This window comes from Arthrobacter psychrolactophilus (assembly GCF_003219795.1).
Classification (GTDB): domain Bacteria; phylum Actinomycetota; class Actinomycetes; order Actinomycetales; family Micrococcaceae; genus Specibacter; species Specibacter psychrolactophilus.
This window is the reverse complement of record NZ_QJVC01000013.1, coordinates 1-56,882: the sequence shown is the minus strand read 5'-3', so window position 1 is coordinate 56,882 and position 56,882 is coordinate 1. Positions and strand designations below refer to the sequence as shown.

General features: G+C 63.0%; 55 protein-coding genes and 1 riboswitch (1 of these 56 running past the window's edge). Of the genes, 39 read left to right on the top strand and 16 right to left on the bottom strand.

What is annotated here, in order from left to right:
• On the bottom strand, positions 1-647 hold the 5' portion of the coding sequence (locus tag CVS30_RS12505) for a spermidine synthase (protein WP_181419791.1). 121 nt of this gene lie to the left of the window's left edge; 647 of the gene's 768 nt are visible here — the first part of the coding sequence; the start codon lies at positions 645-647; its stop codon lies beyond the left edge, outside the window.
• Positions 647-1,843, bottom strand: a complete 1,197-nt coding sequence (locus CVS30_RS12500) for an aminotransferase class I/II-fold pyridoxal phosphate-dependent enzyme (RefSeq protein ID WP_245934586.1) — start codon at positions 1,841-1,843, stop codon at positions 647-649. Before CVS30_RS12500 ends, CVS30_RS12505 begins: the two co-directional genes overlap by 1 nt.
• Before the next feature lie 104 nt (positions 1,844-1,947).
• Between CVS30_RS12500 and coaD the strand changes: the two genes are divergently transcribed.
• The 6 genes from coaD (at position 1,948) to CVS30_RS12470 (ending at position 6,306) form a co-directional block, all read left to right on the top strand.
• On the top strand, positions 1,948-2,463 hold the full coding sequence (gene coaD / locus CVS30_RS12495; RefSeq protein WP_110485692.1) for a pantetheine-phosphate adenylyltransferase: 516 nt from the start codon (positions 1,948-1,950) through the stop codon (positions 2,461-2,463).
• 421 nt (positions 2,464-2,884) lie between these two features.
• Positions 2,885-3,364: a YceD family protein gene (locus CVS30_RS12490; RefSeq protein ID WP_245934590.1), complete on the top strand. Its 480-nt coding sequence runs from the start codon at positions 2,885-2,887 to the stop codon at positions 3,362-3,364.
• 59 nt (positions 3,365-3,423) lie between these two features.
• The gene (rpmF, locus tag CVS30_RS12485) at positions 3,424-3,627 is read left to right on the top strand and encodes a 50S ribosomal protein L32 (protein WP_110485663.1); all 204 of its coding nucleotides are present in this window, start codon (positions 3,424-3,426) and stop codon (positions 3,625-3,627) included.
• A gap of 58 nt (positions 3,628-3,685) precedes the next feature.
• Positions 3,686-4,462 carry a ribonuclease III gene (gene rnc / locus CVS30_RS12480; protein WP_110485662.1) on the top strand — a complete coding sequence of 259 codons (777 nt, stop codon included), beginning with the start codon at positions 3,686-3,688 and terminating at the stop codon, positions 4,460-4,462.
• Positions 4,462-5,388, top strand: a complete 927-nt coding sequence (mutM, locus tag CVS30_RS12475; RefSeq protein ID WP_110485661.1) for a bifunctional DNA-formamidopyrimidine glycosylase/DNA-(apurinic or apyrimidinic site) lyase — start codon at positions 4,462-4,464, stop codon at positions 5,386-5,388. The genes rnc and mutM overlap by 1 nt, the downstream gene beginning before the upstream one ends.
• A gap of 549 nt (positions 5,389-5,937) precedes the next feature.
• Positions 5,938-6,306, top strand: coding sequence for a hypothetical protein (locus CVS30_RS12470; RefSeq protein ID WP_220033918.1), 369 nt, complete (start codon positions 5,938-5,940; stop codon positions 6,304-6,306).
• Between the two features lie 280 nt (positions 6,307-6,586).
• Here CVS30_RS12470 and CVS30_RS12465 read toward each other — a convergent pair whose 3' ends face one another.
• The 4 genes from CVS30_RS12465 to arsB all read right to left on the bottom strand — a co-directional run bounded on the left by CVS30_RS12465 (position 6,587) and on the right by arsB (position 10,230).
• Positions 6,587-7,009 carry an arsenate-mycothiol transferase ArsC gene (locus CVS30_RS12465; protein ID WP_110485659.1) on the bottom strand — a complete coding sequence of 141 codons (423 nt, stop codon included), beginning with the start codon at positions 7,007-7,009 and terminating at the stop codon, positions 6,587-6,589.
• A gap of 119 nt (positions 7,010-7,128) precedes the next feature.
• Positions 7,129-8,634: an FAD-dependent oxidoreductase gene (locus tag CVS30_RS12460; RefSeq protein ID WP_110485658.1), complete on the bottom strand. Its 1,506-nt coding sequence runs from the start codon at positions 8,632-8,634 to the stop codon at positions 7,129-7,131.
• A 71-nt stretch (positions 8,635-8,705) separates the two neighbouring features.
• Positions 8,706-9,125: an arsenate reductase ArsC gene (locus CVS30_RS12455; protein ID WP_110485657.1), complete on the bottom strand. Its 420-nt coding sequence runs from the start codon at positions 9,123-9,125 to the stop codon at positions 8,706-8,708.
• Positions 9,126-9,156: 31 nt separating this feature from the next.
• Positions 9,157-10,230 carry an ACR3 family arsenite efflux transporter gene (gene arsB / locus CVS30_RS12450; RefSeq protein ID WP_370801020.1) on the bottom strand — a complete coding sequence of 358 codons (1,074 nt, stop codon included), beginning with the start codon at positions 10,228-10,230 and terminating at the stop codon, positions 9,157-9,159.
• Between the two features lie 104 nt (positions 10,231-10,334).
• Here arsB and CVS30_RS12445 point away from each other — a divergent pair, with 104 nt between their 5' ends.
• Positions 10,335-10,685 (top strand): ArsR/SmtB family transcription factor, encoded by a 351-nt coding sequence (locus CVS30_RS12445; RefSeq protein ID WP_110485655.1) that lies wholly within the window; start codon positions 10,335-10,337, stop codon positions 10,683-10,685.
• 389 nt (positions 10,686-11,074) lie between these two features.
• Here CVS30_RS12445 and CVS30_RS12440 read toward each other — a convergent pair whose 3' ends face one another.
• From CVS30_RS12440 to CVS30_RS12430, 3 genes are read right to left on the bottom strand one after another with little or no spacing between them, the layout of a single operon-like run.
• A complete protein-coding gene (locus CVS30_RS12440) occupies positions 11,075-12,070 on the bottom strand; it encodes an NAD-dependent epimerase/dehydratase family protein (protein ID WP_110485654.1) in 996 nt (331 codons plus the stop codon).
• Positions 12,067-14,730 (bottom strand): alpha/beta fold hydrolase, encoded by a 2,664-nt coding sequence (locus tag CVS30_RS12435; protein WP_245934585.1) that lies wholly within the window; start codon positions 14,728-14,730, stop codon positions 12,067-12,069. Before CVS30_RS12435 ends, CVS30_RS12440 begins: the two co-directional genes overlap by 4 nt.
• A gap of 5 nt (positions 14,731-14,735) precedes the next feature.
• Positions 14,736-15,761, bottom strand: a complete 1,026-nt coding sequence (locus CVS30_RS12430) for a 3-oxoacyl-ACP synthase III (protein WP_110485652.1) — start codon at positions 15,759-15,761, stop codon at positions 14,736-14,738.
• Between the two features lie 261 nt (positions 15,762-16,022).
• Between CVS30_RS12430 and smc the strand changes: the two genes are divergently transcribed.
• Positions 16,023-19,646, top strand: a complete 3,624-nt coding sequence (gene smc, locus CVS30_RS12425) for a chromosome segregation protein SMC (protein ID WP_110485651.1) — start codon at positions 16,023-16,025, stop codon at positions 19,644-19,646.
• 7 nt (positions 19,647-19,653) lie between these two features.
• On the opposite strand, the gene CVS30_RS12420 is transcribed toward smc, so the two are convergent.
• The gene (locus CVS30_RS12420; protein WP_110485650.1) at positions 19,654-20,163 is read right to left on the bottom strand and encodes a GNAT family N-acetyltransferase; all 510 of its coding nucleotides are present in this window, start codon (positions 20,161-20,163) and stop codon (positions 19,654-19,656) included.
• Complete coding sequence (locus CVS30_RS12415; protein WP_110485649.1) at positions 20,160-22,082, bottom strand: FAD/NAD(P)-binding protein; 1,923 nt, start codon at positions 22,080-22,082, stop codon at positions 20,160-20,162. Before CVS30_RS12415 ends, CVS30_RS12420 begins: the two co-directional genes overlap by 4 nt.
• Before the next feature lie 277 nt (positions 22,083-22,359).
• Here CVS30_RS12415 and CVS30_RS12410 point away from each other — a divergent pair, with 277 nt between their 5' ends.
• From CVS30_RS12410 to CVS30_RS12385, 6 genes are read left to right on the top strand one after another with little or no spacing between them, the layout of a single operon-like run.
• Positions 22,360-23,421, top strand: a complete 1,062-nt coding sequence (locus CVS30_RS12410; RefSeq protein WP_245934584.1) for an amino acid ABC transporter permease — start codon at positions 22,360-22,362, stop codon at positions 23,419-23,421.
• Positions 23,418-24,230 (top strand): amino acid ABC transporter ATP-binding protein, encoded by an 813-nt coding sequence (locus CVS30_RS12405; RefSeq protein ID WP_110485648.1) that lies wholly within the window; start codon positions 23,418-23,420, stop codon positions 24,228-24,230. Before CVS30_RS12410 ends, CVS30_RS12405 begins: the two co-directional genes overlap by 4 nt.
• Positions 24,231-24,241: 11 nt before the next feature.
• Positions 24,242-25,246, top strand: a complete 1,005-nt coding sequence (locus CVS30_RS12400) for an ABC transporter substrate-binding protein (RefSeq protein WP_110485647.1) — start codon at positions 24,242-24,244, stop codon at positions 25,244-25,246.
• Positions 25,243-26,064, top strand: a complete 822-nt coding sequence (locus CVS30_RS12395) for a DUF1684 domain-containing protein (protein ID WP_110485646.1) — start codon at positions 25,243-25,245, stop codon at positions 26,062-26,064. The genes CVS30_RS12400 and CVS30_RS12395 overlap by 4 nt, the downstream gene beginning before the upstream one ends.
• Positions 26,061-27,200, top strand: a complete 1,140-nt coding sequence (locus CVS30_RS12390; protein ID WP_110485645.1) for an LLM class flavin-dependent oxidoreductase — start codon at positions 26,061-26,063, stop codon at positions 27,198-27,200. Before CVS30_RS12395 ends, CVS30_RS12390 begins: the two co-directional genes overlap by 4 nt.
• Before the next feature lie 9 nt (positions 27,201-27,209).
• The gene (locus CVS30_RS12385) at positions 27,210-28,616 is read left to right on the top strand and encodes an NtaA/DmoA family FMN-dependent monooxygenase (RefSeq protein ID WP_110485644.1); all 1,407 of its coding nucleotides are present in this window, start codon (positions 27,210-27,212) and stop codon (positions 28,614-28,616) included.
• A gap of 179 nt (positions 28,617-28,795) precedes the next feature.
• Here the strand turns inward: CVS30_RS12385 and CVS30_RS12380 are convergent, their stop codons facing one another.
• Positions 28,796-29,758: an ABC transporter substrate-binding protein gene (locus tag CVS30_RS12380; RefSeq protein WP_110485690.1), complete on the bottom strand. Its 963-nt coding sequence runs from the start codon at positions 29,756-29,758 to the stop codon at positions 28,796-28,798.
• A 313-nt stretch (positions 29,759-30,071) separates the two neighbouring features.
• On the opposite strand from CVS30_RS12380, the gene CVS30_RS12375 reads away from it, so the two are divergent.
• The 3 genes from CVS30_RS12375 to CVS30_RS12365 all read left to right on the top strand — a co-directional run bounded on the left by CVS30_RS12375 (position 30,072) and on the right by CVS30_RS12365 (position 32,433).
• Positions 30,072-31,271 (top strand): LLM class flavin-dependent oxidoreductase, encoded by a 1,200-nt coding sequence (locus tag CVS30_RS12375; RefSeq protein WP_110485643.1) that lies wholly within the window; start codon positions 30,072-30,074, stop codon positions 31,269-31,271.
• Positions 31,272-31,399: 128 nt separating this feature from the next.
• The gene (locus CVS30_RS12370) at positions 31,400-31,915 is read left to right on the top strand and encodes a flavin reductase family protein (protein ID WP_110485642.1); all 516 of its coding nucleotides are present in this window, start codon (positions 31,400-31,402) and stop codon (positions 31,913-31,915) included.
• Positions 31,912-32,433 (top strand): NAD(P)H-dependent oxidoreductase, encoded by a 522-nt coding sequence (locus CVS30_RS12365; RefSeq protein WP_110485641.1) that lies wholly within the window; start codon positions 31,912-31,914, stop codon positions 32,431-32,433. Before CVS30_RS12370 ends, CVS30_RS12365 begins: the two co-directional genes overlap by 4 nt.
• Here CVS30_RS12365 and CVS30_RS12360 read toward each other — a convergent pair.
• A complete protein-coding gene (locus CVS30_RS12360; protein WP_110485640.1) occupies positions 32,390-33,658 on the bottom strand; it encodes an MFS transporter in 1,269 nt (422 codons plus the stop codon). The two genes, CVS30_RS12365 and CVS30_RS12360, sit on opposite strands and share 44 nt — an antisense overlap.
• Before the next feature lie 66 nt (positions 33,659-33,724).
• Here CVS30_RS12360 and ftsY point away from each other — a divergent pair, with 66 nt between their 5' ends.
• From ftsY to CVS30_RS12345, 3 genes are all read left to right on the top strand, one after another.
• The gene (gene ftsY / locus CVS30_RS12355; protein WP_110485639.1) at positions 33,725-34,915 is read left to right on the top strand and encodes a signal recognition particle-docking protein FtsY; all 1,191 of its coding nucleotides are present in this window, start codon (positions 33,725-33,727) and stop codon (positions 34,913-34,915) included.
• Positions 34,916-35,155: 240 nt separating this feature from the next.
• Positions 35,156-36,517, top strand: a complete 1,362-nt coding sequence (locus CVS30_RS12350; protein ID WP_110485638.1) for an ammonium transporter — start codon at positions 35,156-35,158, stop codon at positions 36,515-36,517.
• On the top strand, positions 36,514-36,852 hold the full coding sequence (locus CVS30_RS12345; protein ID WP_110485637.1) for a P-II family nitrogen regulator: 339 nt from the start codon (positions 36,514-36,516) through the stop codon (positions 36,850-36,852). Before CVS30_RS12350 ends, CVS30_RS12345 begins: the two co-directional genes overlap by 4 nt.
• A gap of 255 nt (positions 36,853-37,107) precedes the next feature.
• Here the strand turns inward: CVS30_RS12345 and CVS30_RS12340 are convergent, their stop codons facing one another.
• A complete protein-coding gene (locus CVS30_RS12340) occupies positions 37,108-38,595 on the bottom strand; it encodes a glucose-6-phosphate dehydrogenase (protein ID WP_110485636.1) in 1,488 nt (495 codons plus the stop codon).
• A 294-nt stretch (positions 38,596-38,889) separates the two neighbouring features.
• Between CVS30_RS12340 and ffh the strand changes: the two genes are divergently transcribed.
• Both ffh and CVS30_RS12330 read left to right on the top strand, forming a co-directional pair.
• The gene (gene ffh, locus CVS30_RS12335) at positions 38,890-40,464 is read left to right on the top strand and encodes a signal recognition particle protein (protein WP_110485635.1); all 1,575 of its coding nucleotides are present in this window, start codon (positions 38,890-38,892) and stop codon (positions 40,462-40,464) included.
• Between the two features lie 115 nt (positions 40,465-40,579).
• Positions 40,580-41,329 carry an alpha/beta fold hydrolase gene (locus tag CVS30_RS12330; protein ID WP_110485634.1) on the top strand — a complete coding sequence of 250 codons (750 nt, stop codon included), beginning with the start codon at positions 40,580-40,582 and terminating at the stop codon, positions 41,327-41,329.
• Between the two features lie 5 nt (positions 41,330-41,334).
• Here CVS30_RS12330 and thiC read toward each other — a convergent pair whose 3' ends face one another.
• A complete protein-coding gene (gene thiC / locus CVS30_RS12325; protein ID WP_110485633.1) occupies positions 41,335-43,080 on the bottom strand; it encodes a phosphomethylpyrimidine synthase ThiC in 1,746 nt (581 codons plus the stop codon).
• A riboswitch (TPP riboswitch) is annotated at positions 43,077-43,187 on the bottom strand. (Overlaps the previous gene by 4 nt.)
• 50 nt (positions 43,188-43,237) lie before the next feature.
• Between thiC and CVS30_RS12320 the strand changes: the two genes are divergently transcribed.
• From CVS30_RS12320 to CVS30_RS12265, 12 genes are all read left to right on the top strand, one after another.
• Positions 43,238-43,744, top strand: a complete 507-nt coding sequence (locus CVS30_RS12320; RefSeq protein WP_110485632.1) for a GNAT family N-acetyltransferase — start codon at positions 43,238-43,240, stop codon at positions 43,742-43,744.
• A 56-nt stretch (positions 43,745-43,800) separates the two neighbouring features.
• Entirely contained in the window at positions 43,801-44,685 is an 885-nt protein-coding gene (locus tag CVS30_RS12315; RefSeq protein ID WP_110485631.1) for a VOC family protein, read from the top strand.
• A gap of 54 nt (positions 44,686-44,739) precedes the next feature.
• Positions 44,740-45,192, top strand: coding sequence for a hypothetical protein (locus tag CVS30_RS12310; protein WP_146233393.1), 453 nt, complete (start codon positions 44,740-44,742; stop codon positions 45,190-45,192).
• 222 nt (positions 45,193-45,414) lie between these two features.
• Positions 45,415-45,822, top strand: coding sequence for a 30S ribosomal protein S16 (gene rpsP, locus CVS30_RS12305; RefSeq protein ID WP_110485629.1), 408 nt, complete (start codon positions 45,415-45,417; stop codon positions 45,820-45,822).
• Position 45,823: 1 nt separating this feature from the next.
• Positions 45,824-46,066 carry an RNA-binding protein gene (locus CVS30_RS12300; RefSeq protein ID WP_044571187.1) on the top strand — a complete coding sequence of 81 codons (243 nt, stop codon included), beginning with the start codon at positions 45,824-45,826 and terminating at the stop codon, positions 46,064-46,066.
• Positions 46,067-46,228: 162 nt separating this feature from the next.
• Positions 46,229-46,798, top strand: a complete 570-nt coding sequence (gene rimM, locus CVS30_RS12295) for a ribosome maturation factor RimM (protein ID WP_110485628.1) — start codon at positions 46,229-46,231, stop codon at positions 46,796-46,798.
• Positions 46,798-47,595 carry a tRNA (guanosine(37)-N1)-methyltransferase TrmD gene (gene trmD, locus CVS30_RS12290; RefSeq protein WP_110485627.1) on the top strand — a complete coding sequence of 266 codons (798 nt, stop codon included), beginning with the start codon at positions 46,798-46,800 and terminating at the stop codon, positions 47,593-47,595. Before rimM ends, trmD begins: the two co-directional genes overlap by 1 nt.
• Positions 47,596-47,842: 247 nt before the next feature.
• Positions 47,843-48,202 carry a 50S ribosomal protein L19 gene (gene rplS / locus CVS30_RS12285; protein WP_110485626.1) on the top strand — a complete coding sequence of 120 codons (360 nt, stop codon included), beginning with the start codon at positions 47,843-47,845 and terminating at the stop codon, positions 48,200-48,202.
• Positions 48,203-48,219: 17 nt separating this feature from the next.
• The gene (lepB, locus tag CVS30_RS12280) at positions 48,220-48,885 is read left to right on the top strand and encodes a signal peptidase I (RefSeq protein WP_110485625.1); all 666 of its coding nucleotides are present in this window, start codon (positions 48,220-48,222) and stop codon (positions 48,883-48,885) included.
• 72 nt (positions 48,886-48,957) lie between these two features.
• On the top strand, positions 48,958-49,857 hold the full coding sequence (gene lepB, locus CVS30_RS12275) for a signal peptidase I (RefSeq protein ID WP_110485624.1): 900 nt from the start codon (positions 48,958-48,960) through the stop codon (positions 49,855-49,857).
• Positions 49,857-50,525 carry a ribonuclease HII gene (rnhB, locus tag CVS30_RS12270; RefSeq protein ID WP_110485623.1) on the top strand — a complete coding sequence of 223 codons (669 nt, stop codon included), beginning with the start codon at positions 49,857-49,859 and terminating at the stop codon, positions 50,523-50,525. Before lepB (CVS30_RS12275) ends, rnhB begins: the two co-directional genes overlap by 1 nt.
• Positions 50,526-50,597: 72 nt before the next feature.
• Entirely contained in the window at positions 50,598-50,930 is a 333-nt protein-coding gene (locus tag CVS30_RS12265) for a DUF2469 domain-containing protein (RefSeq protein ID WP_110485622.1), read from the top strand.
• A gap of 125 nt (positions 50,931-51,055) precedes the next feature.
• On the opposite strand, the gene CVS30_RS12260 is transcribed toward CVS30_RS12265, so the two are convergent.
• Positions 51,056-51,433: a winged helix-turn-helix transcriptional regulator gene (locus CVS30_RS12260; RefSeq protein WP_110485621.1), complete on the bottom strand. Its 378-nt coding sequence runs from the start codon at positions 51,431-51,433 to the stop codon at positions 51,056-51,058.
• A gap of 137 nt (positions 51,434-51,570) precedes the next feature.
• On the opposite strand from CVS30_RS12260, the gene CVS30_RS12255 reads away from it, so the two are divergent.
• The 5 genes from CVS30_RS12255 (at position 51,571) to CVS30_RS12235 (ending at position 56,706) form a co-directional block, all read left to right on the top strand.
• The gene (locus CVS30_RS12255) at positions 51,571-52,215 is read left to right on the top strand and encodes an NAD(P)-dependent oxidoreductase (RefSeq protein ID WP_110485620.1); all 645 of its coding nucleotides are present in this window, start codon (positions 51,571-51,573) and stop codon (positions 52,213-52,215) included.
• 178 nt (positions 52,216-52,393) lie between these two features.
• The gene (locus CVS30_RS12250) at positions 52,394-52,750 is read left to right on the top strand and encodes a YraN family protein (RefSeq protein ID WP_110485619.1); all 357 of its coding nucleotides are present in this window, start codon (positions 52,394-52,396) and stop codon (positions 52,748-52,750) included.
• Positions 52,750-54,303 carry a YifB family Mg chelatase-like AAA ATPase gene (locus tag CVS30_RS12245; protein ID WP_110485618.1) on the top strand — a complete coding sequence of 518 codons (1,554 nt, stop codon included), beginning with the start codon at positions 52,750-52,752 and terminating at the stop codon, positions 54,301-54,303. Before CVS30_RS12250 ends, CVS30_RS12245 begins: the two co-directional genes overlap by 1 nt.
• Positions 54,300-55,577 (top strand): DNA-processing protein DprA, encoded by a 1,278-nt coding sequence (locus tag CVS30_RS12240; protein ID WP_110485617.1) that lies wholly within the window; start codon positions 54,300-54,302, stop codon positions 55,575-55,577. The genes CVS30_RS12245 and CVS30_RS12240 overlap by 4 nt, the downstream gene beginning before the upstream one ends.
• A 94-nt stretch (positions 55,578-55,671) precedes the next feature.
• Complete coding sequence (locus tag CVS30_RS12235; RefSeq protein ID WP_245934583.1) at positions 55,672-56,706, top strand: LCP family protein; 1,035 nt, start codon at positions 55,672-55,674, stop codon at positions 56,704-56,706.
• The last annotated feature ends 176 nt before the right edge of the window (positions 56,707-56,882 follow it).

Below are 56,882 nucleotides of genomic sequence, written 5' to 3'. Positions count from 1 at the left end.
TTTCCGGGGTAGCGACGAGTAAATAGCATGCTTGTGCCATATGCGGCGACATGGCTCATGGCTTCCTGCAGCGCCTTGGTCTGGCTGGTGACGAGCGTAAATCCAGGCTCGTCACCCACGTTGACGGCAAGGATGCCGTCCGGGGTCAGAAGTGCGCCGGCCTCTGAGTAGAAGTCGGCGCAGGCCAAATGCTCGGGAGCCTCCGGGCCACTGAAGATGTCCAGGATGATGACATCGAAGAGCATGCCCTCGGGCAGCTCGGTCAGGGCCTCGCGAGCATCGCCGATGTGGATCGTGAGATCCGTGCCTGTTGGCATGGGCAGCTGGTCCAAGACAAAGTCCAGCAACTCGCGCTCCAGTTCCACGGCGTGCTGGACCGAGCCGGGACGCACAGCCTGAATGTAGCGAGCCAGTGTCAGGGCGCCGGCGCCCAAGTGCAACGCCGTGATCGGCTCGCCCGTGGGCTTGACCAAATCAACAGCGTTGGCGATGCGGCGCAGGTACTCATAAAAGACTTCCTGAGGCTCGGCCACATTGACATGCGACTGCTCGGCATTGTCGATGCTCAGGACAAAAGCGTGGGGATGCCAGGGGTCGGGCTCCACGGTTGCGTGGACACCGCTGGTGCGCAGGAAACGGCTGGACATTAGAGCTTCTCCTGCAAGGTTGCGAGGCGTTCCGCGGCCCGTTCCAGCAGCGGAATCTGCTTGCAGAAGGCAAAGCGCAGCAAGGAGCGGGTGCGCTCGGCGCCCTCGGGGTGGCAGAACACCGGGACGGGGATCGCGGCGACGCCGATGAGTTCGGGAAGGCGGCGGGCTAGGGCCGTGGCGTCCGTGATGCCCATTGCGGAGGTGTCGGCATTGATGAAGTAGGTGCCCTGCGGCAGATACACATCAAAGCCAGCGGCGCGCAGCCCTGCCCCGAGGATGTCTCGCTTGTGGGCCAGCGTTGCGGCGGCATCGGTGAAGTAGCCCGCATCCATGCGCAGGCCTGCCGCGATGGCGCCCTGGAACGGGGTACCGGAGGAATAGCTGAGGAACTGCTTGACCGTGCGGGCCGCGGCAACCAGCTCGGCGGGGCCTGAGAGCCAGCCGATCTTCCAACCCGTGAAGGAGAAGGTCTTTCCGGCGGAAGAGATGGTCAGTGTGCGGTTGGCGGCGCCGGGCAACGTGGCGACGGGTATGTGTCGGGGACCAAACGTGAGGTGCTCGTAGACCTCATCGGTGACGATGACGGCGTCGTACTTGGTGGCGAGGCGAACAATCTCGGTGAGCACGGCCTCGGGGAACATGGTGCCCGTGGGGTTGTGTGGATTGTTCACGATGACCATCTTGGTGCGCGAGCCGAAGCTGGCTTCGAGGGTGCTCAGATCGGGCAGGAAATCGGGTGCGAGCAGCGGGGCGGTGGTGTGGGTGGCGCCGCTGAGGCCGATGAGGGCGCCGTAGGCATCGTAGAACGGCTCGAAGGTGAGGACCTCGTCGCCCGGGCCGGTCAGTGCCAAAATGGCGGCGGCGAGAGCCTCGGTGGCACCCGTGGTGATGATGACCTCATGCTCGGGATCGAGGCTGATGCCATAGAAGCGATCCTGATGTTCGGCCACGGCGGTGCGCAGATCCAGGATGCCCTTGCCGGGGGCGTACTGGTTCTGGCCGCTGGCGATGGCTTCTTGGGCGAGGCGACTCAGTGCGGCGGGGCCGTCTTCATCGGGGAAGCCCTGGCCTAGGTTGATGGCCTGATGCTTCATGGCCAAGGTGGTGATCTCCTCGAAGATCGTCACGCCAAGGGAGCCGTCCGGGCCCATCAGATTTGCTCCGTGTGCTGTCCGCTGCCAGGGCGTGCTCATTTGTACTCCTTGATTGCCTGCTTTTGTTCTCATTACGTTACCGGCCGCGGCGTCATGCGTTGGAACATTGGTCACGACAACGTGTGGCGCGATACATTCTCTATATGCGACGCGCTGTATGCCCTGGATCCTTTGACCCCATCCATAAGGGCCACATTGAGGTGATTGCCCGAGCCGCGGGTCTATTTGACGAGGTCATCGTGGCTGTTTCAACCAACTACGCCAAGAAATACCGCTTCTCACTCAATGAGCGGCTGGAAATGGCGAAAAATACCTTCTCGGCGTTGTCGGGCATCGTGGTTGAGCCGATGGGGGAGGGACTGCTCTCGGAGTACTGCCATGCCCGCGGCGTCTCCGCGATCGTCAAGGGCCTGCGATCCTCTTCTGACTTTGACTATGAACTTCCTATGGCCACCATGAATCGCCAGCTCTCGGGCGTTGAGACGGTGTTCTTGCCTGGTGACAGCCGATACCTGCACCTTTCCTCCACCTTGATCAAGGAAGTCCACACCCTGGGTGGGGATGTGGCCGACTTTGTTCCCCGCGCCGTGCTGCGCCGCCTGCAGGGCGACGTTGGGCCCGACACGCGCCCCGTTCCCGTGGTGTCGCCGAGGCGATAGCTGTTCCAATGTTCTGTTCTGCGTTGAGTTCGCGGTGAACTTGGCGCACAACACTGTTCTGCGCCAAGTTCACACCCAACTCAACGCACGTCCGAACATTCCCGGCCACAGCGCGCGGCGACGGGGCTGTGGGAGGCGAGATTCGGCGTCGAACGTCCCCGAAAAAGCGGCTGAGAGTTACATCACGCGCGGCATGGGCAAATGGGTTCGCCGTGGGAGCAACAATTGTCGTAGACTGAATAAGGCCAATTTGGTCTGGTACCGCTCGTTTTGATGCCCGTGATCTTTCGGGCTAAGATAGTGCGTCGGTCATATGTTCTTTACAGGAGTTCTCATTAGCGAAACCACGTTGGGCAATAAGTCCAACCATGGCACGCCCCTCAACGTCAGTGTGAGGGAGCTTGGGCGCAGCCCGGGCAGCATGTGGAAGTTCGTAGAACATATACCTGTGCCGGAAGCATTTGGCACCCCGCTCATTGGCGCGACGCCTGGATCCGTTTTGGATCTGGAACTCCGTTTTGAGGCTGTCCATGAAGGAATTCTGGTATCGGGTAATGTATTTGTCGAAGTAACTGGCGAATGCTCCCGTTGCTTGGAGACTTTCGAGGATGACCTTGAAGTCGATGTGCAAGAACTTTTCTTCTACGAGGAGCCGTCCGCGGAATTCCTTGAACAAGAAGAAGATCAGCAACGTTGGGTCGAGCACGATTCTATCGATCTTGAACCGGTGTTGCGGGACGCAGTGGTAACCGCCCTGCCGTTCCAGCCGGTGTGCCGGGAAGACTGCGAGGGTCTGTGTTCCGAATGCGGAATACACCTTGCGGATGAGCCGGGGCACCATCACGAGATCCTAGATCCTCGGTGGGCTGCCCTACAGGGCTTAACCGGCGAAGAAAACTAGCAAATAAGTTTTTACTTATGGGCATACGCCTATAAGTTATCGAGAGAAAAGAGTTTGCCGTGGCTGTTCCCAAGCGGAAGATGTCCCGTGCCAATACGCGCGCACGCCGTTCCCAGTGGAAGGCCACCGCGCCTGCTCTGGTAAAGACCGTTGAAAACGGCGAGGTTGTTTACAGCCTGCCGCACCAGGCCAAGGTCGTCACCGACTCAGCTGGTACCGCACTGTTCTTGGAATACAAGGGCCGTAAGGTTGCTGAAGTCTAAAGACTTCCGTCCGGGCCATTAGGTTCGTTCGAATTGTTTAATATTTAGCAGGAGAGTCATGTCCGAAGAAATTCCATCACCGGAACTAACGGACGGGCAGAGACTGCTTTTGAAGCGTCTCGGTGTCACTATTGATGCCGGGACGCTTCGTCTTGCCCTCACACATAGGTCCTACGCCTATGAAAATGGTGGCATCCCCACGAATGAGCGCCTTGAATTCCTGGGCGATTCCATTCTGGGTTTTTCCGTCACCGACGCGCTATACCGCGATAACCCACTGCTTCCCGAAGGAGACCTGGCCAAGCGCCGCTCCTCCGTGGTTTCCACACGTGCCCTTGCTTCGATTGGCCGCTCCCTCGGTGTTGGTGAATTTATTTACCTCGGCCAAGGTGAGCGTCTGACCAAGGGTCGCAACAAAGACTCCATCCTGGCTGACACCATGGAGGCCCTCATCGGCGCAACCTTCCTGACGCACGGCATCGAAGTCGCCCGTCAGCTGGTCATGCGTCTGGTTGGGCCCTTGCTGGCCGACTCTGCTGTTCTCGGCGCAGGCACCGACTGGAAAACTAACATCCAGGAAATCTCCTCCGCCAAGCGCCTCGGCACCATTAATTACGACATCACCGGTGTTGGTCCCGACCATAACCGTTCCTTCACCGCGCGCTTGATCATTGGCGGGGTGCACTATGGCACCGGAACCGGCCCCTCCAAGAAGGAAGCCGAGCGCACTGCAGCCGCCGCTGGTTGGGTTGAGCTGCAGAAGAAGTTCGGTCCGGAGGTTCCAGTCTCTGAGGACGCCGCCGCCTCCGACGCTGCTGCTCCCTCCGGAGTGTAATGCCGGAGCTGCCTGAGGTAGAGGTAGTTCGCCGCGGTCTGGAACGCTGGATCGCCGGGCGAAGCATCACGGATGTCTCCGTGCCCGATCCGCGATCGATCCGCCGTCATGCCTTAGGCGTGGAAGATTTCCGTGGAAACCTTATGGGTGCCACCGTGCTGGACGTTGTCCGTCGCGGAAAATTCCTCTGGATGCCGTTGAGTGATTCCCTGACCTCAGGAGCAGAGCCACACACTGCGCTCGTGGCACACCTTGGCATGAGTGGACAGTTGCTCGTGGAGTCTCCGGATCAGCCGCATGAAAAACATCTCAAGGTACGGCTGTCCTTTTCGCCTCGGGCCGATGCTCCCGAGGAATTGCGCTTTGTTGATCAGCGCATCTTTGGCGGCATGTTTATCACCTCTCTGGTTCCCACAGCCGACGGTAAGCCCGGCGGTTGCGGCATGACTGGCGATCAGGGCCTGGCTCTCATCCCGGAAGAAGCCGCCCACATTGGCCGTGACCCCTTGGATTCGTTCTTTGACTTGGAGGCCCTGCATCAAAAACTGCGGGCTCGGAAGACTGGGCTCAAACGTGCCTTGCTGGATCAGGGATTTGTCTCTGGTATTGGAAATATCTACGCCGATGAGGCGCTCTGGGCCGCCAAGATGCATTACGCGCGCCGCACGGAGACCATGCGACGGCCAGATACCGAGCGGATCATTGAGGCTGCTCGTGAGGTCATGTCTCGCGCCTTGGACGCTGGCGGGACGAGCTTCGACTCTCTCTATGTCAACGTCAACGGAGCCTCTGGATACTTTTCCCGTTCGCTGAATGCTTATGGCCGGGACGGCGAACCATGCCCGCGATGTGGCACGATCATCAAGCGTGAGACATTCATGAACCGCGGTTCACATTTCTGCCCGCTGTGCCAACGGTTACGGTGAAATGCCAATGAGCGCGGGACCTCGACGAAGGCACAGCATCAGTTTTCTGCTGTGCCTTGTTGGTCCGCTGGCGCTAGGGGTGCTCTTGAATGCACTGATGCATCCAGGCTTGGCTCGATCGCTGGGTGGAGTACGGCACTCAAGCGGGGCGAGTGTGCGTTCGAGTGACACGTGGTGGTCCTTCGAAGCCGCTGTTAGTGAGGCCCATCCGGTACTGACGTCATTCCTGAACACCTCGAATGGGGCCGTGGCAATGTGGGCATTGGGCTTGTACGTTATCTTGTTGGCTGTTCGCTGGGTGTTCCTGCGCTTCCGGGGCGGATCCGCGTAGAACACGTAGCTTGGGGTTCATCGCTTCGCCGGCGGTGGTACTGTACGAAAATGGTTTTAATGACGGCTCGCAGACGGTGGTCTCCTTGGGTTGTACTCCTACCGTTAGTCCTTGCAACCGTGGCCGGTTGTACTTTGCTCGGAGCTCCTCGAACGCTTGAGGAGGAAGATCTTGCCTCGATCTCGGAGCAGGTTACACAGTCGCAAACTGGATTTGAAGTGTCACTTCGCGCCGACACCAAGACCTGCGAAGGGATGTGTCAGCACATGACGATTGATCTCTCGCCGCGGAAGGCTGACTACAGTGCGGTAGATATTGGGCTCGCCATCTATGAGACCGATCAAGCCCTAATGGCAGAAAAAATCACTGCTTTTGAGTACTGCTTTGATTGGCGGAAATGGGCACCCGAGGAGATCCATTATCTTGATGCCCGGCTGGGCGAGGTCCGCGGACTCAGCTATGACGGCGTGCGCCGAAACGCTCAAGAGCAGCGGCCAGTCTATGATTGCTATTCCTTCGCCTCGATTTCAGGGCGAGAATTGCTGGCCAAGTACCTTCGCGAAAACGGTGCGATCGCTGGCGAATAGAGCATGGCACTTCAGCAATGACCCATCAAGATGATGAGCTCTGTGGGCATAAGCTCTTCGTCAGAGCTGCCGGAGGTGGAACCACAGGAGCTCATGCGTGGCCTACTGGGATTCGTCCTGCACGGGTATCGCTAGATGGGCTGGCTTTTCCCGGGAAAGTTGATGTGGCGAAGGTGAGTCAAGGATCTGGGATAGTTCGTTAGTTGCGTTTTTACGCAGGAAGCTAGGAATAGCTGTCGGTCGACATTGCGCGCCGCTGAGATAAGGCAATGTCGTCGAACTATGTGTTGCTTTGGGCGTTGAACTCTGCCGCTAGGGCTTGCACCCGGGCCTGGATATCGTCGCGGACAAGGCGCATCCGTTCCATACCTGCAATGCCGCGTTCGGAGGGCTCGTCGGTGTTCCAGTTGCGTATTTCAATACCGGCGACCGGCTCGATGACGGCCTCATTACCGAGAGTGATGATCAGGCCCACATCGGCAAGCATGTCAGCCGTGATGGCTTTGGTACGCTCGCCTGAGATATCGATCCCCAGTTCGGCCAGGGATTCGACAGATTGGGCATTGAGTGATGGGCCGGGCTTGGTGCCGGCGGTGTAGACGGTGACGTTGTCACCCGCGAGATGGCGCATGAGTCCACCGGCCATCTGGGACTTCCCTCCGTTTTTCACACATACGAAGAGGACGCCTGGTTTGGTGCGCAATGTAGATCTTCTTTCGGTCGTGGAGGTCGCTGGGTTCACTCGGTCGGATTACTAGCCGGATTCACGAACCTTGCAGTAAGTGAAACCGACCAGCTCGCCGTCATGTCTGGTGCCTGCTCCTAGTCGGTGATGCTAGCGGAGCGGCCATGAGCCAGTCCAGTGGGAATTCCCATCATCACGGGTTCCGGAGTAGAGCAGCACGCGACCGGCTGCTCCTGCGTAGGTGCAGCTTCTGCGGGCGATGAGCAGCATCCGTCAGCCATAGGCAGCTCAATCAGAACAGGTTCAGGGGTGCCGCAGCAGGAATCCGCGGCGTCGCTTTGTTCCGCACCACTGACTGCTGGGAGATCGCAGCTGCCACCCAAATCGGTGGAGCAGACTCCGGTTTCAGGCAATTCCAGGTGCACCTGGTTGGCGGCAGCCTGGTCGCCGGCCAAGGCTGCGACGATGGAGCGCACCTGCTCGTAGCCGGTAGCGAGCAAGAAGGTGGGAGCCCGTCCGTAGGACTTCATGCCGGCAATGTAAAAGTCCTTGTCCGGGTGAGCTAGGACCTTGGCACCGTGGGCCGGGACCGTGCCACAGGAATGGAACTCGGGATCAATCAAGGGGCCAAGGTCGCGAGGAGCCTCCACGATGGGATCCAGTTCCAAACGGATCTCACGCAGAATATCCAGGTCAGGACGGAAGCCGGTAGCAGGGATCAGCAGATCCACCTCGAGGGTGACGTCCCCGTCCGGAGTGGAACCGGTGACGGCCAAGCCATCGCCGACAGTGAAGGAGATCGTGGTGAAGGACGTGTGCAGTTCGATGTGTCCGTCCTCGACCAATTTGCGGAGGCGAGAGCCGAGCTGACCACGGGCCGGCAGTCCATCCAGATCTCCACCACCGTAGAGTCGTGAGGCATCCGAGCCACGCACCGCCCAGCTGATCCGGGTGCCGGGCTCGTTCTTGGCGAGCTGTCCTAAGGAGAGGAGGGTGTTGGCCGCTGAATGGCCGGCGCCGATAACCAAGACATGCTGACCAACGAATCGGGCACGATCCGTGCCGGTGACGTCCGGCAGCGGCTCGGTGATGAGGCCCGCCTTGATGGCTTCGGTCTCTCCGGGAGCGGCAAGACCGGCCTGGCCGAGGGGATTGGGCTGCGCCCAGGTGCCGGAAGTGTCGACCACGGCGCGCACATGGTGATCGGTCACGGTGCCGTCGGTGCTCTCGACACGGACCAAGAAGGGCTGCTCATCACGGTTCCGGGAGTGAGTCTTGTCCATGCCGACCCGGGTCACCGCGGTCACCGTGGAGGAGGTGTGGAGCGCAGAGCGGATAGCGGCAATGTCGGCCAGCGGCTTCAGGTACCGATCGACGAGCTCGGCACCGTAGGGCAACGATGTCAGGCGGGGCTCGGTCCAACCGGTGGGCTCGAGCAGGCGCCGCGAGGCCGGATCAATATTGTGCTCCCATGACGAGAACAGACGAATGTGCCCCCACGTGCGAATGGCGGCACCCACCTCGGAACCCTTTTCAAAGATGAGGGGCGTGAGTCCACGTTCGATCAGGTTCGCGGCCGTGGCCAGACCTACCGGGCCTGCGCCGATGATGGCAACTGGCAGATCGTTTCGTTGGTTCGTCATGTGCGTGGTCCTTCTTGAGAAATTCACAACCGGTGTCGTAGGGGGTTTCGGATGCCCGGCTAGGATGTGGGCTAGGCGGGCAGGAGATCGGTGATGAGGGCCTGAATGCGAGCCTTGATGTCGTCGCGAATCGGGCGAACAGACTCTACGCCGTGCCCGGCGGGGTCTTCAAGTTCCCAGTCTTCGTAACGCTTGCCGGGGAAGATCGGGCAGGTATCGCCACAGCCCATGGTGATCACGACGTCGGATTCCTTCACCGCTTCTGTTGTGAGGATCTTGGGGATCTCGGCAGACATGTCGATACCGTCTTCGGCCATGGCCTCCACCGCGGCGGGGTTGACCGATGCGGCCGGTTGAGACCCTGCTGAACGGACCTCGATGGCCCCGTTGGAAAGGGTGGTGAGGTAGGCGGCGGCCATCTGGGAGCGTCCGGCGTTGTGCACGCAGACGAACAGGACGGAGGGCTTCTTGGTGATTTCGGTCGTGCTCATAAGTTCAGGCTCCTTGAATTGGTGGAGGGTGTTAGTTGGCGAAGAATCGTTTGCGGGCCCACAGGGCGACATAGACCAGGGCGACCAGAACGGGCACCTCAATGAGAGGGCCGACGACGCCGGCCAGGGCCTGGCCGCTCGTGACACCGAAGGTGCCGATGGCGACGGCGATGGCGAGCTCAAAGTTGTTACCAGAGGCGGTGAACGCCAAGGTGGTGGTTTTCGCGTAGCCGAGCTTCAGGGCCCGGCCAATGATCATACTGAAGCCGAAGACGACGATGAAGTACACCAAGAGGGGTACGGCGATTCGGGCCACATCCAGCGGCTTGGACGTGATGGAGCCACCCTGAAGAGCGAACAGCAGAACAATCGTGAACAGCAAGCCGTAGAGGGCCCACGGGCCGAGCTTGGGGAGGAATTTATCCTCGTACCAATCGCGGCCCTTGGCCTTCTCGCCGATCGCCCGGGTCAGGAATCCGGCCAGTAGCGGGATGCCGAGGAATATCAGTACCGACGCGGTGATGGCCCAGAAGGAGAAGTCAGCAGACGTCGTCGGAAGTCCCAACCAGCCCGGCAGTACTTGCAGGTAGAACCAGCCCAAGGCGCCGAAGGCGAAGACCTGAAAGACGGAGTTGATCAGCACCAGCACCGTGGCGGCTTCTCGGTCACCACAAGCCAGATCATTCCAGATCATGACCATGGCGATACAGCGGGCCAGACCAACGAAGATCAGGCCCGTTCGGTACTCGGGCAGATCGGGCACAAAAATCCAGGCGAGGGCGAACATGAACGCCGGAGCCGCCACCCAGTTGATGATCAGCGAGGTGATCATCAGCTTCCGGTCGGTCAAGACTTTGCCGGTCTCGTTATAACGAACCTTCGCAAGCACCGGGTACATCATGACCAGCAAGCCAATCGAGATCGGCAGGGACACTGACCCGACCTTCACCGTATCCAATGCTGAATTCAATCCGGGGATGAATTTGCCCAGCAAGAGGCCAAGGGCCATGGCGGCGATGATCCATACCGGCAGGAACCGGTCCAGCGTGGAGAGCTTGCCGACAACGGCGGCTTCTCCAGATGTGGAGGGGTTGATGGTCTTGATACTCACAAGGCTCCTAGCCAGTTCAGCTTAAGATTGATGACTGTCGATACAGCAAGTATTTCTCGCTATATCGATAATTGTCAATCTATGGGCATAATGGGTACATGACCACTGCACTAACCGTCGAAACAGATCCCGCCCAGCTCTGCTGCGAACCCAGTAGCCAGCCCGTGCTCAACGCGGTTGATGCTCAGGAATCGGCGCGCGTCCTCAAAGCGCTTTCGGACCCGAACCGCCTGCGGCTGCTCTCGATCGTGAAGGCCGGCGACGGCGGAGAGGCTTGCGTATGCGACCTCACCGAACCCTTGGATCTGGGTCAGCCGACGGTGTCCCACCACCTCAAGATCTTGGTTGATGCTGGCTTGCTAGAGCGGGAGAAGCGAGGCACCTGGGCGTACTACTCACTGGTCCCCGGAGCGCTCGAGGCTGCATCCGCGCGCATCTTGGGACTATAGCCGCAGATTACGGGACGCGGTCGCTTCTGGTTGAGTTGCGGTAATCCTGAACTTAGGCGGCGTGCCGCTCACAGTCTTCCCGGCGCAGTGGCTTATTTACCCTGTTACTGGCCGATTTCTTCCGCATGAGCACGGAAAGCAGATCTGTTAAGCAGCTCCTGTGGGTGCAAGCACGGAAAGCGGATCTGTTAAGCAGCTCCTGTGGGTGTGGGAACGGGACATCATTCTGTTAAGCAGCTCCCGCGGGTGCGCGGCGCGGTAACCCGCAGGAGCTGCTTAATAGAATTCCGGAGTCAGGCAACACCCGCAGGAGCTGCTTAACAAAAGTAGCCTGGCCACTTCTTACGGTGCGGTGGGCGTCGCTCCGTCAGCTGGTGCCGAATCGCCGACTAGCGGCGGTAGTACTGAGCCAGCAGGGCCAGACCCTCATCCAAGGAAACAGCTGGCGTCCAGTCCAAGACCGCCTGCGTGTAGCGCTGATCGAACCAGTGAGCGGTGGAGAGCTGTTCGGCCAGGAAACGTGTCATGGGAGGTTCATCGTGGACCCAGCCGCGTGATCCGGCAGCCAGCCAGGCCTTCTCAATGAGAGATCCGGCGCCACGGGCCAACCAGCCAGGCACCGAATAGCCAGGTGCCTGCACGCCGGCAGCGGCGCAAATCCCGGCGATCAATTCGCCCACAGGACGCGGTTCGCCGTTCGTGACGACCAATGCCTGGCCATGGGCGTAGTCCATCCGTTCGAGCCCGCGCACAATTGCCTCGGCCGCGTTGTCCACATAGGTGGTGTCAATGAGGGCGCGGCCGCCATCGAGCAGCGGCAACCGTCCTGCGCGTGCACGTTCCACCACGCGTTCCACGAGCTGAGTATCGCCGGGGCCCCACACAACATGCGGTCGGATGGCGGTGACCCGAAATTCGGGGGAGTCCTCCGCGAGGGCGATCTCCTCGGCAGCAGCCTTGGAGCGGGCATAGCTGCCCCGGGCTAGTGCTGGATTCGCGGTACCGGCCGGGGCTCCAACAATAGAGGAGCCAAAGTGCGCCACGGAGGGTGAGGAGACAAAAACGAAGTCGCGAAGGCCCTCATGTTGTGCAGCGGTGAGAAGCTGTCGCGTGCCGACAATGTTGGTGGTGACAAAATCTTCCCATGCGCCCGTGAAGGAAACCTTCGCCGCCAAATGCACCACGGCATCCATCCCGGCGACCGCGCGGGCAGTTACATCGGGATCCACAACGGAACCCTGAACCGATTCCCAGGGAGACTCCACTGCCCGGCGCTGCAGGGTCCGCACGAAGAAGCCGCGATCGTGTAGCAATTGCGCCACCGCTCGGCCGAGGAGGCCGCTGGTTCCTGTCACAAGCACGCGGCGCTGCACGGCATCACTCACGGTTGTCCAGCCTTCTTACCGGCCAACATGCGTCCGGCCCACTGCGAGAGCTTGGCACGATCGATCTTCGAGTTGTGCCGCACATCCGTAGGCATCGCATCGATGACGAGAACGGCAGAAAGCTGTAGCCCTACCGTCCGGGCAGCCTCACGCACCGCGGTGGCTAGCGGCATAGGTGCCAGGCCGGAGCGCTTCACGGCAGGTGTGGTCTCGACGATGGCTACCGCAGCTTGAGTGCCAGCGGGTCCAACACCCACGACAGCGGCGCGAGCCACAGCAGGAACACGTTCCACGGCCTGCTCGGCAGCGACGGGAGTTGTTACGCCGTCGGACATGGTGAGGATATGTGCCATGCGGCCCTCGACCCAGAGCCGACCCTCGGTATCCAGATGGCCAACGTCGCCGCTGCGATGCCAGCCGGGGATCGAGGTGCTTTGTTCCTGGGTGATCCACAGGCGGTCGTAGCGTTCCTTGACGTGCGGGGCGCGAATCAAGATCTCACCCGTGACGCCGGCCTCCGTGGTGGGTTTGGGAATGACGGTTCCGTCGGCCGCGACCGGAGCAATCATGACCGTGGCGCCACTGACAGGAGTTCCCACGCACACGCCATTGCCCACGCCAGCGGCACGTATGCCCGGCAGGTCAATGTCCGTGACGGGCAGCGCCTCGGTCATGCCATACGGCGTGTGCAGTGCGGCGTTCGGAGCCAGCTGCTGCACCTGTTCCAACAGCGGCAGGGCTAGAGGCGCTCCCGCTGAGAGAATCAGTCCGACGTCGGACAGCGCCTTTTGTTGTGCCGGAGTCAGTTCTGCGGCGGTTGCCACAACGTTGACGAGTGCGGCGGGGGAGGCGAAGACCACGGTGGCATCGATGGCGGCGGCAGCATCCGCAAGAGCCTTGGCCGTCAGCGTTCGAGGTGCCGTGACATCCATATCCGGGGTGACCGTCGTGGCACCTAGGGCAGGGCCCAGAAGTGCGAACGGTGCGAATCCGGCCACGAGAGCGGTGCCGGCTTCGAGTTTGTACGTGGCCTTGAGTGCGTCACGCATGGCGGAGAGGCGGCGGTTTGTATAGACAACGCCCTTGGCCGGGCCGGTAGATCCTGAGGTGAACAAGACCGCGGCATCGGCATCTGGTGCGGGTGGGGTGAAGACGGTGGCGGTACCAGCGAGCCGCACCACACGACCATTGGCCATGAGCTGAGGCACCGTGGCGGCGACGTCGAAGAGCGCCTTCTTGGCGGCAGCGCTGGACGGTGTGAAGTCTTCGGCCGCGATGCGAACACCAGGCCAGTTGTACAACCGTGCACCAGCTAGGGCGCGTTCGATCCCGATCAAGTAATCGGGGCCGGCGCCCTTGATGGCGCGGCTCATCCCAGCAGTACCTAGACCCGCATCGGCCACGACGATGATGGCGCCCAAACGCAGGCAGGCGTAAATCAAGGTGGTCAGATTGATGCCCGGAGGTACCAAGAGGCTCACGCGCTTCCCGGAGGTGACGCCGAGTTCACGCAAACCAGCCGCGAGATCGTCCACGTCACGGGAAAGCTGCGACCAGGACAGTGTGCGGGTGCCGTGACCGTCGGGGAGCATGTCCACCACGGCCGTTGAGGTATCGGAGCGGCGGGAGTCCAGCTCGGCGAGCATGGAGGTATAGCCCGTGGCCGTTGTCTCGTTGGCGGCGTCCGAAGGGACATCTTGCGACAGCACTTTTTGCGTCAACCATGCAAAGGTGGGGGTCGCGATGTCGCGGTCTTCCTGGACGAGGTGGCTGGCACCTTCGAAGCGGTGCACATCGGCCTGGGGCAGGCGTGTCAGCAGGTCGCGCAGGTAGCGGTCAGAGAACACCGGATCCTTGGGACCCCAGAACATCAAGGCCGGCACGCCCAGTGTGCGGATGTCATCGGAGACGGCGTCCAAGGTGGGCCGGGAGGGGTGATCGGTGGCAAAGGGAATGTCTGCCACGAAGTTGCCAACGCCGGCGCGGCGGGCCACTGTCTTGTACGGAGCCATGAAGGCGTCGCGGACGTCTTCGGCCAAGGACGGCTGACCCAGACCGTGGGTGATGCGCAAGAAGGCGGTCGAGGTGGTGGTGCCCCACTTGTGAACCGCGGGGTGCAGCGCGAGCTTCAGCGCTGGCGGTAGGGAGAAACCTGCCGGGTGCACGGCGGTGTTGGTGAGTACGACCGCCGCGAGCTGTTCGCGGTGTCGGGTGGCCCAGCCCAGGGAGATGAGTCCGCCCCAGTCGTGGCCAACGCTGACGACCGGACCGCTCAGGGCCAAGGCGTCGGTGAAGTCGGAGAGGTCGTTGATGCGATCCTCGAGACGGCGGAAGGTGTCCGTGCGCTCCGAGAAGCCCATGTCCAGCTGGTCGACGGCGATGACGCGCCACGGCCCGCCGGCGGCCAGGGTTTCGGGGGAGGTGGCTTCGGCCAGGAGCGTGCGCCACAGGTACGACCACGTAGGGTTGCCGTGAACACACAGCAAGGTACCGACGGGATCCATGCCGGTTGCGGCAACATCGGACTCGTTGTCCAGGTAGTGCCACTGGCGGCTGGTGCCGGCCGGGTCAACGGCCGAGGTGGATGGCACCGATAAGGCGCGTTGCCAATGAGCCTGAACGCCAGGCCACGGAGCAGGAGCAGAAAGTTCAGCTGACACGAGCGCTACCAAGCGATTTCCATCATGGCGGTGTTCAAGCCTGAGCCAACGCCCATGCACAGCACCCGATCGCCGGGGTTCAGGCTCTGTGATTCCTGTGCCAGCGTCATGGGAAGTGACGCCGGACCAACATTGCCCCACTTGGGGAACGTGATCGGCACACGATTCTTAACCAAGTTGACGGCCTTGATGATCGCATTGGTGTAAGAGTTGGAGACTTGGTGCGTCACGTAGCGGTCCATGGAACGCCAGTCCCAGCCGTCGGTGTGCGCCTCGTGCCAGGCGTCAGTGACCAATTCCAGGCCGTTGTCCAACAGGCCCTTCGTGTCGGTGTACATGCCATCGGGGCCGCCCACACACAATTCGTGGTGCTGGGTGCCTGCGCGAGATACCCCGCCAAGGATGCGGTGGCCTTCAGGGTGGAGATCGGCCGGGCCAATGACGGCCGCCGCTGCGCCGGAGCCCAACGTCAGGGTGGCAAATTCTCGGAGGTAGTCATCCCGCGTTGAGGTTTCGGCGTTGAGGCGACGGAAGGTGGTTTCCTGCGTGGCCTGAGCGTCCTCGCCGGCGACGATTAGGGCGTACTTGATCTGACCAGAATCGATCATGGTGGCGGCCAGCGACATGCCGTTGACAAAGCCCAAGCAGGCGTTGGCGACATCAAAGTTCATGGCCGAGGACGGCAAACCCAGTCCGTTGTGGACCTTGACGGCCACGGAGGGTTCGAGATTGCGGCGGGTCACGGAGGTGTTGATCAACAGCCCCACCTGGCTCGCATCGATTCCGGCTTCGGCCAAGGCCTTGGCGCCTGCTTCGATGGCGGCGTCGTCAAAGTCGGTGCCCGGCGCCCACCAGCGACGTTCTTCGACACCAGCCACACGCTCCAAGAGTCGCTTGGAGAGCTTGAGTCGCTTCAGGCTGGGGGCCAACCGGGCGTCAAAGTCGCTGGACTTGACCACGACCGGAGCCTCAATGCTGGAGACCGCAAGCAAGGCGGTGTTGTGGTGACGAAAAGTAGCGTTGCCGATCAAGAGCCAACCTTTATCTTGGGATGTTCGGTATCAAATGTCACTGAAGATGCAGTGAAAGAGCCTGGGTCAACACAGCTCCTGCCACAGGGGGCACCCGTGCTGAACAAGACGCATCCTTAACTATGCACCTTTAAGGGGTCTTCACGCACATGCACCGTGGCGCATACACGCGCCCGCGATGGGTCAGGACCCGGATGCTCGGGTCGATTTCACGGTAGATTGGCTTCTGGGAAAACATCGTGCGCAGGAGAAGAAAACAGTTTGCATTTAAAAAGTCTTTCCGTGCGCGGATTCAAGTCCTTCGCCTCGGCCACCACCTTTGAGTTTGAACCCGGCATCACCGCCGTCGTTGGACCCAACGGATCAGGCAAGTCCAATGTGGTGGACGCACTGTCGTGGGTCATGGGTGAACAAGGCGTAAAAACCCTGCGTGGCGGCAAAATGGAGGACGTGATCTTCGCCGGCACCTCGGGCCGTCCGCCGCTGGGCCGAGCCCAGGTCACGCTGACGATTGACAATGCCGACGGTGCCCTGCCGATCGAGTACGCCGAAGTCACGATCTCGCGCACGCTCTTCCGTGCCGGCGGATCCGAATACGCCATCAACGGCAACTCCTGCCGCCTGCTCGACATTCAGGAACTGCTCTCCGACTCCGGACTCGGCAAGGAGATGCATGTCATAGTCGGTCAGGGGCAATTGGATAAGGTTTTGCACGCCACGCCCGAGGACCGCCGCGGCTTCATCGAGGAAGCCGCAGGAATTCTCAAGCACCGCCGCCGTAAAGAAAAAACCCTCCGCAAACTCGATGCCATGGGTGCCAACCTCGCCCGCCTCACAGATCTGACCGGAGAGATCCGCCGTCAGCTCACACCCCTGGGCAAGCAGGCCGCCGTGGCCCGCCGCGCCCAGTCGGTCCAGTTCGACGTTCGCGACGCACGCGCCCGCCTGCTCGCCGATGACATCGTGACCCTGAGCTCCGCCGTCGCACGTGACGAGGCGGCAGAAGCTGCCCTGAAGCAGCGACGCGAGGCGGTTGAACAGCAGCTGCAGGCCGGGCGCACACGGCAGGCCGAGTTGGAGCAGGCGGCTGCGGCGGCGACCCCGCTCCTGAATGCGGCGCGCGATAACTGGTACCAGCTCGTGGCCACCCGCGATCAGCTCAAGGCGCTGGGTGTTCTGGCGGCCGAGCGGCAGCGCCATTTGGGTGCCCCGGATGCTGCCCCGGATCCCAGCCGGGATCCAGATCGGCTCGCGGAACAAGCTGCCCGGCTGCGTGCCGAGGAGGGCGAGCTGGAGTTGGCGCTGGAGGAGCGTCGTTATGGCCTCGAAACGGCCATGGAGATCAAGGAAGACGCCGAGGCTGCCGTGCGGTCCGAGGAACAGCGCGTGCGGGAGCAGTTGCGGGCCACGGCCGATCGTCGCGAGGGGCTGGCCCGGGTGGCCGGCAAGGTAGCGTCGGCGCGTTCGCGGGTGGAATCTGCCGAGGCGGAGATTGGGCGCCTGCATCAGAGCAAGGCCGCCGGTGCGGATCGACACAGCGCCGCCGCGCAGGAATTTGCCGCGCTGGAGTCTGAGCAGGCGTCTGTTGCCGCCGGCGAGGCGCAGCTCGACGCTGATCATGAGCTGGCTGCCGACGCCCTGGCCGTCCTGGATGCCAAGATTTCCACGCTGGGTGCCGAGCAGTTGGCCGCCGAGCGTGAGCATGATTCCCTGACGGCTCGACGTGACGCCCTAGCCGTTGGCTTGTTGCGCAAGGACGGCAGTGCGCATCTGCTCGAGGCTCGCCCAGATGGTGTACTGGCGTCCATGGCGACGCTGCTACAGGTGGTTCCGAGTCACGAAACCGCCATCGCCGCCGCACTCGATGCCGCGGCCGAGGGTGTTGCCGTGGCCGATCTGGCTGCCGCGATGAGGGCTGTGGAGCTCGTCAAGAAGAACGACGGCGGCCGCGTCACCTTGGTTGTTGCCGACGCCGTGGCTCGGGCTTTTGGGGACGATGCTGTCGTTGCTCGTCGGGCTGCCGCAGAGGTGGCGGCTGGCGCGGTGGCGGGGGCCGTCGTCGGACGTTCCCAGGTGCACGCGCCGGAGGAACTGAGCGCCGCACTGGATGCCCTGTTGGCCGGGGTGGTGCTCGTGCCCGATCTGGACGCGGCCCAGCAGCTCTTGGCGCTGGATGCGCAACTGACGGCCGTCACAGCGCAGGGCGATGTCATCACAGCGTTGTTCGTCAAGGGCGGTTCGGCGACGGCGCCGTCGTTGTTGGAGCTGCAGGCGGCCGTGGACGAGACCGAAACCGCGCTGCGGGCGGCCACGCTTCGTGGCGAACAGGCACGTTTTGCCGTGGCGGGATTGCGGGAACGGCGCAGTGAGCTCGCTGCCGCGGAAGCCGCGGCCAAGGCGGAGCGGCAGAAGGCTAAGGCCCGGCAGGCTGCGGCCGCCGTGCAGTTGGGTGCGCTGGGGGCGACCTTGCAATCTGCCGCGGGGGAGTCAGAACGGCATGCGCAGACGATGGCCGTGGCGCAGGAGAATTTACTGCGGGAACAGGCGGCGCTCCAGGAGATTGCCGCACGCCTGGCCACGGCGCAGGAGGCGCCGGCCGAGACCGAGCCGTCCATGGAGGAACGCGACGCGCTCGCAGCCGCCGCCGTGGCAGCACGCACCGTGGAGATGGAAACCCGGCTGCAGTTGCGCAGCACGGAGGAATCACTCACGACGGTCCGCAACCGGGCGGCAGCTTTGGAACGAGCCGCGGCAACGGAGCGGACGGCCCGGGAACAGGCCGCCCGACGCGCCAATCGGCGGCTCTTTCAGGCGAAGAAGGCTGCCGCGGTGTCACAGGCGACCGGGCACATCCTGGTCTTCGTCGCGGAGTCCATTCAACGAGCCGAACGGGTTCGGGACGAGGCCGAGGAGCAGCGCGCCACGCGTGAGGTTGAGCTCATGGCGGTTCGCAGCGTGACAGTCGAGAGCGAGAAGGAACTCGCACGGCTCACGGACACGGTGCACAAGGATGAGCTGAGCCGCGCCGCCCAGCGCTCGCGGATTGAGGTGCTAGAGAACAAGTCCATCGAGGAGCTGGGGTTGAGCGTGGACCACCTCCTGCGGGAATACGGGCCCGAGACCCTGGTGCCGCCAAGCCCTGCTGTCTCCAATGACAAGTGGGCCGCGCTGCGCATGGTGGTGGACGATGACGGTCAGGAGATTCGCGAGGGCACACCCTATGTCCGCGAGGAGCAAGAGAAACGCCTCAAGCAGGCCGAGCGGGATCTGACTGCCCTGGGCAAGGTCAACCCCTTGGCCCTGGAGGAATTTGCCGCACTCGAGGAACGCCACCAATTCCTGTCCTCGCAGCTCGAAGACCTGAAGGCTAGCCGTAAGGACCTGCTGGACATCATCAAGGAAGTCGATCAGCGCGTCGAGGAGGTCTTCACGGCCGCCTACGCCGACACGGCCGCACAATTTGAGCTTGTCTTTGGCCGGCTGTTCCCGGGAGGTGAGGGCCGTCTGGTCCTGACGGATCCGGAGAACATGCTGACCACGGGCATCGAGATCGAAGCCCGTCCCGCGGGTAAGCGCATCAAGCGCCTCTCCCTGCTCTCCGGTGGAGAGCGCTCGCTGACGGCCGTGGCGCTGCTTGTGGCGATCTTCAAGGCCCGCCCCTCACCGTTTTATGTCATGGATGAGGTGGAGGCGGCCCTGGACGATACCAACTTGGGCCGACTCATCACCTTGTTCCAGGAACTGCAGGAAACCAGCCAGCTCATCATCATCACGCACCAAAAGCGCACCATGGATGTCGCCGACGCGCTCTACGGTGTCTCGATGCGCGGCGACGGCGTCTCGGCGGTCATCAGCCAAAGGATGGACCGCTCCGACGTCCCCTGACGCTGCATCACTTTACGGCGAGATCTTTGCTGAACGCGAGGAACGGCAGGGACTCCGAGGGGACCTCGAGGTCGAACAAGGGTGTGTAGTTGGTGCTCAGGTACAGGCCCCGGGCCTCGGGCTGGCGTGGGCCCGTGGTCAGATACACGTGGGAGTAGCCCAGCTCGACGGCCTTGGCCTCGAGCTCGGCCATGACGCGGCGCGCTAAGCCGCGGCGGCGATGCTGCGAATGTGTCCAGATCCGCTTGAACTCGGCGGTGTCGGGGGAGTAGCGGCGGAACGCGCCACCGGCGATCGACACACCATTTTCCTGAATGATCAGCAAGGCGCCATCCGGAGCTTCGAAGTCCTTCGCCGGGTAGCGGTTGAGCTCGGCCTGGGCATTACCCTCGCCGAATAGATCCGCGTACCGGTGCTCATATTCCACGGCCAGCTCATCGAGCAGTGGCCGCACCCGCTCATCGCTCAGAGGCAGCGATAAGACCGTGAGTTCTGCGGTGTCCAAGGGGATGCTCATGCGTGTGTCCTTTCAGGAAATGCCGTGAGGGTGGAACGTTGGGCCACGGTGCGCAGCAGCGATCGAGCCAGAGCATCGTTGTCCCGGAACGGGGCCGCGTTACTGTTGGGCCGGGCAAATGCCCCGGAGGCCCAGGCCGAGGTTCCCGGCCCCACGGCGAACACCGTAGGGGCTGCCTCGCCGCGCGAATCCACGAGTTGATGGAGTTCGGTGACCAATAATTTCCCCGTGGACACTGTACCGTCGGCGGTGAGCAACTGCTGCTCCGAGCCGCTACCGCTGTCGTGCAGGCGAGCCAGAACCGGGTTGGCCGAGTGGGCCACGGTAGGTGCCGGCAAGCGCGCCTCGATGAACGCGGAAGCCGTCACTGAGCTGGCACCGTGAGCGGCCGTGGCGTGGAACCAGCCGCTGGATTCCTCCGCGGTCACCTGCAAGCCCGGGCCGAGGAACTCCAACAAGCCGGCCCGATGGAGGGCCAGGAGCTGCCGCAAACGGTGCGGCGGCGGACCGGAGTCCACAAAGCTAAAGAAGCCATGCCACCACCCGTGCACGGCGGCATGCGATTCCGCGCTCAACCGTTCGGCTGGCACGATCGCGGCCACATCCATATACGCGCGCAGTAGTCCCAAGAACAACGCCAAGGTTTCCGGATGGTCCGCTCCGTCGCGCTGGAGCAGGTCCTCGGCAATATGGGTGGCGACGGCGTCGGCCACGGATCCACGCTCGCCGAAGTCCAGCCCTGTCAGGGGATGATCCAGCCGTTCAAAGTCTAGGTGCAGCGCCGCATCTGGCACCGCGGCGGTGACGAGTGCCGCCCGCTCGGGGCTGTACCAGTCGAGGCGCGCAAAGGCCGTGGAGAACTCGCTCCAGTCCATGCGTGCTCGCTCCGGGCTGCCCGTGAAGAGCTCCTGGTAGTACGCGTGGGCCGTGTCCTTGGCGATGTGCGGCCACAACTGCGACCGGAAATCGAGCTCACTGTGCTCGGCCAGCAGCCGCTGCACCGCCTCGGCCGTGAAAAACTGGGCCGCCCCGGGCGCCGCACCCCGCAGGGTGGCGGAGATTTTCGAATGAAACGGCACACCGCGACGCGAGCCGGCCCACAGCCGTGGCTCGCGGCCCGAAGGCACATAGTCAAGTTCGCCGTCGGGCCTCTGCACAAAACGACCGCCGCGCCCCTCCATGAGCAACACCGTCAGGTCAACAAACGCCAGCCCCATGCCCGAGACAATGACATCCTGGCCCGGCACAATCGCGGAATAGTCAACATCGGTGGTGTACGCCGGGGCGGCATGGAAGCCACCGTGGCGGGCGGCAAAGTCCGCAAAGTGCGCCGACGCCCCGTGAACCGTGGAGTCCGTGTGGCCCAGGGCCAGTACGACGGCGCTCGCCTGAAGTTCCGCTCCTCCCGCGAGCCGGACCGTGTGCCCACCCTCCGCCCGATTGACCACCTCTAAGGCCGTATCCCGGTGGACGGTCACGGTGGCAAGGGGCGCCAGCGTGGCCACGGCGCGACGAAAGAACCACTCGAGGTAAGCGCTGTTGAGCTGTCGGGTGGGGAAGGAGGCCCGCGTCAGGGTGGCGGCCTGCTCGGCAAGATGCGGTGGCAGGGTCGGTGCGTCTTCCAGGGTGCCGGCGGTGAGTGCTGCAGCCCAGTGGGCCAGATCTGGTCCCTCAACCGTGGGGCCAAGGCATCTGACGGAGGCGTCGCTAAACATGGTCACGTCCCCGGCCATGGAGTTGAGCATGAGCTGCGGATCTTGCTCAAAACGCCAGATCCGGCCAGAGCCCGCCGCGAAGGGTTCCACGACGTGAATGTCCAGGGGAGCCGCGAGCAGTTCGGGCGCATTGGCGCCGAGGCGTTCCAAGAGACCCGCGGTACGCGGGCCGCCGCCGATGAAGACGAGGTTCTGGGCAGACATAGGGGCTCCTGACCGGTGCCGCACGGGAGCCCGCGAAGCAGTTCTAAGAATGGGTGATGAGCTCATGCTAGGTCGCCGCCCGGGGCCGAAAAAAGGACGCGGTCACGCCACTTCACCGCCGTTCACGAAGCGTCACGTGCGGGTCACGCAACGACATATGACGCCCTGCGTCCCATCGTGAAGCCGTGCAACGAAGCCCTTGGAAACGGTTGCAGGCGCCGCCTAGATTTGCAGTCATCGAAGCACAACAACCACAACAAAGAATCGAGGTGGCGCAATGAGCACCGCACCGACCGAGCTGGCCCCATCGGCCACCGAGACGAACGAATCTTCCCCGGACCCACAGGCCGTTGCGAGCCCTGCAGGACCTCACGGCTCCAGTGTGCCCCCGGCTTCCGTGCCTCCCACACCGGGTGCCGCACGGGCCGTGGCCGACTATTCGGGCTACAAGGTGGTTGCGGCCAAGCATCCCTGGCGCTGGGTGGGCACCATTGTGGTGGCCTTGGGCGTTGTGGCGATCCTGTTCTCGCTCGCGACGAACCCGCGTTGGGAATGGGACGTGGTGGCGCAGTGGTTCACGGCCGAGTCCGTGATCCGCGGGCTGGGCGAGACGCTCAAGCTGACGGTCATCTCCGGCGTCCTGGGCTTTGTGCTCGGCTTCATCCTCGCGCTCATGCGGCTCTCGGCCTCGCCACTTCTGGTCTCGGTCTCCTGGACGTTCTCCTGGATCTTCCGCTCCACACCACTGCTGGTGCAGATGCTGCTTTGGTACAACCTGGGGTACCTGTACGAAAAGATCAGCCTCGGCATTCCCTTTACGAGTGTGCAGTTCTTCGAGGTCCAGACCACGACCCTCATCAGTCAATTTGCCGCAGCCATCCTGGGCCTGACCTTGAACCAGGCGGCCTACTCGGCGGAGATCATCCGCGGCGGCATCCTCTCGGTGGATCAGGGCCAGCTCGAGGCCGCCTCGGCCCTGGGTATTCCGGCCTGGCGTCGCTCCACCCGGATCGTGCTGCCGCAGGCCATGCGCTCCATTCTGCCCACGGCATTCAACGAGATCATCGGCCTGGTCAAGGGCACCTCGATTGTGTACGTGCTGGCCTACTCGGAACTGTTCTACACCGTGCAAGTCATATACAACCGCACCCAACAGGTGCTGCCGCTGCTGCTCGTGGCCACGCTCTGGTACATCGTGATCACCTCCGTGCTGAGCGTTTTCCAGTACTACATCGAACGCCACTTCGCCAAGGGCGCCGTGCGCACCCTGCCGCAGACACCCCTGCAGAAAGCCAAGAAGTTCTTCACCCTCCGCACCACCGCTAAGGATCTGCGATGACCATCACCGAAACCCTCGCCCCAGCACAGACCCGCGGGCTCGTGGAGATCACCGAGGTGCACAAGAGCTTTGGTGCCCTGCATGTCCTCAGGGGTGTGTCCCTGACGGTGGAGCCCGGAGCAGTCACCGCGATCCTTGGCCCGTCCGGCTCGGGAAAGTCCACTCTGCTGCGCACCATCAACCACCTTGAGAAGGTCGACTCGGGCTATGTCGCAATCGACGGCTCCCTCGTGGGATACAAGAAGCGCGGCAACAGCCTGCATGAGCTGCGCGAGAAAGACATTCTCAAGCAACGCACCGAGATTGGGATGGTGTTTCAAAACTTCAACCTCTTCGGCCACCTCACGGCGTTAGAAAACGTCGTCGAGGCACCGGTGGTGGCGCAGGGAAAGACCAAGGCGCAGGCCCGCCGTCGTGGTCTGGAATTACTGGAGCGAGTAGGACTCAAGGACAAGGCCCATGCTTACCCGCGACAACTCTCCGGCGGGCAACAACAGCGCGTGGCGATCGCCCGGGCGCTGGCCCTGGACCCCAAGATCCTGCTCTTTGACGAACCCACGAGCGCGCTCGACCCCGAACTGGTCAACGAGGTCCTGGACGTCATCCGCGAACTCGCCACCTCCGGCACCACCTTGATCATCGTCACGCACGAGATGGGCTTCGCCCGCGATGTGGCCGACACCGTGGTCTTCATGGACCAGGGGCAGATCGTGGAAAGCGGCACCCCGGCGGAACTCTTCGCCAACCCCCATGAAGCGCGCACCAAAGCCTTCTTCTCCAAAATCATCGAACCAGCCTTCAATATCTAAGGAACACCCACATGTCACAGTCCTCCGCACCCCGGAACTCACGCCTTCGCAGCCTTGCTGTACTCCCCGCCGTCGTTCTTGCCGGGATGAGCGTGCTGACAGGCTGCTCCGACCCCGGTGCACAGGCCGCCACAGGTGAGCAGAGCCCGGCCGCCGCCAACGGAGTGGTGTACAACAGCTCACCGGAGCAAAACCGCATCAGGGCTGAGAAGGATCCGGCGCTCGCAGCCAAGGTCCCGGCCGCCATCGCCAAGGATGGCAAGCTCACGGTGGGCACCACGGCAGGGTCCGTGCCGCTGAGCTTCCACGCCACGGATAACAAGACCCCCATTGGTTCAGAGCTTGACCTGGCCCAGCTCGTGGCCGACAAGCTGGGCCTGGACCTCGATGTCCAGGTCACGGCGTGGGAGAACTGGCCACTGAAAACCCAATCGGGGGACCTGGAGGCGGTGTTCTCCAATGTGGGGATCAACGCCGAGCGGGTGAAACTTTTTGACTTCTCCACCTATAGGGCGGCCTACATGGGCTTCGAGGCCAAGAAAACCTCCAGCTATGACATCAAGAGTTCGGCCGACATCTCCGGGCTCAAGATCTCGGTCGGCTCCGGCACTAACCAGGAAAAGATCCTGCTGGCGTGGAATAAGGAACTTGAGGCCGCCGGAAAGGCGCCCGCCGAGTTGCAGTACTACTCCTCAGACGCCGACACCATCCTGGCGCTGGGCTCTGGACGCACCGACGTCAACATCACCCCGTACCCGTCGGCCGTGTACCGAGCCAACACGCGGGATGACCTGAAGATCGTGGGCAAGGTCAATGCCGGCTGGCCCAATGAAACCCTCGTCGCCGCGACAACGCTCAAGGACAACGGACTGGCTCCGGCCATTACCGACGCACTCAACGCCGTCATCAAGGACGGATCCTACGGAGAGGTCCTCGCCCGCTGGGGTCTGAGCGAGGAAGCCCTCCCGGCCTCCGAAACCATCACGGCCAGCAACTATGTAGGGGGCAGCAAATGAGCTTCGCGACCGAGTGGGAGGACTGGCATAACGCCCATGAGAAACTCCGCAGCGATCCGCACGGCTTCCTCGCCGTGACAGATCTGCACTGGCTCACCTCCGAGGCCACGGCGCTCGCCGGGGCTCCCGGCCAGTGGTACCTCAAGGACGACGCCGTACACCTCACCTTGCCTGCCAGCGAAAGCCTGCTGCGCGACGGGGTAGAGCTCAACACGCCAGAGAACCTGAACACCGAGGGGGAACTCGTCTTTGGCCCCATCGCCGAACGCGACGGCATCAACCTCGGCTACGGCACCACCATCCTTGAGCTCGCCAAGAGGGGAGGAGAGTACCTCCTCCGTCCACGGAATCCCGAGAACGCCCTGCTGCGCAACTATCACGGCACACCGGCCTACCGCCCCAACCCGGCGTTTGCGCTCGCAGCCCACTACGTTCCCTTCCGGCGACCCCGCGAGGTCACGGTGGGAGCCGCCGTCGAGGGTATCTCGCATGTGTACCAGGCACCGGGGCAGCTGAGCTTCAGCCTCGCGGGCCAGAGGCACGAGCTCACGGTGTTCAACGGGGCAGCTCCGGGAACGTTCCAGGTCTTGTTTACGGATGCCACCTCGGGGAAGACCACCTATGCGGCTAACCGTTCCTTGAACTTTGCCGCTCCCGCGGATGGCGGCGCCGTGACGGCCGACTTCAACCGGGCCGTGAATCTGCCCTGCGCCTACACGGATCTGGCCACCTGCCCGCTCCCGCCCGCCGAAAATCATCTGCCCGTGGCCATTGCCGCCGGCGAAAAGATCCCCTTTGAACGAGAGGCACGTCCATGAGCACCGCAGATCATCCCCGAACAGGCTTCCTAGCCTTAGAGCTCGACGGCGACGGGGCCCACCCGGCTGCCTGGCGCGCCGCCCGCCATGCCCCCACCGAACTCTTGAGCGGTGTGCGCATCCGCTCCACCGTGCTGGCGGCAGAATCGGCCGGCTTCCATGTGGCCACCTTTTCCGATGGCCCGGTGGGACCTGCTGGCTCGGACATTGCCGCCCGGCTCGACGCCGTGCAGCGGGCCGCCTTTGCCGGGCCCATCACCCGCAGCATCATCCTGGTGCCCGAGGTCGACACGGTGTTCACCGAGCCCTTCCATGTCGCGACCCAGCTCGCGAGCCTTGACTATGTGACAGCTGGCCGGGCCGGATGGCTCGTCGCGGCCAGCGGCAGTGAAGGCGAGGGAGCCGCCGTCGGACGTTCCGCAGTGGCAGGGGCCGGACGCGCGGCGGAGGCTGCGGCCGCAGTTGAGGTGAGCCGTCGGCTATGGGACAGCTGGGAGGATGACGCCGTGATCCGCGACGTGGACTCCGGACGGTACCTGGATGTGGACAAGCTGCACTATGCCGATTTTGAGACGGACCCCGATTTTCCCGGCGAGGGGTATTCCGTCAAAGGTCCGGCCATCATTCCGCGTCCCTTGCAGGGGCAGCTGCCTGTGGTAGCCCCGGCCGAATTGCTCGCTGACGGGCTGGCCGTGGGCTCTCCCGACTCCGGGGTGGACGCCGTGTTGGTGACCGCGCCGTCGCTAGAGGAGCTCGGCGAGGCTGTTGCCCAGGTGCGCTCACGCGGGGCCGTGTCCGTCATCGCCGAGCTGGACGTGGTGCTCGATGCCCGTGGTCAGCGTGCCAAGGAGCGTTTGGCCCAGTTGGACGCGCAGACGCCGTGGCCCAGCAACCGCAGCCGCTATGTGGGGGACGCGGCCGGCCTCGTGGATTTCTTGAGTGAGCTGTTGGCCACGGCCGACGGCGTGCGGCTGCACCCCGCCGTACTAGACGTGGAGCTCGACGAGCTCTCCCGCCTCGTGCTGCCCGAGCTGCGCCGCCGCGGCGTGCTCGCTCCCAGCACGCCCGAGACCACGTTCCGCGCCCTCCTGGGGCTGGGACAGGCCACCAATCGCTACGCAACCGCTGGACACTAAGGAATCGCCATGAGTGAAAATACAGACATCGGCCACGGCTTTGTCCCCAGCGGACAGCTGCAATTAGGCGTCTTCTTCCAGGGCGTCAACTCCGGAACCGTATGGAAGGCGCCCGAATCAGGCTCCCAAACGGACTTTGAATCATTCAGGCAGCTGGCGCAGACGGCAGAGCGCGGGCTCTTTGCCGCGTTCTTCCTCGGTGAGGGCCTGCGGCTGCGCGAACATCAGGGCCGCCCGCACGCCCTAGATGTCGCGGGACGTCCGGATGCGCAAACCATGTTGGCCGCGCTGGCCGCCGTGACCAACAAGATCGGCCTCGTGGCCACGCAAAACACCACCTACAACGATCCCGCGCATCTGGCCCACCGGCTCGCCAGCTTGGATCTGATCTCTGGTGGCCGGGCCGCCTGGAACGTGGTGACAACCGATAACGCGTGGACGGGTGCGAACTTCCGCCGCGGCGGCTATCTGGATCATGCCGATCGTTATGTCCACGCCGAGGCCTTCGTTCAGACGGCCAAGCGGATCTGGGATAGCTGGGAGGCCGAGGCCATCTCGGCCTCGGAAACCGCGGCCACCTGGTCTGCCCCGGACTCGATCCGGCCGGTCCAGCACACAGGCGCGCACTACACCGTGGACTATGAGCCGCGCCTGCCACGCACCGCCCAGCACCGCCCTGTGCTGTTCCAGGCCGGCGATTCGCCAGAGGGTCGCGACTTTGCCGCCCGCCAGGCCGATGTCATCTTCTCCGCACATCCTGGGCTCGACGCCGCGCTAATCTTCCGTCGCGACATCGTGGCCCGCACCGTGGCCGCCGGTCGCGGCGCGAACGAGGTGCAGATCATGCCAGCGAGCGAATTCATCCTGGCCGCGACCCCGCAGGAGGCCCGGGAAAAGCAGGCCTGGGTGCGCAGCCTGCAGATCGGCCCCGAGCAAGCCATCGCCTACCTCGAGCAGTTCTGGGGCAGGGAGCTCTCCGGCTATGATCCCGACGGCCCGCTGCCGGACATCGATCCCGTCGTGGAGGAGACCTCCGAGACCCGGGGGAGCGGCTTCCATGGTGCCAAGGCTCGCCAATTAGCGGATCAGTGGCGCGCCGAGGCCCTGGATAAGGGCCTGTCGATCCGGCAATTTGTCTCGGGCAAGACGAGCCGCGCCGACGCCACCTTCTCGGGTTCCTACACGGAGATCGCGGATCTGCTGGCCCGCTATGCCGCCGTGGGAGCCGTGGATGGCTTCAACATCTCACCCTGGCTCATTCCCACGGGGCTGGACGACATCGTCAACCACCTCGTGCCCGAATTACAGGCCCGTGGCGTCTACCCCACCGACTATGTGGGCACCACGCTGCGTGAGCACCTGGGCCTGCCACTTCCGCAGCGTGCCGAGTCCTCGGCAACGCTTTCGCACGCCTAGCAACCGCTTCCGCTGCTATTTCTTAGCCGACGACGGCGGGAGCCCACCTTTTCCCAAAAGGTGAGCTCCCGCCGTCGTTCTTGTCTGACCCCGTGGTCAGTTGGCAGATAATGCCCCTTCACCCGAGGTGAAGGGGCATTATCTGCCAGGTCAACCCGCCGTGAGGCTGTGCCGTGACCTTAGCTGGCGGGCAGACCCGGCGGGTTCAGCTCCGACTTCTCCACCGCCTCGCTGGAGAGACCCCACTTGGCCAGAACCTTGGCGTAGCTGCCATCGGCAATCAGGTGGTTCAGCCCGGCCTGGGCGGCCACAGCGAAACCGTTGCCCTTCTCGGTCGTGACGGCGATGCGGGCACTCAGCGGCCAGCCGCCGTCGACCGTTCCCACCAGCTTGGACTTGCCGTCCGTGGCGGCCTTGTACGCGCCGGTCGGATTGGGGCCGAAGGTCAGATCGGCGCGTCCTGACTGGAGGGCCAGGGTAGAGGCGGAATCGTCGTCGTAATACTGGAATTCCACCGGAGCCAGACCCTGCGCCACGTTTTCCTTATTCCAGGCGAGCAGGATGGACTCCTGGTTGGTGCCGGAGCCCACGATGATCTTCTTGCCGGCCACATCGGGCGCCGATGTCACACTCGTGATGGGGCTGTCGGTGAGGGCGTAGAAGCCGAGCTGGTCCTCGCGATAGGTGGCGAAGTCAAACTTGAGTTTGCGTTCCTCGGTGACCGTGACATTCGTGATGGCGGCCTCGTATTTGCCCGAGCCCACGCCCAACGGCCAATCGGCCCAGGCAACGGGGACGATCTCGGCCTCCAGATCCAGTGATTGGGCCAGGGCGATGGCGATGTCCACCTCATTGCCGATGGGCGTCTTGTTGTCCGTGGCGAACAAGCCCAGCGGGGCCGTGCCGAGTGCCACGGCCACCGTGAGCTTGCCGTCCTTTTTGATGGTCTCGGGGACCAGCGCTGCGGCCGCGGGGTCCGCCGTAACCGGCACCCGGTCCTGCTGCGGGGAGAGGTTGAAGGCGGTGGCTCCGGCAGTGCCCGGTGCGGCATTGGCGCCCGGGTCAGAGCAGGCGGCTAAGCCAAGGAGCGCGCTGGCGGCAACGGCGAGGGATAAGGCCTTGTGCGTGATGGGGTGATTCATGATTTCCTCTGCGAACGGGTCGTTGATACGGGTGGTGAGCACCACTCTGCAGCAGCGGGCGCGGCGGGTTCAAGAAGCAGGAAACGCACCGATATCTGGGTTCATGGCACGACGTGCGGCGTCGTATCGTGACATGGAGGCGCCCTGCGAAAAGCCCGGAATGGCGGGATTTTCACCCAGCGAGGCCCGGCAATATTACGGTTTACAACTCGGCGCCGTGGGCCGTGTGAAACGCTCTAGAACGACGCCGTGAACAGTTCCCGCCGGAGACCACCACCTCCGGCCATTGTCCGAACACCACAGAAGAGACATCATGAGCAACCTTGACACCTCGCACCCCGCTTTCACCCCCACCGGTCAGCTGCACTTCGGGGTCAATGTGCTGGGCCCGGCCGCGGAGCTGAGCTTTGACGAGCTGCGCACCATTGCCCAAACCGCCGAGCGTGGCCTGTTCTCGCTGCTGACCCTGGACGAGCGCTACTGGCTGCGCTCCGATCCGGGAACCGTGGCCGCGACGGATCCGGCCGGCAGCAACGACGTCACCACCCTGCTCTCCGCGCTGACCGCTGTGACCTCCCACATCGGCGTGGTCGTCGCGGCGGCCCCGGACTATGACGAGCCCGGCGATCTGACCGCCCGCATCGCCTCCCTGGACCAACTCTCCGGAGGCCGGGCCGCGTGGCACATCCTGGCCGACGGGGCCGTCTATGGCGAATCGCCTCTGGAGCAGGACGCGGGCGAGCCGTCAGGCCGGCACGCGCTCATCGCGGCCACCCAGCGCGCCTGGTCCACTCCGCAGGAGACGGAGCCGCCGGGGCCCGTGGAAACACTGGGTGCCTTTGAGCGCGACGGCCAGCTCTACAGTGTGGGCCTTGGCGCGCTGCGGCAGCCCGTGACACGTCGTGGTCCGGTCGTGATGCACGACGCCGGATCCCCTCACGACAGTGCCACGGCAGCCGCCTATGCCGAGGTGATCCTCACGCCGCCGGCCAGCCTCGAGGAGGCCCTCGCCGTGCGACGCACCCTCTCCGCCAGTATCCAGGCCGCCGGGCGCAGCGCCGATCACGTGAGGATCCTGCAGGCCGCGACGTTCATCCTGGCCCCCACCCACGAGGAAGCCGTGGAGAAGGAGCTGTGGATGAGGGAGCAATTGCCCGAGTCGGTCCTGGACGCCAAGGCGTTCGTGGGCTCCTATCGCGCGGTGGCCGAGCAGTTGCTGGACTTCTCCCGCACCGGCGCCGTGGATGGTTTCATGGTCATGCCGTGGCTCTTCGAGGACGAGCTGACCGGGATCGTCAATCACCTGATCCCGGAACTCCAGCGCCGCGGGGCGTACCCGCTGGACTACACCGCCAGCACCCTGCGCGGCCATCTCGCCCTGCCGCAACGCCTCCCCGGCACGGCCACGGACGCTCGGCACACGCTGCCCGTCATCGAGGTGGGCGAGCTTGAGGACGTCCGCCTCGACCTGGACCTGCGCATGGAATTGATCGTGCAAAAGCTGCAGCTTTAGCGGCCGATTGTTACGCCGCACCACGCCATGTTGAGCGCTGTTGAGCCGTGTTGCCTGGCGTTGCAGAACCCTTGAATCGCCCCACGCCAAGGTGCTTGTCTAGGTGAACAGCCACGAAAGGAACCATCATGACCGCCCCCAAGACCGTCACCCCACAGCAGCTCCGCAGCGTCCTGGGCCACTTCGCCACGGGCCTGACCATCATCACCTCCACGACGCCCGACGGTCCCGCTGGCTTCACCTGCCAGTCGTTCGCCTCGCTCTCGCTGGACCCGGCCCTGGTCACCTTCAGCCCGGCCCGCACCTCCTCGAGCTGGCCACTGCTGCGCGCCACGGGCCGCTTCACCATCAACATCCTGCCCGCCGAGCACCAGCACCTCTCAGCCCAGTTCGCCCGCTCCGGCGCGGACAAGTTCGCCGGCGTCAACTACAGCCTCTCGCCCCTGGGCAATCCGGTCCTGGACCAGGCCCTCGCCTGGGTGGATTGCGAGTTTCATCAAGAGTACGACGGCGGCGACCACACCATCGTGGTGGGTTCCGTGCGCTCGTTGGAGGCGCGAGCCGAGGCCAAGCCCCTGCTGTTTTACAAGGGTGCCTACGCCACAGTGGCGCAGCTTGAAGCCCTCGTGGGGTCGGCGGCATGAAGGTTCTCGGCATCGACGGCAGCCCGTACGGCCCGGGGAAAACCGCGGCCGCCGTCCAAACCATCCTGGCCGGCGCGGCCGGGCGGGGAGCAGCAACCGAGTTCCTGACCCATGACCACCCGGAGGTGGTGGCGCGCATTGCCGCGGCAGACGCCGTCGTGCTTGGCAGTCCCACGTACCGGGCCACGCACACGGCAGCCCTGCGGACCCTACTGGAGCGAATTGATCGCAAGGCCGGGGCCGAGCCGCTGGCGGGGACGCCCGTTGCGGTCGTCATGACCGGTGCCTCGGGGGAGCACTTTTTGGGTACCCGCGAGCTGTCCACGACGCTGTCGGGATTCTTCGGCACCCAGGTGTTGGCGCCGGATCTGTATTTCACCGGCAACGATTTCGACGCCCAAGGTCAGCCGGCCGGGCGGGCCGCCGAGCTAGCGCTCTTGCATGGGGAGGCGCTGGTGGATCTGGCCGCCGCCGTCAAGGGATCTGCGGCGCTTGCGGCCCTGCGTCCTTTGGTCTGAGGGTACCCACGTCGAGGGAGGAGAGCAGTTTTGTGTCCTTCGCGGGCAGCCAGAACAGGAAGCTGATGAACGCCACGGCCGTGGCCATGAGGAAGGCCGGGCCGTAGGAGAAGGCATCGACGAGGAAACCGGCGGCAATGGGGCCAATGATGGCGCCAAGATCCGAGCTCATCTGGAAGGTGGCCAGGACCTTGCCACCGGAGCGTTCGTTACCGATGACATCGGCCACCGTGGCCTGCTGAGCCGGACCCATGAGGCCGCTGCCCAGACCGGCCAGGGCGGAGACGATGAAGAACCACAGCTCGTTGCCGGTGAATCCGAGGACGCCCATCGCGATGCCGTTGACGGCCAAACCGGCCAGAATCATGGGCTTGCGACCCCACGCATCGGCCAGCTTGCCCGAGAACGTCAGGGCGAGGCCCGTTCCCATGGCGAACACGGCCAACGAGGCGCCGGCCACCTGCGGGCCGGCTCCCAGGGCTACCGTAGCAAAGAGCGGCACGAGCGCCATGCGAATACCAAAGGCCGACCAGCCGTTGGCGAAACCCGAGGTCAGCACCGCCCGGTACGCCGGCAGGGCCAGGGCTTCCTTTAGTGGCAGGACAAGCTTGGCGGCCGAGGAGCGTGCCTGGCCCGGGAGGGCGGCCGGCAACATGGTGGCCACGAGGATCGCCACCAACACCAGGGCGGCCGCGTAGACCAGGAACGGCAGGTGCAAACCCAGCCCGGCGAGCAACCCACCCACGGCAGGCCCGGCAATGTTACCCAACAGGAACGATCCCGAGTACAGGCTCGACACCCGGCCGCGTGCCTGCGGGGGAGCCATTCTGATGAGCAGCCCCATGGCCGCCACCGTGAACATCGTGGAGCCAATACCGCCCAGACCGCGGAAGAGCAGCAGCTGCCAGTAGTTCCCGGCGAAGGCGCAGGCCGCCGAGGACGCGGCGACGATGAGAATGCCCACAATATAGGTGCGTCGTTCGCCCACGCGTTCCACAAGCCAGCCGCTCAAGGGCGCGAAAAGCAGCCGGGTGAAGGCGAACGCGCTGACCACCACGGCAGCCGCCGTAACGCTCACATCAAAACTTTGCGCAAATTGCGGCAATACCGGGGCCACGATGCCAAAGCCAATGGCGATCATAAAGGCGGCGACAATGAGCACCTTGATCTCGCGAGGCAGGGGCGCCGCGGGCGGAGCGGGGGATACGGGGCTGGTTAATGACATCACCAACGAGTTTGTCACAACGCGGGTAAATCCGGCGGCCCCGGGCCCTCGTGAGAGACTGGGGGAGTGAATGAACTTCTTCCCATCATCTTGTCCATTGTTGTTGGGCTCGCCGTTATCGGCGGGCTCATTCCGGTCTTCCTGAAGGCCCGTCGCAGCAGCCAGAACTACACCGGCCCCCGTGATGCCAATGACCCGGCGCCTCTCGAGGAATCCGACGCCCACGGTGGCGGCACCCTGGTGGCGGATCGCCCCGAAACCCAGGCTCCGCCGTCGGACGAAGACGTAGAAGAGGAAGCCGAACTTCCCACCACCCCGGCGCTGGAAACCCCGCTCCCGGTGGCGGGCCGCCTGGTGCGCCTGCGGGAGCGCCTGGCGAAGTCGAACAATGCGCTCGGTAAGGGTCTGCTGGCCCTGCTCTCGCGCGACACGATCGATGAAGACGTGTGGGAAGAGGTCGAGGAGACGCTGCTGCTGGCGGACATCGGCACGGATTCCACCATGGAGCTCGTGGACACCCTGCGCGAGCGCGTGAAGGTTTTGGGTGTGCGCAGCCCGGAGCACGTGCAGGCCATGCTCCGCGAGGAACTCATCAAGCTGATCGACCCCGCCATGGATCGCACGCTGAACATCACCCGCCATGACGACCGTCCGGCCGTGCTCATGGTGGTTGGCGTCAACGGTGTTGGTAAGACCACCACGGTTGGCAAGCTGGCCCGTGTGCTCGTCGCCGAGGACAAGGACGTCTTGCTCGGTGCCGCCGATACCTTCCGTGCCGCCGCCGCAGAGCAGCTGGCCACCTGGGGTGCGCGCGTGGGCGTTCCCACCGTGAAGTCCGACGTCGATGGGGCAGACCCCGCCTCCGTCGCCTTCGAGGCGGTCAAGGCCGGCATCGACGCGGAGGTTGATGTGGTCATGATCGACACCGCCGGACGCCTGCAGAACAAGGTGGGACTCATGGACGAGCTCGGCAAGGTCAAGCGCGTCATCGAAAAGCAGGCCACTGTGGACGAGGTGCTGCTGGTCCTGGATGCCACCACGGGGCAGAACGGTTTGACGCAGGCCAAGGTCTTTTCCGAGGTTGTGAACATCACCGGTATTGTCCTGACCAAGCTGGACGGCACGGCTAAGGGTGGCATTGTCGTGGCCATTCAGAAGACGCTGGGCGTACCCGTGAAGCTGGTTGGTTTGGGCGAAGGCCCCGATGACTTGGCGCCGTTCGATGCCGAGAGCTTCGTGGACGCGCTTTTGGCGTAATTCGAGCTTTGCACGAGGGCGTCCACCGTTGTGGGCGCCCTTTTGTGTGCCAGAATGTGCCGCGAAACACGCATGAAACATAGCTGACGCAGGAGCTTTACATAGGGGCCAAAAACGTAACGCGGCGGAAATCTATTGAGCTTCATGGCGAAACACGCAGGACCCAACATTGTAAGAGTCCACATTGCACGGGCCCAAAGAGGCGGCCGGCAGTAACTCTCGCAACGAAAGGCCAGCCTAATGAATACTGGCGATACAGCTTGGGTCCTAGCATCCGCATCCTTGGTGCTGCTGATGACTCCGGGTCTAGCATTTTTCTACGGTGGCATGACCCGGGCAAAGGGTGTGCTGAACATGATGATGATGAGCTTCGGTGCCATCGCCCTGGTCGGCGTACTCTGGGTCCTCTTTGGTTACTCTGCAACGTTTGGTAAAGATATTGGTGGCGGCCTCCTCGGTAACCCCTTCGAAAAGTTTGGACTCCAGGGAGTTCTTGACACGGGCGACACCATGCCGCTCGTGGGCACGATCCCGGAAATTGCCTTCGTTGGTTTCCAGGCCGTGTTCGCCATCATCACGGTGGCCCTCATCACCGGTGCCATCGCAGACCGCGCCAAGTTTGGTGCCTGGATGCTCTTCGCCGCTATCTGGGTCACCGTTGTTTACTTCCCGGTAGCTCACTGGGTCTTCTCCTTCACCGAAGACGCAGACGGCAACCCCACCGGCGGTTGGATCGGTCAGGGTCTGGGTGTTATTGACTTTGCCGGTGGTACCGCTGTTCACATCAACGCCGGTGCAGCCGCCCTGGCCTTGGCTCTCATCCTCGGCAAGCGCAAGGGATTCGGTAAGGATTCCAGCCACCGCCCCCACAACCTCCCGTTCGTGATGCTCGGTGCCGGTCTGCTCTGGTTCGGCTGGTTTGGCTTCAACGCCGGCTCCGCTCTCGGCGCCAACGGTGTTGCAGCCTACGCCTGGATCAACACGCTCGCCGCTCCGGCAGCTGCCATCTTGGGCTGGCTCTTGGTTGAAAAGCTCCGCGACGGTCACGCCACCTCCTTGGGTGCCGCATCCGGTGCCGTCGCCGGTTTGGTCGCTATCACCCCCGCCTGCTCCGCCTTGACCCCCGTATGGTCGATCGTTCTTGGCCTCATCGCCGGTGTCATCTGCGCCTTGGCCGTTGGCCTGAAGTACCGCTTCGGGATCGATGATTCACTCGATGTTGTCGGTGTGCACCTTGTCGGCGGTATCGTCGGTACCTTGTTCATCGGGTTTGCCGCCGATCCCAACTCGCCTGCCGGTGGCCAGGGCCTGTTCTACGGTGGTGGCCTTGAACTCCTCGGCAAGCAGACCCTCGGCGCCGTCGCTGTCCTGGCCTACTCCTTCGTGATCGCCTTCGTGATCGGTTGGATCATCAACAAGACCATGGGCTTCCGTGTCTCCGAACAAGACGAAGCAGATGGCATTGACGTCACGGTTCATGCAGAATCAGCTTATGACTTGGGTGGCCGCAACTCCGGTAGCTTCTCCCCACTCCTTGAAAAACTCCCCACGACCTCCGTGTCTAAGGGTTCAACCTCCGCGGAAGCAAAGGTAGACGCATGAAACTCATTACCGCGATCATCCGCCCCGAACAACTTGACGAAGTTCGCAACGCTCTCGAAAGCTACGGCGTTCAGGGCCTGACAGTCAGCGGCGCCCACGGTTATGGACGTCAGCGTGGCCACACCGAGGTTTACCGTGGGGCTGAATACACGGTAGATCTGCACCCGAAGATCCGCATCGAGGTCCTCGCCAGCGACGAGCAGGCGTACGACCTCATGGACATCATCGTCGCCAGCTCCAACACCGGCACCGCCGGCGATGGCAAGGTCTGGATGATCGAGGTCTACGAAGCCGTTCGAGTCCGCACCGGCGAACGCGGAGTAGCAGCGATCTAAAGCACTTCACGGACCACTGGGGCCACCTCAAAGTACGACGACGGCACCCAAGGTGAGTAATTTTCTCACCTTGGGTGCCGCCGTCGTTCGCTTAAAGGGCGCTCAAGCAGCCCCTCCACCCAAAAGCGCTATAGGTGGGCATTCTCGCTATAGGCCGCGCTATCGCGAGAATGCCCAGCTATAGCGAAAACCCCCAGCTATGGCATTTCCTGCCCCTCATCACTGGGACACAACGGGGCCAGCAGTGGCGGGCTGTCAGCTCTCGTCGTTGCTGGTGGACCAGTTATCCGGGCCGAGGGAACCTGCCGGGTAGTCCTCCAGGGGAACCTCGTTGGCCTTCCATGCCGCGAAGGTGGGTTCCACAATGCGCCAGCATTCCTCGGCCGTGTCGCCGCGGACGGACAGGAGCGGATCGGCGCTGAGTACGCCGTCGAGCACTTCTCCATAAGGCAGGAGCGGATCGCTGGCCAGCGAGGCCTGTAGCTGGACGCGGTCCAGCGTGAAGAGATCGCCGGGGCCGTTGACATCCAAATCCAGGGTGAGGGTTTCCGGGCCGAAACCAATGTGCAGGCGTGTGGGGGAGTCCGTGCCCTTGAAGCCAAGGGGCAGATGCGGGACAGGTTTAAAGGTCACGACAGCCTCCTTGCGGGCGCGACCCAAGGCTTTGCCGGATCGCAGGATGAAGGGAACCCCGGCCCAACGCCAGTTGCTGACAAAGACCTCCACTTCGGCCAACGTCTCGGTGCCATTGGCAGGATCCACTCCCTCCTCATCGAGGTAGTTGGGCACGGCCCGATCCGCGATGGTGCCGGCGGTGTAACGGGCACGGCGGGTGTACCGCTCCAGATCGGCGCCCTCGCCCACATTGCTGGCCCGCAGCACGGCGGCAATATTGGAGCGCACATCCTCTTCATCGAGGGTGGCTGGCGGCTCCATCGCCATGATGGCCATGATCTGCAACAGGTGGCTTTGAATCATGTCGCGACCGGCCCCGGCGTGGTCGTAATAACGCGCACGGTTTTCCAGTGTCAGCGGCTCGTCAAAGACAATCTCTACCTTTTCAATGTGGTCGCGGTTCCAGGAGTGCTCCAACAACCTGTTGGCAAAACGCAGGCCCATGATGTTTAGAACCGTGGATTTGCCTAAGAAATGATCCACGCGGTGAATGTGGTCCTCGGGAACCAGCTTGGCCAGGGTCGCGTTGAGATCCTGTGCCGATTCGGTGCTGGAGCCAAACGGCTTCTCCATGACCAAACGGGTGCCAGCCGGCAGATCCTCCGTGGAGAGAATCTCGCAGGCCTTCTGGCTGACGGCGGGCGGCAGGGCAAAGTACAGGGCAACGGGCCCCTCGACAGTCTTCAGGAAGGTGCCGAGAACGCCCTTGGCCGTGACGTCGAGCTGGTGGTAGGTGCTGTCCGCCTGGACGCTTTTCAGCTCGGCGATTCCGTCCGCTGTTGACACGCCACCCGGGGCAAGCGCGTCGGCGAAGCTCTCGGTCAGCCGGTCTTGCCATTGCTGCGCCGGCCACGCATCATTGCCAGCACCGACAAGTTTCAGGCCCGGGGCGCGGCCCGAAGCAATCAACTTGGCCACGCCAGGAAGCAAAAGTCGGCCGGTCAGATCACCCGAGGCCCCCAAAATCACTAACGTCTTGATTCGCTCACCGGGGCTGAGCGCGGAAGCCGGGGACTCGGCGTCGGACGTTGACGTGGACTGCGGGCCAGAATCAAAAGTGGATTTCATCACGAACTCAGCATGCCACTAAGAGGCGGCAATTTCAGCACCTTGACGCGGCGGGCTTGGAATATTTAGTGGCGGCAAATCAATCCCCATTCCGTGGCGGGATGTGCAACGAAGGCGCCGCAGAGTTGGTACCCTTGATAGTTGAGTCCCTCAGGAAAGGGAGTGGGGTGGCGCAAAACGCCCTCCGCCGGTCTCATCCTGAATATCGTAAATTGCCGCGCCCCATGCGCGGGCAGGCGTCTGGCCGGTCCGCGCGGGTGTTGGTAAAACCCTGACGAAAGAAGTACGCGGCGCGTGTTCAACTCCCTATCTGATCGGTTGACAGCAACCTTCAAAAACCTCCGTGGCAAGGGCCGACTCAGCGAGGCCGACGTCGATGCCACTGTGCGCGAGATTCGTCGCGCCCTGCTGGATGCCGACGTTGCCGTTCCGGTCGTGCGCGAATTCACCGCCAAGGTGCGCGAGCGTGCGCTGGGTTCCGAGGTCAACGAGGCCCTGAACCCGGCACAGCAGATCGTCAAGATCGTCAACGAGGAACTTGTCACGATTCTGGGTGGGGAAACCCGCCGGATCAACCTGGCCAAGAACCCTCCCACCGTCATCATGCTGGCTGGTTTGCAGGGTGCCGGTAAGACCACCCTGGCCGGAAAGCTGTCCAAGTGGCTCAAGGGCCAGGGCCACAGCCCGCTCTTGGTCGCCGCCGACCTTCAGCGCCCCAACGCTGTCAAGCAGCTCCAGGTCAACGGTGAGCGCGCGGGCGTGCCCGTGTTCGCCCCGCACCCGGGTGTCAGCAGCGAATTTGAAAGTGCCACGGGCGATCCCGTAGCCGTCGCCATGGCCGGCCTGGCCGAGGCCAAGTCCAAGCTGCACGACGTCGTCATCGTGGACACCGCCGGCCGCCTGGGCATCGACGCCGAACTGATGAAGCAGGCCGCGGACATTCGCGCCGCCATCAACCCCGACGAGGTCCTCTTCGTCATCGACGCCATGATCGGTCAGGACGCCGTCAACACGGCCCAGGCCTTCAATGAGGGCGTCAACTTCACCGGTGTGGTCTTGACCAAGCTCGACGGCGACGCCCGCGGTGGTGCCGCCCTCTCGGTGGCTTCCGTCACCGGCAAGCCCGTCATGTTCGCCTCCACGGGCGAAGGCCTGGACGACTTTGAGCTCTTCCACCCGGACCGCATGGCCAGCCGCATCCTGGACATGGGTGACGTGCTCACGCTCATCGAGCAGGCTGAGAAGAACTGGGACAAGGGCGAAGCCGAGCGGATGGCGCAGAAGTTCGCCGACCAGGAAGACTTCACGCTCGACGATTTCCTCGCCCAGATGCAGCAGATCCGCAAAATGGGTTCCATGAAGAAGATGCTCATGATGATGCCTGGTGCCGCCGGCATGCGTCAGCAGCTCGAGAACTTCGACGAGCGCGAGATCGACCGTGTCGAGGCCATCGTGCGCTCCATGACCCCGCACGAGCGTGTCGCGCCGAAGATCATCAACGGATCACGCCGCGCCCGTATCGCGAAGGGTTCCGGTGTCCACGTCTCCGAGGTCAACGGTCTGCTGGAGCGTTTCGGCCAGGCGCAGAAGATGATGAAGAAGCTCGCTCAGGGTGGCGGCATTCCGGGTATGCCCGGCGTGGCTGGCCCCGGCGGTTTCAACAGCGCCCGCAAGGGTAAGCAGGGACCCAAGAAGAAGGCTCGCTCCGGTAACCCGGCCAAGGCTGCTGCGGAGCTGAAGGCCGCTCAGGAGAAGGCTAACGCTCCCAAGTCCCTGCCTACGGGCGCAGCTTTTGGTGCCGGCGCCGAGGACTTCGATCCCTCGAGCCTGAACCTGCCGAAGGGCTTTGAAAAGTTCCTCGGTAAGTAAGTTTTGCCTCTTGGGCCCCGTTCGCGTGCGTCGTACGACGTCGGACGGGGCCTTTGTCTTGCCCCTCACGTGTCAAACCCGGCACTTTGTCAGCACTTTCCGGTAATCTGCTCGAATGAGTAAAACCCGGATTGTGTTTGTCCACGGCATGGATGGCTATGGCGTTGCCGCCTGGCCTGCCCAGCACCTCTTAGCCGGGAACTACGATTGTCTCTTTCTCAAGCGCACCGGTTTTGACGCCGTCGTTCCACCTGTGGCCAGTGATTTTGAGGCCGACGCCACCATTGTCATCGACGCCCTAGGGGAGGGTGGGCATCTTGTGGCTCACGACCAAGGTGCCATCGCGGCCATGATGGCGGCCGTGGAGCGTCCCGATCTGGTCACGTCCCTGGTGCTCGTGGAGCCGGCCCTGCTGTCCCTGACAGCCGAACTTCCGGCCACCTTGGCGTATCGGGAACACATTGAGCCGTTGTTTGCCCGTAGCTCGGAGCTGAGCGACGCCGCATTCTCGGCGGAATTCCGGCGGCTCACGGCCTCCATGGCCGGGCCCAGCCGCCCCGGCTATAACTCCGGTCCGGCCGGGATGACGCTGCACGCTCCGGCCGAGTCGTCCTCACGCATCGCCGCTCGGATCCATTTGCAGGCCCCGCAGTGGAAGGCACCCCTGCATATCGTGCCCGGCGTGCCCACCCTGGTTCTCACGGGCGGCTGGGAGCCGTTGTACGAAGAAATTGCCGAGTACCTCACCACCACGGGCGCGGTGCACCGCATGGCGCCCGGCGGCCACCGTCCGCATGACGGCCCCCAGGGCGCCGAGCTGATCGCTGACTTTATTGCGGCCCAAGAGGCCGCCGGGCGGCCCTGATCATCTCAGGACGGCTGGGGCACCACAAGATCGGGCAGATAGACCTTGGCCCCGCTGGCTAAGAATTCGGCACTCTTGGCCGCCATGCCACCAGCAATCTCTTCCTGCTCGGTCGCTGTTCCATAGCTGTCCCGGATGTCCTGGCTGATGCGCATGGAACAAAACTTCGGCCCACACATGGAGCAAAAGTGCGCCGTCTTGGCAGGCTCTGCCGGCAGCGTCTCGTCGTGGAAAGCCTCGGCCGTGGCCGGATCCAGCGACAACGAGAACTGATCGCGCCACCGGAATTCAAAGCGCGCCTTGGACAGGGCATCGTCCCGGTCCCGTGCGCCCGGATGTCCCTTGGCCAGATCGGCGGCATGGGCGGCGATCTTGTAGGTGATCACCCCGGTTTTCACATCGTCTTTGTTGGGTAAGCCCAGATGTTCCTTGGGCGTGACGTAACACAGCATGGCCGTGCCGTAGCGGGCGATCTCGGTGGCTCCAATCGCGGAGGTGATGTGGTCATAGCCCGGGGCAATGTCCGTCACGAGCGGACCCAGCGTGTAAAACGGCGCCCCGTCGCACAGCTCTTGTTGCCGCTCAATATTTTCCCGCACCAGGTGGAAGGGGACGTGCCCGGGACCCTCCACCATGACCTGGACGTCGTAGCGCCACGCCCGCTTCGTCAGCTCGGCCAGGGTGTCCAGCTCGGCAAATTGGGCGGCGTCGTTCGCATCGGCCGTGGAGCCTGGGCGCAGGCCGTCTCCCAGCGAGAACGCCACGTCGTACTGGGCAAAGATCTCGCACAGCTCATCGAAATGCGTGTAGAGGAAGTTTTCCTGATGGTGGGCCAGGCACCAGCCCGCCATGATGGCGCCGCCACGGGAGACGATCCCCGTGACGCGGTTGGCCGTGAGCGGCACGTAGCGCAGCAGCACCCCGGCGTGGATGGTCATATAGTCCACGCCCTGTTCACACTGTTCGATCACGGTGTCGCGGAAAATCTCCCACGTGAGCTTATGCGCCTCACCGTTGACTTTTTCCAGCGCCTGATAGATGGGCACGGTGCCGATGGGAACCGGCGCATTGCGGATGATCCATTCCCGGGTCGTGTGAATGTCATCGCCCGTGGAGAGGTCCATGACCGTGTCGGCGCCCCACAGAGTGGCCCACTGCAACTTATCCACCTCGTCGGCGATGGAGCTCGTGATCGCGGAATTGCCGATGTTGGCATTGATCTTCACGAGGAACGCCTTGCCGATAATCATCGGCTCGGATTCCGGGTGGTTGATGTTGCTGGGGATGATGGCCCGCCCCGCCGCCAGTTCGCTGCGGACCAACTCCACGGAACAGTTCTCCCGCAGCGCCACAAACCTCATTTCGGCAGTGACGACGCCGTTGCGTGCGTAGTGCATCTGCGTCACCGTCCGCCCGGGTTGGGACCGCAACGGCGTGCGTTGCGGACCCTGCCACTCGGCAGAGGCGGCGCCCCGACGCTGAGCGGAGCGTCCGTCGTCGAGCAGTTCCCGGGAACGACCCTGATAACTCTCGCAGTCGGCGCGCTCGGCAATCCAGGACTCTCGCAGGGGAGGCAGGCCGCGGACCGGATCGCTGCCCGGACCCGCCGTGCGGTACACCTGCAGGGGTGGATTGGCCCGGCCGGGAGCCGAGTCCTCGAGGGAGATGGAGGTGACGGGAACGCTGATCCCGTGCTGTTCATCCTGCACATAGGCAAGCGTGTGGGCAGGACTTTGTTCGGTAAAGCTCATGGGTGGAACTCACTTCCTTCGCCGGCATTACCCGGACAGGTTCAACGGTCCAGGGCAGCTGCAGCCCATGTCTCAGCCCCTGCTTCGGGGCTCCCGTGTGGTCAAGGACGAAGCTACACTGCCGCAGGGGGTCGCTGTCAAGCCGTAGGATACGAACATGTTCGAAATTCGCCCCGCCGCCCTGAGTGAATTTGCGCTCCTGCCCGCCCTCGAGGCCGAGGCGGACGCCGCCTTTGAGACGCTCGATCCGCCCCTGAGTGTGGCCGACTTTCCGCCTCCCGCGGATCCTTCCGAGTACGCTGAGGCGTTCCATATTATGGTCGCGGGTCGGCCGCCGGTGGGCTTTGTGCGCTTAGAAATTGTGGACGGTCAGGCGCATCTGGAGCAATTGGCCGTGAGTCCAGAATTTGCGGGGCAGGGGATCGGCCGGGCCCTGGTGATGGCTGCCATGGCGTGGGCTAGGGAGGCCGGATTTCACGCCATGACCCTGTGTACCTTTGCGCAGGTGCCGTTCAATGCACCCTTCTATGCCAGCTGCGGCTTTAGTGAGCTTGATCATAGCCAGTGGGGTCCGGAGCTGGCTACGTTACGCGAAAGTGAAGCAATTCTGGAGACTATTGCCCCGCGCATCGCCATGAAAATAAAACTGACCCTCTCGGAATAAGTTGAAGCTTCAAGTAGTTTGCTACTATAGAGACAACAACAAACCTTGGAGACATCATGACTGCAACTAACGACCTGCTTTCCGCCGACCTCACGATGGGCACCGTGATGCTCAAGGTGGGCGACATGACGGTAATGAGTAATTACTACCAAAAGGCGCTCGGCCTGGACATTGTTGCCGAGGCTGACGGCGGCCAGTACCTAGGTCGCGGCAGCACCCCGTTGGTGCACCTGCAGCCCGCCGGTGGCCTACATATTCCCGGCCGCGGCGAGGCGGGCCTGTTCCACACCGCGCTGCTGTTCAACGATCAAGCCTCGCTGGCCGCCACGGTTGCCTCGGCCGCCCAGTACAGCCCGCAGGCCTTTGCCGGCAGCGCCGATCACCTGGTGTCCGAAGCCTTTTACTTCACCGATCCAGAGGGTAACGGCATCGAGCTGTACTGGGATCGTCCCCGGGACGCCTGGAGCTGGAAGAACGGCGAGGTGGAGATGGACACGCTGGCCCTCTCGCCCCAGCACTACCTCCAGCAGCACCTGACCGAGGAATCCGTGGTGGGCCAGCGCCAGTCCGCGGCCGACATCGGCCACGTGCACCTACAGGTGGGCGACGTCCAGAGCGCCGAGCAGTTCTACGTCAATACCCTCGGCTTCGAGAAGACCTCAAGCTTCCATGGCCAGGCCCTCTTTGTCTCCGCCGGCGGCTACCACCACCACATGGCCATGAATGTGTGGAACAGCCGCGGCGCCGGCCCCCGCAAGGACACGCTCGGCTTGGGTGAGGTTCTCATCCAGTTGCCAGGGACGGACGACGTCGGATCCCTCCACGAGCGTTTGACTCACCATGGCATCCCCGTCGCCAATACCGGCGCCGAGATTACCTTCAACGATCCGTGGAACAACCGAATTCGCGTTAGTGTTGATGCTGGACAGTCCACCATGTAATCGGTGGGCGCCCCGGCCGCCTTCGGCCGGACCCCCAACTTGAAAGGCTTGTGCGTGGCCAATTACTCTGAGTTCTTCATCGCCGACCACCATCAGGCAGTAGCCCGGGCCAAGGCCCGGGAGTCCGGAAAATCGCCCTCCATCGACGTGCCGGTGCTGCCGACGCCCGGCCTGAGCGACTTTGAGATTGAAGTACTTGGCGAGTTTGCCGTCAAAAAGGTCCACGCAACCGGCGTCCCCGCCGAGCTGAGCCTGGTTGATATTGAATTGGACACACTCTTCGCCATGCCCGACGCCCTGCTGGAGGTCTTTGCCGAGCTCAATGCTCCCGAAGACCCCGAGGATATTGTGGACCTGGCCGCCGAGTGGGCCGCCGCCGAGGAGATGGAATCAACTCCCGAGGTCACCGAGCCGCTGCTGCGCGCCCTGACGGCCATGGCAGCCGCTGCACTCTCGGCCGCCGAAGCCAACGCCAAGATGGGCTTGTTCTTCTACTCCGCCGAGTAACGTGCCGCTGCTCGCCGCACCGCCGCGGGATCATTTTTCGCCAGCGTGGTGAGTAACACGTCGCACGGTGCGGGGATCATCTGGCATAATAAAAAGGTACTCGATCCACATGGCCCCTCTCTCCGTGTGCTGATCCTGTCCTTAGGATTCTGAAGATCGGCCCGCCCCACGGGAGCGTGAGACAGAATTCGCCCCTTTTTCGAAACAGGAGTAACCACAAAAGTGGCTGTAAAGATTCGCCTTAAGCGCTTTGGTAAAATGCGCGCCCCGTACTACCGCATCGTTGTAATGGACTCACACTCAAAGCGTGACGGCCGTGCCATCGAGGAAATCGGTAAGTACCACCCGACCGAAAACCCGTCCTTCATCGAGGTCAACAGCGACCGCGCTCAGTACTGGCTCTCCGTCGGTGCTCAGCCGTCCGAGCCTGTTGCTAAGCTCCTGAAGATCACCGGTGACTGGCAGAAGTTCAAGGGAATCAAGGGCGCCGAAGGCACCTTGAAGACCAAGGCTCCGAAGGTTGCCTTCGTTGCTCCTGAAGCCAAGAATGTTGTTGTCAAGGAAGCCATCACCAAGAAGGCCAAGAAGGCTGACGAGGCTGAAGCTGCCGAGAGCACCGAGGCCGAGTAGTTTGTTGGCTGAAGCGCTGGAGCACCTAGTTCGCGGGATTGTTGACTCTCCCGAGGACGTACAGGTGAGCGTCAAGAACAACCGCCGCGGGGAATCCCTCGAAGTGCGAGTTCATCAAGACGATCTGGGCCGGGTTATTGGCCGTCAGGGTCGCACCGCCCGTGCCTTGCGCACAGTGGTTGCAGCCTTGGCCAATGGCGAGCCGGTCCGTGTTGACGTTGTTGACACTGACCGCCGCCGCTAACCTGCGTCAAAGAACCTTTCGTTCCCGTCACAAGGAACGCCAGGGAAGTTTTCAGCAGTAAAGCCAAATGTTTGGCCCCGGCACCATAATGGTGACGGGGCCAAACTTTTTACCCCCAAATTTTCTAGCAGTACATCATTCCAGCGGTACTTAGGAGTACTCATGCAGGTTCAGGTTGCCCGAATTGGCAAGCCCCACGGCATTAAGGGTGAGGTGACCGTTCTGGTCCTCACCGACGCCCCCGAATCCCGGTTTGACGTTGGCGCCGAATTCGTGGTGGAGCCGGCATCGATCGGGAGCTTGACGGTGAAGAGCTCGCGGTGGAACAAGGACATCCTGTTGTTGGGCTTCGAAGGTACCAACACCCGCAATGACGCCGAACTCCTCCGTGGCGCCACCATGTTCTTTGAGTCAGAAGATGACGAGGACGACGACGCCTGGTACGAACACGAGTTGCTGGACCTCGAGGTTCGGGTCGGCACTGAAAAGGTCGGCAAGGTGACGGGCCTGCGCACCCTCGCCGTGCAAGATCTGCTCATCGTTGAAGACAACGAAGGTGACGAGGTGCTGGTGCCCTTCGTCGACGAGATTGTCCCCGAGGTCAACATCGAGGGTGGTTACGTTCTGCTGACCCCTCCCGCTGGCCTGTTCACGGTCAATAAGGAAGTCACCGCCAGCGACGAAAGCGGCGAAGCGGCAGACCTGAATGGCTCGGAAGGATCCGCGGAATAATGCGTTTTGATGTTGTCAGCATTTTCCCGGAGTACCTGGCCCCGCTGGACCTGAGCCTCATTGGCAAGGCCCGCACCGAGGGATTGCTGGAGCTGAAGGTGCACGATCTGCGCGGCTATACGCAAGATCGCCACCGCACCGTCGATGACACCCCCTACGGTGGCGGCGCCGGCATGGTCATGAAGCCCGAGCCCTGGGCTCAGGCCCTCACCGACATTGCCGTTGCCTCACCCACGTCCGACGGCGTGAAGCCCACCTTGATCGTGCCCTCACCGGCCGGTGAGGTCTTCACTCAGGCGTTGGCCTACGAGCTCGCCGAGACCGAACACCTCGTATTCGCCTGTGGCCGTTACGAGGGCATTGACGAACGTGTCCTCGAGTGGGCCGCAGAGGATTACATCGTGCGTCCCGTGAGCCTTGGCGACTATGTGCTCAACGGTGGCGAGGTCGCCGTGCTGGCCATGGTGGAAGCCATTGGTCGCTTGGTACCGGGCGTTGTAGGTAATCCCGAGTCACTCATCGAGGAATCACACTCCGATGGGCTGCTGGAGTACCCGGTGTACACCAAGCCCTCGAGCTGGCGTGAACGTGAGGTTCCCGATGTCTTGCTCAGCGGCAACCACGGCAAGATCGCGAAGTTCCGGAAAGAACTGCAGCTGCGCCGCACCGCCGAGCGCCGCCCCGATCTCATCGCGGCCCTTGATGTCTCCAACGTCAGCAAAGCAGACAAGAACATTCTCTGGGAACTGGGATACGCCGTCGTCGATGGCCGTGCCGTTCTGCGCGAGGAAAAGTAGTTAGTCATCATGACGTGCGCTGCCGGATGAATTAGTCTGGCGGCGCCGAGTATGGCAAAATAAGTAAATGTGCCTGACTGGGCGCGTTCCTGCCACAGGGGGAGCGTTAGTCAACAGAGCAGCACACCGGTGTCCCATTCGCGGAAACCGGTCCAATTCTTTCGTTTCCTTGACATGGCCCACGCGCCGTCCAAGTGATTCGTGACACAAAGTAAATGACCTGTGGCGTTTACCTGGAGTGAGAAAAATGCAGATTCTCGATTCTGTCGACGCAGCCAGCCTGCGTAGCGACATCCCCGCCTTCCGCGCCGGTGATACCCTCAACGTTCACGTGAACATCATTGAAGGTTCCCGCTCGCGTGTCCAGGTATTCAAGGGCTTCGTCCTTGGCCGCCAGGGCGATGGCCTCCGCGAGACCTTCACGGTCCGCAAGGTCTCCTTCGGTGTCGGTGTAGAGCGTACCTTCCCGGTACACTCCCCGGTTCTGGAAAAGATCGAAGTTGTCACCAAGGGTGACGTTCGCCGCGCCAAGCTGTACTACATGCGTAACCTGCGCGGCAAGGCTGCAAAGATCAAGGAAAAGCGCGACAACCTCCCCGCTAAGTAATAAAGGGGAGTCGCACTTTGACTCGTGCGAAACGCCAGTCCAGGAAACTGGGCTGGCGTTTTGTGTTTCTAGCGGTGGCCTTGATCTTCGTGTTCCTGGCGTTGGTGCGCAACACCTGGGTGGATGTGTATTACATCCCGTCCGAATCGATGGAGCCGCTGCTGCTGACCGGGGACCGGGTTTTAGTCTCCCGCACAGCATTCAGCCACACACCCATTGAGCGTGGGGATGTGGTGGTCTTTGACGGTCGTGGCTCCTTCACGCCCTTGACGTCCGGTGCCGGGGCCTTTGCCGACGGCGTAGTGGGTGCGGGCCAATGGCTCGGCCTGGTGCCCAACAACAATATTTACGTCAAACGTGTCTTGGGCGTTGCCGGCGACACCGTCAAGTGCTGTTCCGCGGACGGCCTGTTGGAGATTAACGGCGTTCCCGTCACTGAGAGTTACCTGTATCCCGGGGATGAACCCAGCGCGTTGCCCTTCGAGGTCACGGTGCCGCAGGGTAGGTTGTGGCTTATGGGCGATCACCGCAATGTCTCACTTGATTCACGATCGCTCCTGGGTGCGCCCGGAGGCGGCTTGATTTCCACCTCCAAGGTCATTGGTTCACCCAGTGTGACGATCTGGCCGCTCGATCGGATACACCCCATCCTCAGCGATGGTTCGGCGTTATCTGGCCGGTGAGCGGCCCGCAGCACCTGGCCGGTGTTGTACCAAGAATTCTTTGACCTGACTTCGCTAAGGAAATAGACGTTGATGCAAGAGAATGTGCCGGACGATGTCAACGGTGCATCGCGCCCTGAGGGCCACGAGCCGGCTCACGGCGAGAAGCGCGTCCGGCAGGATTGGCGCGCGCGCCACCTGAAGAAGTCTGGGCAGCCTCCTGCCGCGGCCCATGAGGCGAGTCACCTCGAGACGCACGACGACGACACCCCCACCCAGCGTTGGGCCCGCCAGGTGTTGTCCTGGGGCAAGGAATTGCTCACGATCGTGGTCATTGCTGTGGTCCTGTCCTTCCTCATCAAGACCTTTCTCTTCCGCGCCTTTTACATCCCCTCCGGATCCATGGAAAACACCCTAGAGATTCAGGACCGGATCTTCGTCAACCTCCTGGTTCCCGAGCCCATGTCGCTCAAGCGCGGGGACGTGGTGGTCTTTAAGGACTCGCAGGGCTGGCTGCCGGCCACGGAGGCCGCGGGCTCCTCGAACTGGCTCGGCGACGCCGCCACCTTCATTGGCCTGGCCCCCGATAGCTCGGAGCAGCACCTCGTCAAGCGTGTCATCGGCCTGCCGGGCGACCATGTCAGCTGCTGCAGCGCCGACGGCAAGTTGACCGTCAACGGTGTGGCCATCACCGAGCCCTACCTTTTCCCGGGCGCCACGCCGTCGGACACCACCTTTGATGTGGTGGTTCCCGCTGGGCACCTCTGGGTCATGGGCGATCATCGCAATAACTCCATGGACTCCCGTGCCCACAACGACCTCAACGGCACCGGCTTCGTGCCGATCGACGATGTGGAGGGACGCGCCGTCGTGATTGCCTGGCCGCTCGCCCGCTGGGGCTACCTGGGCAACTTCCCGGACGTGTTCGACGCCGTGCCGGAGCCCAGTAGCGCCAGCGTCGGCTCGGAACAGCACACGGCGGTGGGTCAGTAGTGGCAGCCGCAGCACCCACCCTCGGCTGGGAACGGGAACTCGCGGCGCAGGGTTACGCCGTCGTGGCCGGCTGCGACGAGGTGGGCCGTGGCTCCCTCGCCGGACCTGTCAGTGTTGGCGTGGTCATTATTCGGCCCGAGACGGCCGTGGAGCTGCCCGGCGTCAAGGACAGCAAATTGCTCCGCCCGGCCGTGCGCGAGGCTTTGATCCCGGACATCCTCGCGTGGGCAGACGCCAGCGCGGTAGGCCATGCGGCCGCGCATGAAATTGACTCACTGGGCTTGGTCAGCGCCCTTCGGCTGGCCGGCATGCGGGCCCTGACTCAGGCCGCTGGCACTCTCATGCCCGATTTCGTCATCCTCGACGGCAATCAAGATTGGCTCTCGGAACCGGCCCAGGCCGACCTCTTCGGCTCCTCGCTGCCCGCCGCCGCGCCCGTGCCTTGGACGCTGCAGACCCGCATCAAGGCCGATATGAGCTGCCTCTCCGTCGCTGCCGCCAGCGTCCTGGCCAAGGTGGAGCGCGACGCCATCATGATGGGTCTGGCCGAAATGTACCCGGCCTTTGGCTGGGATGCCAATATGGGCTACGGAACTGCCTCGCACCGCGCCGCCATCGTCGCCGACGGCCCCACCGATTTCCACCGCAAGACCTGGCGCCTCGTCTAATGACCTCCCCTTCTTGTGTCCCACACGCCGGGTCGTTGGGTAAGTCGTGGCCATGTGATGGATGATGGAAGCATGAGTGCTGAGGATCTGGAAAACTACGAAACCGATATGGAGCTGCAGCTATACCGCGAATACCGCGATGTGGTGAATCTGTTCAGCTATGTGGTGGAAACCGAACGACGTTTTTACCTGGCCAACCATGTGGATTTGCAGGCGCGCTCTGCCGACGGCGAGGTGTACTTTGACCTGACCCTGCAAGATGCCTGGGTCTGGGATGTGTACCGCACGGCCCGCTTCGTGAAGAACGTGCGCGTCATTACCTTCAAGGACGTCAATGTCGAGGAGCTCATCAAATCCGATGATCTGCAGGTGCCTAAGGACGGCCAGTTAGGTTCACTGGGCTAGGGCGTTATCGTCTAGCCAGCCATAAGCCAAGAGGGAAGGTCGACGCCGGAACGAAAGTTCCGCCGTCGACCTTCCCTCTTGTTGTCCCCAGACTTAGGCTCAGGACTCTTAGGTTCAGGGGCGGTTCAGGCTTTCGGGGCATGCGCCCCGTCATAAGCCTCGCGCGCCGTCACGATGCGCGGCATATTGGCCTTGGTCCACTCCTCGAGAGCCAACATGGGCTCGGAGAGGCTGCGGCCGGAAGCGGTGAGCTCATACTCGACGCGAGGAGGAATCTGGGCGAAGATGGTCCGCGCCACGAGGCCGTCGCGCTCCAGGCCGCGCAGGGTCTGGGTGAGCATCTTCTGGGACACGCCGTCCACCGTCTTGGCGAGCTCCGAAAAACGCCGGGGCCCCTGCGTCAAGGCGCCCACCACGAGGACACTCCACCGGTCACCGACTCGGTCCAGAACTTGTCGCGAAGGACAATTCCGGTCGTAGGGATCCCACACTGGCTCGTTCATGATGTTCTTCTCCACTCTTGATGTCGCTATGAGTCTAACAAAGATTTAGTATCCCTGAGTGTGTTACTCTCTTTTAGTAACCTAGTTTTGATGATTCGTAACGATGTGGCGCAAGGCCACGGGCAAGGAGCTCCAACTTGGCAAAGATCAACGTAATTGGTGGAACCGGATACGCAGGCAGCAACATTGTGCGCGAGGCAGTTAAGCGCGGACACGATGTGACCTCCTTCAGCCGGAACCTTCCCGAAACCCCCGTCGACGGCGCCCGGTACGTCACCGGCTCGGTCCTGGATGCCGACTTCCTCGCCACGACCGCTGCCGGCGCCGATGTTGTGATCGAGGCGCTGTCCCCGCGCGGCGAGCTCGTTGGCAAGCTCGAGGGCGTCTTCGATGCACTCCTGCCGCACGTCAAGGGCTCCGGTGCACGCCTTGGAGTCATTGGTGGCGCCGGTTCCTTGCAGGTAGCTCCCGGTGGCCCACTCGTCATGGACACCCCCGGCTTCCCAGCCGAGATCCTGCCCGAGTCCAAGACGGCAGGCGCCTTGCTGGAGACCCTGAAGGCAGGTTCTGACAAGCTCAGCTGGTTCTATGTCAGCCCCGCCGGCGGATTCGGTGGCTTTGCTCCCGGCGAGGCAACCGGCGCATACCGTACCGGTGGAGACGTCTTGCTCGTTGACGACGAGGGTAACTCCAACATCTCCGGTGCCGACTTTGCGCTGGCCGTCGTCGATGAGGTCGAGTCACCGGCACACAACAACCAGCGTTTCACGGTGGCCTACTAAGCCCTCCTGAACTTTTCTGAGGCGGTGCCCGGTGGATCAATTCCGCAGGGCACCGCCTTTTGTTCCCCCACAAGTTTTGTTCCTCCACAGGCACAGGTGATGGTACGACACTCCACATTCGCCTCCGGTGCTCTGTCGCTTCCTTTCCCGTCGCGCAAGGCTTGCAGTGGAGGCGGATATGAGAAGCAAAGATGAGTTGGGTCAGCGCGGTGAGCGGTTGGCCGCTGACTATCTGGAGGAGCGTGGGATTCGGGTCATCGACAGTAATTGGCGATGTTCCACCGGAGAGATTGATCTCGTGGCCATCGACGGGGCCGACCTGGTCATCGTTGAGGTCAAGACGCGGCGTTCCCGTCGGTACGGTGATCCGCTCGAGGCGATCACCCGGGCTAAGCTCCTGCGGCTGCGCACGCTGGCCGTACTGTGGGCGCGTGAGCACAATCATGTGATCGGGGCGTTGCGGATCGATGCCATGGGCATCTTGATGGACAAAGGGGCCGAAGTCAGCATCGACCATCTTAGGGGTGTGGCCTGATGGGGCTGGGGCGGTCCTTAGCTGTGGCGCTCGTGGGACTCAACGGCCATGTCATCGAGGTTGAGGCCGATATCGGCCAAACCTTGCCCAACTTTATTCTTCTAGGGCTTCCCGATGCGTCCCTGAACGAGGCCCGGGAACGGATCCGTTCGGCGGCGCAAAACTCTGGAATTCCCCTGAGTCGACGCAAAATCACCGTCAATCTCGTCCCCGCGTCCCTGCCGAAAAAGGGCTCGGCCTTTGACCTGGCCATCGTGATGGCTGCCCTAGAGGCCGCGGGCGATGTGCGGGGGACCGGGCGGAGTGTGTTCATCGCCGAGTTGGGCCTGGATGGGCGGCTACGCCCCGTGCGTGGCATCTTGCCGGCCGTCGTGGCAGCCATGGCTGCCGGTCACGGCGACGTTGTTGTGGCCGAGAGCAATCTGGCCGAGGCGCGGCTCGTCAAGGGTGCCCACGTGCGCGGCTATGCGTGTCTGGCCGAGGTGGCACTGTCCTTCGGTGCCAACCCGGCCGAGCTGCGGGGCCTCGACAGTCAATGGCTCACAGATCCTGACGCACTTGTGGCCGTCTCAGGGCCATCGGAACCCGGCGAGAGCCTTGACCTTTCCGAGGTCGCGGGGCAGTCCGTCGCCCGGCTGGCCTTGGAAATTGCCGCGGCAGGCGGGCACCACCTCATGATGGTGGGTCCGCCGGGGTCGGGCAAAACCATGCTGGCCGAACGACTGCCGGGGCTGCTGCCCGATCTCAATGACGCCGAGGCCATGGAGGTCACCGCGATTCATTCCCTCGAGCACAGGGCCGCTGGACTCGCCGCCCTGATTCACCGGCCACCCTATGAAAAGCCACACCACACGGCCAGCACGGCGGCCATCATCGGAGGTGGTAGCGGCATTCCGCGTCCGGGTGCTGCATCACGGGCGCATCGCGGTGTACTTTTCTTAGATGAGGCTCCCGAATTTGATAAGAGAGTCCTCGATGCCCTGAGGCAACCGCTCGAAAGTGGGGAGCTGATCCTGCACCGCTCAGCCGGAACCGCATCCTATCCGGCCCGCTTTCAGCTGGTTTTGGCGGCAAATCCCTGTCCCTGTGGCAAGGCCACGGGCAAGGGGCTGAATTGCGAATGCACTCCCATGGCGCGCAAACGCTATTTTGGTAGGCTCTCCGGCCCGCTCCTGGACCGGGTGGATATTCAGCTTCAGGTCAATAAGGTGCCCCTGGCGCACCTCGCCGATCTAGCACCGCGAGAGTCAACGGCGCAGGTGGCGGCACGTGTCAGGCTTGCCCGGGACCTAGCCAGCGACAGGCTCAAGGTCTGGGGCTTGGCGCACAACGCCGACCTGACGGGCAAGATCCTGCGTGGTCCCTTGCGCCTGAGCGGACACGACACCGCTTTGCTCGATAAGGCCATGGGTGTGGGAGTGCTGAGCGCTAGGGGCTATGACCGAGTTCTGCGGCTGGCCTGGTCGGCCGCCGATTTGCAGGGGCTGAGCCATCCGGGCAGTGAGGAAGTCGGGCTGGCCTTGACGTTACGACAACGAGGGGAGGGGCTATGAGTGACAGTCACCCGCGAGGATCGGTGGCGTGGGCCGGCCACGGGATCCGTGTTGCGCGAGCAGCGCTGACCCGGCTGATGGAACCGGCGGATATGCCCGGCCTAGCCTTGATCGAGGCACTTGGTCCCGAGGAAGCCCTGGCACTGATCGAGAGCACCGTCGACTCCGACGCCACGGTGGAACGAGAGGTGACCGAGGTTCTAGCTGCGGCAGGAACACGGCGATGGTCGGGGCTCGCCGAGGCATTGACGCGGTGGCGGCCGCGACTGGTTGATATCGCGCCGCAGCGGGATCTTGACACCGTGAGAAGGTTCGGTGGCGGGCTCATTATTCCGGAAGACGACGGCTGGCCACAGGCCCTGCACGACCTGGAACTTGGCGCACCGATTGCGTTGTGGCGCCGAGGTACCCGCACGTTATTTCCGGAGCAGTCGCGGTGCATTGCCGTGGTCGGATCTCGGGACTGTACCAGCTATGGCGCGAACGTCACGGCTGAGATCGCCACCTCCCTCGTTCAACGGAACTTCACGGTCGTCAGTGGCGGCGCCTACGGCATTGACGCGCATGCACACCGAGGCGCGCTGGCTGTCGCATCTGGGGCCTCGGCACTCATGGCGGGAGGGTCACCATCCCTACCGCTGACCAAGCGCGAGTCAGAGGCGCAGCCACCCACCGTTGCCGTCATGGCCGGGGGAGTGGATCGCTTTTATCCCTCTGGCAATGACGAGCTGCTGCACACCATCACCGAGCAGGGAATGGTCCTCGCCGAGGTCCCACCGGGGACAAACCCCACACGCTATCGGTTCCTGCAACGCAACCGTCTCATCGCCGCACTGTGCCAGGCCACCGTGGTGGTGGAGGCCAGATGGCGATCCGGGGCACTCAACACGGCACACCATGCTGCAACGCTCAGCAGAATGGTCGGAGCCGTGCCGGGATCGGTGTATTCGGCCAATTCCGCCGGATGCCACCGACTGCTAAAAGAAGGAGCCGCGGTGTGCGTCACGGATGCCGCCGACATTGCCGAGCTAGCCGGATCGATCGGGGAACACCTCGTGGACGAGCCCACAGGCGACGACGCCCTGTACGACGGGCTGGGCACGCAAGACCTGCTGCTCCTTGACGCGTTGCCGTTGCGCACCGCAACCACCGTAGACAAGTTGTGCGTCGTCGCGGGCCTGAGCGCGCAGACGGTGCTGTCCGGACTTGGCAGGCTCGAGGTCATGGGGTTGGCGGAGCGGCTGGCCAGCGGGTGGAAACGCCGCATCTGGTGACAGCGGCTAGCGTGCCAAGGGTGCTCCCTGGGGACCCGGAGGAAAATCGAGGGGATTACAGACAAGAGCTGCGGCCAGTGGCAGGATGTCTCATATGAGCGAAGATGAGGGACACGCAGTTCCGGTGCGCCGCCGTCGTGCCAGGCAACGAAACATCTTCTTGGTGTTCCTTGGCATCTTTGTCGTGGCCGCCATCGTCAGCGTTGCGTTCTTGGGAAACCTTGCCGTGAGCTTTGATAACAAGACTCAAACCATTCCCAGTGCCTTTCCCAATGAAACCCTGCGCCCGACGAAAGCTACGGAAGGTCCCGCCGCAGGGGCAGTAAATATCCTGCTTCTGGGCAGCGATAGCAGAGGAGCTGCCGTAGATCTGGCGGAGGAAGGGGCTGCCTCGGATCAGCGCTCGGACACGATGATGTGGGCGCATATTCCCTCGGACCGAAAGCACATCTACCTCATGTCGATCATGCGCGACACCTGGGTGGACATTCCGGGATATGGGCAAGCGAAAATCAACGCGGCGATGGCTTTCGGTGGGGTTCCGCTTGTTGTGGAGACCCTTGAGGGGATGTTTAAGAGTCGCATCGACCACGTTGCCATTGTCGACTTCGAGGGTTTCAAGACCATCACCGATGCCTTGGGCGGTGTCACGGTGGATGTTCCGGTGTCCTTTTCCTCGAGCCACGGCGATTACACGTTCACTACCGGGCCACAAAAGCTCAACGGCGATCAGGCTCTGGCCTTTGTTCGCGAACGATATGCCTTCATTGACGGGGACTACCAGCGGGTCAGGAATCAGCAGATCTTTTTGAAGTCTCTCCTCGCGGCAGTGTTAACCCCCTCAACCTTGACCAATCCGCTCAAGGTCACAGAGCTCGTGGATCAGGTTGCCCCCTACATCAGCGTCGATGTCGGATTGGATGCCAAGGCGGTGGGGGCGCTCGCGCTGAGCCTGAAGAGCGTTCGAGGCAGCGACGTCGTCTCCTTCACCTTGCCTACTTTGGGTACCGGAACGAGTGCGGACGGGCAATCTATCGTGTTGCTTGACCAGGCAGCTGTTTCCGCTATCGCCCAGGCGCTGAGCGACGATACCCTCGGCGACCATATCGCGCAGGCCGGGTTAGGTTAGCTGCGACAGGAGCGCTTTGCCAGTCCTGAGGCTAGTTTGCCGTTCCGATTCTTCCTCTTTGCCCGGGCAGGGGAGAGCACTCGCTTCGTCCACTCATCTCTCGTCTTTGGTTCGGAAGTATATGTGAGAACTTTTCTGCTGGCTATTGTTTATCGAATACTCTGGGTTTAAAATTG

Coding starts and splice junctions, on each gene's coding strand:
- CVS30_RS12240 (WP_110485617.1), top strand. CDS start 54,300: ATGAGTGACAGTCACCCGCGAGGATCGGTGGCGTGGGCCGGCCACGGG.
- CVS30_RS12320 (WP_110485632.1), top strand. CDS start 43,238: ATGTTCGAAATTCGCCCCGCCGCCCTGAGTGAATTTGCGCTCCTGCCC.
- coaD (WP_110485692.1), top strand. CDS start 1,948: ATGCGACGCGCTGTATGCCCTGGATCCTTTGACCCCATCCATAAGGGC.
- CVS30_RS12265 (WP_110485622.1), top strand. CDS start 50,598: ATGAGTGCTGAGGATCTGGAAAACTACGAAACCGATATGGAGCTGCAG.
- CVS30_RS12460 (WP_110485658.1), bottom strand. CDS start 8,634: ATGACGAACCAACGAAACGATCTGCCAGTTGCCATCATCGGCGCAGGC.
- CVS30_RS12490 (WP_245934590.1), top strand. CDS start 2,885: ATGTGGAAGTTCGTAGAACATATACCTGTGCCGGAAGCATTTGGCACC.
- CVS30_RS12250 (WP_110485619.1), top strand. CDS start 52,394: ATGAGAAGCAAAGATGAGTTGGGTCAGCGCGGTGAGCGGTTGGCCGCT.
- rnc (WP_110485662.1), top strand. CDS start 3,686: ATGTCCGAAGAAATTCCATCACCGGAACTAACGGACGGGCAGAGACTG.
- CVS30_RS12260 (WP_110485621.1), bottom strand. CDS start 51,433: ATGAACGAGCCAGTGTGGGATCCCTACGACCGGAATTGTCCTTCGCGA.
- CVS30_RS12315 (WP_110485631.1), top strand. CDS start 43,801: ATGACTGCAACTAACGACCTGCTTTCCGCCGACCTCACGATGGGCACC.
- thiC (WP_110485633.1), bottom strand. CDS start 43,080: ATGAGCTTTACCGAACAAAGTCCTGCCCACACGCTTGCCTATGTGCAG.
- CVS30_RS12340 (WP_110485636.1), bottom strand. CDS start 38,595: ATGAAATCCACTTTTGATTCTGGCCCGCAGTCCACGTCAACGTCCGAC.
- CVS30_RS12245 (WP_110485618.1), top strand. CDS start 52,750: ATGGGGCTGGGGCGGTCCTTAGCTGTGGCGCTCGTGGGACTCAACGGC.
- CVS30_RS12445 (WP_110485655.1), top strand. CDS start 10,335: ATGACCACTGCACTAACCGTCGAAACAGATCCCGCCCAGCTCTGCTGC.
- CVS30_RS12365 (WP_110485641.1), top strand. CDS start 31,912: ATGAAGGTTCTCGGCATCGACGGCAGCCCGTACGGCCCGGGGAAAACC.
- CVS30_RS12500 (WP_245934586.1), bottom strand. CDS start 1,843: ATGAGCACGCCCTGGCAGCGGACAGCACACGGAGCAAATCTGATGGGC.
- CVS30_RS12235 (WP_245934583.1), top strand. CDS start 55,672: ATGAGCGAAGATGAGGGACACGCAGTTCCGGTGCGCCGCCGTCGTGCC.
- CVS30_RS12405 (WP_110485648.1), top strand. CDS start 23,418: ATGACCATCACCGAAACCCTCGCCCCAGCACAGACCCGCGGGCTCGTG.
- CVS30_RS12380 (WP_110485690.1), bottom strand. CDS start 29,758: ATGAATCACCCCATCACGCACAAGGCCTTATCCCTCGCCGTTGCCGCC.
- CVS30_RS12345 (WP_110485637.1), top strand. CDS start 36,514: ATGAAACTCATTACCGCGATCATCCGCCCCGAACAACTTGACGAAGTT.
- rimM (WP_110485628.1), top strand. CDS start 46,229: ATGCAGGTTCAGGTTGCCCGAATTGGCAAGCCCCACGGCATTAAGGGT.
- CVS30_RS12400 (WP_110485647.1), top strand. CDS start 24,242: ATGTCACAGTCCTCCGCACCCCGGAACTCACGCCTTCGCAGCCTTGCT.
- CVS30_RS12370 (WP_110485642.1), top strand. CDS start 31,400: ATGACCGCCCCCAAGACCGTCACCCCACAGCAGCTCCGCAGCGTCCTG.
- CVS30_RS12455 (WP_110485657.1), bottom strand. CDS start 9,125: ATGAGCACGACCGAAATCACCAAGAAGCCCTCCGTCCTGTTCGTCTGC.
- CVS30_RS12385 (WP_110485644.1), top strand. CDS start 27,210: ATGAGTGAAAATACAGACATCGGCCACGGCTTTGTCCCCAGCGGACAG.
- mutM (WP_110485661.1), top strand. CDS start 4,462: ATGCCGGAGCTGCCTGAGGTAGAGGTAGTTCGCCGCGGTCTGGAACGC.
- CVS30_RS12360 (WP_110485640.1), bottom strand. CDS start 33,658: ATGTCATTAACCAGCCCCGTATCCCCCGCTCCGCCCGCGGCGCCCCTG.
- CVS30_RS12420 (WP_110485650.1), bottom strand. CDS start 20,163: ATGAGCATCCCCTTGGACACCGCAGAACTCACGGTCTTATCGCTGCCT.
- CVS30_RS12350 (WP_110485638.1), top strand. CDS start 35,156: ATGAATACTGGCGATACAGCTTGGGTCCTAGCATCCGCATCCTTGGTG.
- CVS30_RS12330 (WP_110485634.1), top strand. CDS start 40,580: ATGAGTAAAACCCGGATTGTGTTTGTCCACGGCATGGATGGCTATGGC.
- CVS30_RS12415 (WP_110485649.1), bottom strand. CDS start 22,082: ATGTCTGCCCAGAACCTCGTCTTCATCGGCGGCGGCCCGCGTACCGCG.
- CVS30_RS12410 (WP_245934584.1), top strand. CDS start 22,360: ATGAGCACCGCACCGACCGAGCTGGCCCCATCGGCCACCGAGACGAAC.
- lepB (WP_110485624.1), top strand. CDS start 48,958: ATGCAAGAGAATGTGCCGGACGATGTCAACGGTGCATCGCGCCCTGAG.
- CVS30_RS12395 (WP_110485646.1), top strand. CDS start 25,243: ATGAGCTTCGCGACCGAGTGGGAGGACTGGCATAACGCCCATGAGAAA.
- trmD (WP_110485627.1), top strand. CDS start 46,798: ATGCGTTTTGATGTTGTCAGCATTTTCCCGGAGTACCTGGCCCCGCTG.
- CVS30_RS12375 (WP_110485643.1), top strand. CDS start 30,072: ATGAGCAACCTTGACACCTCGCACCCCGCTTTCACCCCCACCGGTCAG.
- CVS30_RS12390 (WP_110485645.1), top strand. CDS start 26,061: ATGAGCACCGCAGATCATCCCCGAACAGGCTTCCTAGCCTTAGAGCTC.
- rplS (WP_110485626.1), top strand. CDS start 47,843: ATGCAGATTCTCGATTCTGTCGACGCAGCCAGCCTGCGTAGCGACATC.